At 68.5% G+C, this 57,183-nt stretch carries 50 protein-coding genes (1 of these 50 only partly in view); 13 read left to right on the top strand and 37 right to left on the bottom strand.

Going from position 1 to position 57,183, the window contains the following annotated elements:
- Positions 1-18: 18 nt before the first annotated feature.
- From AC1RGU_RS25590 to AC1RGU_RS25580, 3 genes are all read right to left on the bottom strand, one after another.
- Complete coding sequence (locus AC1RGU_RS25590; RefSeq protein ID WP_062477729.1) at positions 19-540, bottom strand: LPS-assembly lipoprotein LptE; 522 nt, start codon at positions 538-540, stop codon at positions 19-21.
- 35 nt (positions 541-575) lie between these two features.
- A complete protein-coding gene (gene leuS, locus AC1RGU_RS25585; RefSeq protein ID WP_492698970.1) occupies positions 576-3,206 on the bottom strand; it encodes a leucine--tRNA ligase in 2,631 nt (876 codons plus the stop codon).
- An 87-nt stretch (positions 3,207-3,293) separates the two neighbouring features.
- The gene (locus AC1RGU_RS25580; protein WP_492698968.1) at positions 3,294-4,769 is read right to left on the bottom strand and encodes an FAD-dependent oxidoreductase; all 1,476 of its coding nucleotides are present in this window, start codon (positions 4,767-4,769) and stop codon (positions 3,294-3,296) included.
- Positions 4,770-4,899: 130 nt separating this feature from the next.
- Between AC1RGU_RS25580 and AC1RGU_RS25575 the strand changes: the two genes are divergently transcribed.
- The 6 genes from AC1RGU_RS25575 (at position 4,900) to AC1RGU_RS25550 (ending at position 16,969) form a co-directional block, all read left to right on the top strand.
- Positions 4,900-6,558 carry an alpha-amylase family glycosyl hydrolase gene (locus AC1RGU_RS25575; protein ID WP_492698966.1) on the top strand — a complete coding sequence of 553 codons (1,659 nt, stop codon included), beginning with the start codon at positions 4,900-4,902 and terminating at the stop codon, positions 6,556-6,558.
- Between the two features lie 5 nt (positions 6,559-6,563).
- Positions 6,564-8,744 carry a 1,4-alpha-glucan branching protein GlgB gene (glgB, locus tag AC1RGU_RS25570; RefSeq protein WP_492698964.1) on the top strand — a complete coding sequence of 727 codons (2,181 nt, stop codon included), beginning with the start codon at positions 6,564-6,566 and terminating at the stop codon, positions 8,742-8,744.
- 706 nt (positions 8,745-9,450) lie between these two features.
- A complete protein-coding gene (glgX, locus tag AC1RGU_RS25565; RefSeq protein ID WP_492698962.1) occupies positions 9,451-11,529 on the top strand; it encodes a glycogen debranching protein GlgX in 2,079 nt (692 codons plus the stop codon).
- A gap of 91 nt (positions 11,530-11,620) precedes the next feature.
- Complete coding sequence (glgC, locus tag AC1RGU_RS25560) at positions 11,621-12,958, top strand: glucose-1-phosphate adenylyltransferase (protein WP_492698960.1); 1,338 nt, start codon at positions 11,621-11,623, stop codon at positions 12,956-12,958.
- A gap of 14 nt (positions 12,959-12,972) precedes the next feature.
- Positions 12,973-14,442 (top strand): glycogen synthase GlgA, encoded by a 1,470-nt coding sequence (glgA, locus tag AC1RGU_RS25555; protein ID WP_492698958.1) that lies wholly within the window; start codon positions 12,973-12,975, stop codon positions 14,440-14,442.
- A gap of 43 nt (positions 14,443-14,485) precedes the next feature.
- Entirely contained in the window at positions 14,486-16,969 is a 2,484-nt protein-coding gene (locus tag AC1RGU_RS25550) for a glycogen/starch/alpha-glucan phosphorylase (protein WP_492698956.1), read from the top strand.
- 24 nt (positions 16,970-16,993) lie between these two features.
- Here AC1RGU_RS25550 and AC1RGU_RS25545 read toward each other — a convergent pair whose 3' ends face one another.
- From AC1RGU_RS25545 to AC1RGU_RS25530, 4 genes are all read right to left on the bottom strand, one after another.
- Entirely contained in the window at positions 16,994-17,464 is a 471-nt protein-coding gene (locus AC1RGU_RS25545; RefSeq protein ID WP_099794719.1) for an ExbD/TolR family protein, read from the bottom strand.
- Positions 17,465-17,479: 15 nt separating this feature from the next.
- On the bottom strand, positions 17,480-18,175 hold the full coding sequence (locus tag AC1RGU_RS25540) for a MotA/TolQ/ExbB proton channel family protein (RefSeq protein WP_095743304.1): 696 nt from the start codon (positions 18,173-18,175) through the stop codon (positions 17,480-17,482).
- 27 nt (positions 18,176-18,202) lie between these two features.
- Positions 18,203-19,003, bottom strand: coding sequence for a 4-hydroxy-tetrahydrodipicolinate reductase (dapB, locus tag AC1RGU_RS25535; RefSeq protein WP_095747406.1), 801 nt, complete (start codon positions 19,001-19,003; stop codon positions 18,203-18,205).
- A gap of 175 nt (positions 19,004-19,178) precedes the next feature.
- Positions 19,179-19,739: an outer membrane protein assembly factor BamE gene (locus tag AC1RGU_RS25530; protein WP_062481043.1), complete on the bottom strand. Its 561-nt coding sequence runs from the start codon at positions 19,737-19,739 to the stop codon at positions 19,179-19,181.
- Between the two features lie 85 nt (positions 19,740-19,824).
- Between AC1RGU_RS25530 and fur the strand changes: the two genes are divergently transcribed.
- Positions 19,825-20,244, top strand: coding sequence for a ferric iron uptake transcriptional regulator (fur, locus tag AC1RGU_RS25525; RefSeq protein ID WP_062481042.1), 420 nt, complete (start codon positions 19,825-19,827; stop codon positions 20,242-20,244).
- A 59-nt stretch (positions 20,245-20,303) separates the two neighbouring features.
- On the opposite strand, the gene hprK is transcribed toward fur, so the two are convergent.
- From hprK to AC1RGU_RS25505, 4 genes are all read right to left on the bottom strand, one after another.
- Positions 20,304-21,263 carry an HPr(Ser) kinase/phosphatase gene (hprK, locus tag AC1RGU_RS25520; RefSeq protein WP_062481041.1) on the bottom strand — a complete coding sequence of 320 codons (960 nt, stop codon included), beginning with the start codon at positions 21,261-21,263 and terminating at the stop codon, positions 20,304-20,306.
- Between the two features lie 101 nt (positions 21,264-21,364).
- Positions 21,365-21,832 carry a PTS sugar transporter subunit IIA gene (locus AC1RGU_RS25515; protein ID WP_042581318.1) on the bottom strand — a complete coding sequence of 156 codons (468 nt, stop codon included), beginning with the start codon at positions 21,830-21,832 and terminating at the stop codon, positions 21,365-21,367.
- A gap of 191 nt (positions 21,833-22,023) precedes the next feature.
- The gene (gene hpf, locus AC1RGU_RS25510) at positions 22,024-22,353 is read right to left on the bottom strand and encodes a ribosome hibernation-promoting factor, HPF/YfiA family (RefSeq protein WP_013538898.1); all 330 of its coding nucleotides are present in this window, start codon (positions 22,351-22,353) and stop codon (positions 22,024-22,026) included.
- Positions 22,354-22,673: 320 nt separating this feature from the next.
- A complete protein-coding gene (locus AC1RGU_RS25505) occupies positions 22,674-24,791 on the bottom strand; it encodes an ATP-dependent helicase (RefSeq protein ID WP_492698954.1) in 2,118 nt (705 codons plus the stop codon).
- A 225-nt stretch (positions 24,792-25,016) separates the two neighbouring features.
- Between AC1RGU_RS25505 and corA the strand changes: the two genes are divergently transcribed.
- Both corA and AC1RGU_RS25495 read left to right on the top strand, forming a co-directional pair.
- On the top strand, positions 25,017-26,003 hold the full coding sequence (corA, locus tag AC1RGU_RS25500; RefSeq protein ID WP_056584267.1) for a magnesium/cobalt transporter CorA: 987 nt from the start codon (positions 25,017-25,019) through the stop codon (positions 26,001-26,003).
- A gap of 57 nt (positions 26,004-26,060) precedes the next feature.
- Positions 26,061-26,813 (top strand): YoaK family protein, encoded by a 753-nt coding sequence (locus AC1RGU_RS25495; protein WP_062481040.1) that lies wholly within the window; start codon positions 26,061-26,063, stop codon positions 26,811-26,813.
- Between the two features lie 9 nt (positions 26,814-26,822).
- On the opposite strand, the gene AC1RGU_RS25490 is transcribed toward AC1RGU_RS25495, so the two are convergent.
- The 11 genes from AC1RGU_RS25490 to AC1RGU_RS25440 form a co-directional block, all read right to left on the bottom strand.
- The gene (locus tag AC1RGU_RS25490; protein ID WP_492699082.1) at positions 26,823-27,593 is read right to left on the bottom strand and encodes a 5'-methylthioadenosine/adenosylhomocysteine nucleosidase; all 771 of its coding nucleotides are present in this window, start codon (positions 27,591-27,593) and stop codon (positions 26,823-26,825) included.
- Positions 27,594-27,721: 128 nt separating this feature from the next.
- Positions 27,722-29,353, bottom strand: a complete 1,632-nt coding sequence (locus AC1RGU_RS25485; RefSeq protein WP_070063394.1) for an ABC transporter substrate-binding protein — start codon at positions 29,351-29,353, stop codon at positions 27,722-27,724.
- Positions 29,354-29,400: 47 nt separating this feature from the next.
- Positions 29,401-30,423 carry a peptide ABC transporter ATP-binding protein gene (locus AC1RGU_RS25480; RefSeq protein WP_492698952.1) on the bottom strand — a complete coding sequence of 341 codons (1,023 nt, stop codon included), beginning with the start codon at positions 30,421-30,423 and terminating at the stop codon, positions 29,401-29,403.
- Positions 30,420-31,445 (bottom strand): ABC transporter ATP-binding protein, encoded by a 1,026-nt coding sequence (locus AC1RGU_RS25475; RefSeq protein WP_307636116.1) that lies wholly within the window; start codon positions 31,443-31,445, stop codon positions 30,420-30,422. Before AC1RGU_RS25475 ends, AC1RGU_RS25480 begins: the two co-directional genes overlap by 4 nt.
- Positions 31,446-31,462: 17 nt before the next feature.
- The gene (locus AC1RGU_RS25470; RefSeq protein WP_492698950.1) at positions 31,463-32,371 is read right to left on the bottom strand and encodes an ABC transporter permease subunit; all 909 of its coding nucleotides are present in this window, start codon (positions 32,369-32,371) and stop codon (positions 31,463-31,465) included.
- 4 nt (positions 32,372-32,375) lie between these two features.
- Positions 32,376-33,380: an ABC transporter permease subunit gene (locus AC1RGU_RS25465; protein WP_095743299.1), complete on the bottom strand. Its 1,005-nt coding sequence runs from the start codon at positions 33,378-33,380 to the stop codon at positions 32,376-32,378.
- 54 nt (positions 33,381-33,434) lie between these two features.
- Positions 33,435-35,114, bottom strand: a complete 1,680-nt coding sequence (locus tag AC1RGU_RS25460; protein ID WP_492698948.1) for a long-chain-fatty-acid--CoA ligase — start codon at positions 35,112-35,114, stop codon at positions 33,435-33,437.
- A gap of 100 nt (positions 35,115-35,214) precedes the next feature.
- Positions 35,215-36,714, bottom strand: coding sequence for an NAD(P)(+) transhydrogenase (Re/Si-specific) subunit beta (locus AC1RGU_RS25455; RefSeq protein WP_492698946.1), 1,500 nt, complete (start codon positions 36,712-36,714; stop codon positions 35,215-35,217).
- Positions 36,711-37,040: an NAD(P) transhydrogenase subunit alpha part 2 gene (locus AC1RGU_RS25450; RefSeq protein WP_062481510.1), complete on the bottom strand. Its 330-nt coding sequence runs from the start codon at positions 37,038-37,040 to the stop codon at positions 36,711-36,713. Before AC1RGU_RS25450 ends, AC1RGU_RS25455 begins: the two co-directional genes overlap by 4 nt.
- Before the next feature lie 37 nt (positions 37,041-37,077).
- Positions 37,078-37,440: an aspartate 1-decarboxylase gene (panD, locus tag AC1RGU_RS25445; RefSeq protein WP_062481508.1), complete on the bottom strand. Its 363-nt coding sequence runs from the start codon at positions 37,438-37,440 to the stop codon at positions 37,078-37,080.
- 16 nt (positions 37,441-37,456) lie between these two features.
- Positions 37,457-38,587, bottom strand: a complete 1,131-nt coding sequence (locus AC1RGU_RS25440; RefSeq protein WP_095743297.1) for a Re/Si-specific NAD(P)(+) transhydrogenase subunit alpha — start codon at positions 38,585-38,587, stop codon at positions 37,457-37,459.
- Between the two features lie 402 nt (positions 38,588-38,989).
- Here AC1RGU_RS25440 and AC1RGU_RS25435 point away from each other — a divergent pair, with 402 nt between their 5' ends.
- From AC1RGU_RS25435 to AC1RGU_RS25425, 3 genes are all read left to right on the top strand, one after another.
- Positions 38,990-39,712, top strand: coding sequence for a response regulator transcription factor (locus tag AC1RGU_RS25435; RefSeq protein WP_369630987.1), 723 nt, complete (start codon positions 38,990-38,992; stop codon positions 39,710-39,712).
- An 83-nt stretch (positions 39,713-39,795) separates the two neighbouring features.
- Complete coding sequence (locus tag AC1RGU_RS25430) at positions 39,796-40,224, top strand: DUF4019 domain-containing protein (protein WP_492698944.1); 429 nt, start codon at positions 39,796-39,798, stop codon at positions 40,222-40,224.
- Positions 40,225-40,252: 28 nt separating this feature from the next.
- Positions 40,253-40,726 carry an NUDIX hydrolase gene (locus AC1RGU_RS25425; RefSeq protein ID WP_492698942.1) on the top strand — a complete coding sequence of 158 codons (474 nt, stop codon included), beginning with the start codon at positions 40,253-40,255 and terminating at the stop codon, positions 40,724-40,726.
- Between the two features lie 7 nt (positions 40,727-40,733).
- Here the strand turns inward: AC1RGU_RS25425 and mnmA are convergent, their stop codons facing one another.
- A complete protein-coding gene (gene mnmA / locus AC1RGU_RS25420; protein ID WP_492698940.1) occupies positions 40,734-41,834 on the bottom strand; it encodes a tRNA 2-thiouridine(34) synthase MnmA in 1,101 nt (366 codons plus the stop codon).
- A 145-nt stretch (positions 41,835-41,979) separates the two neighbouring features.
- Here mnmA and AC1RGU_RS25415 point away from each other — a divergent pair, with 145 nt between their 5' ends.
- A complete protein-coding gene (locus AC1RGU_RS25415) occupies positions 41,980-43,698 on the top strand; it encodes a long-chain-fatty-acid--CoA ligase (RefSeq protein ID WP_492698938.1) in 1,719 nt (572 codons plus the stop codon).
- A 9-nt stretch (positions 43,699-43,707) separates the two neighbouring features.
- On the opposite strand, the gene AC1RGU_RS25410 is transcribed toward AC1RGU_RS25415, so the two are convergent.
- The 14 genes from AC1RGU_RS25410 to AC1RGU_RS25345 form a co-directional block, all read right to left on the bottom strand.
- Positions 43,708-44,697, bottom strand: coding sequence for an LLM class flavin-dependent oxidoreductase (locus tag AC1RGU_RS25410; protein ID WP_307636121.1), 990 nt, complete (start codon positions 44,695-44,697; stop codon positions 43,708-43,710).
- 44 nt (positions 44,698-44,741) lie between these two features.
- Entirely contained in the window at positions 44,742-46,406 is a 1,665-nt protein-coding gene (locus AC1RGU_RS25405; protein ID WP_492698936.1) for an FxLYD domain-containing protein, read from the bottom strand.
- 17 nt (positions 46,407-46,423) lie between these two features.
- A complete protein-coding gene (locus AC1RGU_RS25400) occupies positions 46,424-47,029 on the bottom strand; it encodes a hypothetical protein (protein WP_492698934.1) in 606 nt (201 codons plus the stop codon).
- Positions 47,030-47,045: 16 nt separating this feature from the next.
- Positions 47,046-48,842: a VanW family protein gene (locus tag AC1RGU_RS25395; RefSeq protein ID WP_492698932.1), complete on the bottom strand. Its 1,797-nt coding sequence runs from the start codon at positions 48,840-48,842 to the stop codon at positions 47,046-47,048.
- Complete coding sequence (locus AC1RGU_RS25390; protein WP_492698930.1) at positions 48,839-49,444, bottom strand: DUF6891 domain-containing protein; 606 nt, start codon at positions 49,442-49,444, stop codon at positions 48,839-48,841. The genes AC1RGU_RS25395 and AC1RGU_RS25390 overlap by 4 nt, the downstream gene beginning before the upstream one ends.
- Before the next feature lie 301 nt (positions 49,445-49,745).
- Entirely contained in the window at positions 49,746-50,126 is a 381-nt protein-coding gene (locus AC1RGU_RS25385) for a hypothetical protein (protein WP_062480474.1), read from the bottom strand.
- A gap of 246 nt (positions 50,127-50,372) precedes the next feature.
- A complete protein-coding gene (gene pdxR, locus AC1RGU_RS25380) occupies positions 50,373-51,857 on the bottom strand; it encodes a MocR-like pyridoxine biosynthesis transcription factor PdxR (protein WP_492698929.1) in 1,485 nt (494 codons plus the stop codon).
- Positions 51,858-51,928: 71 nt separating this feature from the next.
- Positions 51,929-52,729 (bottom strand): inositol monophosphatase family protein, encoded by an 801-nt coding sequence (locus AC1RGU_RS25375; protein WP_492698927.1) that lies wholly within the window; start codon positions 52,727-52,729, stop codon positions 51,929-51,931.
- Between the two features lie 13 nt (positions 52,730-52,742).
- Positions 52,743-53,462 carry an ABC transporter permease gene (locus tag AC1RGU_RS25370; protein ID WP_062480468.1) on the bottom strand — a complete coding sequence of 240 codons (720 nt, stop codon included), beginning with the start codon at positions 53,460-53,462 and terminating at the stop codon, positions 52,743-52,745.
- 2 nt (positions 53,463-53,464) lie between these two features.
- Positions 53,465-54,157: an ABC transporter permease gene (locus tag AC1RGU_RS25365; RefSeq protein ID WP_492698925.1), complete on the bottom strand. Its 693-nt coding sequence runs from the start codon at positions 54,155-54,157 to the stop codon at positions 53,465-53,467.
- Between the two features lie 44 nt (positions 54,158-54,201).
- The gene (locus AC1RGU_RS25360) at positions 54,202-54,990 is read right to left on the bottom strand and encodes a transporter substrate-binding domain-containing protein (protein ID WP_492698923.1); all 789 of its coding nucleotides are present in this window, start codon (positions 54,988-54,990) and stop codon (positions 54,202-54,204) included.
- A gap of 33 nt (positions 54,991-55,023) precedes the next feature.
- On the bottom strand, positions 55,024-55,812 hold the full coding sequence (locus tag AC1RGU_RS25355; RefSeq protein ID WP_390347160.1) for an ABC transporter ATP-binding protein: 789 nt from the start codon (positions 55,810-55,812) through the stop codon (positions 55,024-55,026).
- Positions 55,813-55,845: 33 nt separating this feature from the next.
- Positions 55,846-56,625 carry an SDR family oxidoreductase gene (locus tag AC1RGU_RS25350; protein ID WP_492698922.1) on the bottom strand — a complete coding sequence of 260 codons (780 nt, stop codon included), beginning with the start codon at positions 56,623-56,625 and terminating at the stop codon, positions 55,846-55,848.
- A gap of 14 nt (positions 56,626-56,639) precedes the next feature.
- Positions 56,640-57,183, bottom strand: the 3' portion of a protein-coding gene (locus AC1RGU_RS25345) for a 2-keto-4-pentenoate hydratase (RefSeq protein ID WP_492698920.1). Its footprint extends 227 nt past the window's final position; 544 of the gene's 771 nt are visible here — the last part of the coding sequence; the start codon falls outside the window, past its right edge; its stop codon occupies positions 56,640-56,642.

Below are 57,183 nucleotides of genomic sequence, written 5' to 3'. Positions count from 1 at the left end.
AAAGAACGGAAGCGACGCTTACAGGGACTGCACCGCCGCCAGCCGGCGCATCAGCTGCTGCGCGATGTCGGCCTGCATGTCGCGGAACAGCAGGTCGGCCTCGCCTTCCTTGGCCAGCGCGTTGGTTTCGTTGAAGCTCAGGTCGCGCGTCTGCGAAACCTCCGACGCGGGCAGCAATTCCTTGCCGCCCGGCGTGCGCAGGCTGAAGCGCACGCGCAGGCGCAGCTGCAATTCGCGCAGCAGGCCGGCGGAGTTGGTCGAGATCACGAAGCGGTCGCGGTCCTCGCCCAGCACCACGAGCACCGCGTCGGCGGTGCTGGCCTCTTCCTTGGGCACCAGCGTCACGTTGCCGGCCGCGCGCAGCTCGCGCCGCAACTGGTTGATGAGCGCCGTATTGCCTTCGAGCGACAGCGTCTTGAACGCGAAGTTCGGCGCCTTGCGCAGCGCGAAGCCGCAGCCGGACAGGGCCAGCGAAGCGCCTGCCACGCCGAGGCCCAGGAGAAAGCCGCGGCGCGGCTGCGAGGCATTGCGAATGTTCATGCGTCTGTCGTTTCCGTCGTTCTGCAGTGTCGGGTTCAGATGACCACGTTGACCAGGCGCCCGGGCACCACGATCACGCGCTTGGCCGGCGCGCCTTCGGCGAAGTTGACGAAGTCGTCGCAGGCGAGCGCCAGCCGCTCGATCTCGTCCTTCGAGGCGCCGGCGGGCACCAGCAGCTTGCCGCGCAGCTTGCCGTTGACCTGCAGCATGAGCTCGACCTCGTCCTGCGCCAGCGCGGCCACGTCGACCACGGGCCAAGGGGCGTCGAGCAGGTCGCCCGATGCCTTGTCGTAGCCGAGCTGCTGCCACAGCTGGTGCGCGATGTGCGGCGTGGCCGGGTAGAGGCAGCGCAGCAGGATGCCGAAGCCCTCGCGCGCGGCGGCCGCGTCGCCCGCGCTGCCGTCGGGCTTGAAGCCCTCGAGCGCGTTGAGCAGCTTCATCGCGCCCGACACCACCGTGTTGTATTGCATGCGCTGGTAGTCGTAGTCGATCTGGCGCAGCACGGTGTGCACCTCGCGGCGCAGCGCCTGGGCGGGCTTGCCGAAGCTCTGGCCGGCGAGCGCCACCGGCGCCACGTCGGCCTGGGCCACGCCGTAGTTCCACACGCGGCGCAGGAAGCGGTAGCTGCCTTCGACGGCCGCGTCGTTCCACTCGAGCGTGGCTTCGGGCGGCGCGGTGAACATGGTGTACAGGCGCGCGGTGTCGGCGCCGTACTTCTCGATCAGGTCCTGCGGGTCGACGCCGTTGCGTTCGGTCTTGCCCATCTTGCCCACGCCGCCGTATTCCAGCTTCGTGCCATCGGCCAGCGTGCCGCCGGTGATGCGGCCTTGTGCGTCGAGCACCGGCGTGACGTCCGCGGGCGGGAAGTAGTTCTTGCCGCCCTTCTCGCCACGGTTGTAGAAGATGTGGTTGAGCACCATGCCCTGCGTGAGCAGCTTGGCGAAGGGCTCGTCGGCCTTCACCAGGCCCAGGTCGCGCATGACCTTGGTCCAGAAGCGCGCATACAGCAAGTGCAGGATCGCGTGCTCGATGCCGCCGATGTACTGGTCCATCGGCATCCAGTAGTCGGCGCCCTCGGCGACCATGGCCTTGTCGTTGGTCGGGTCGCAGTAGCGCATGAAGTACCACGACGAATCCACGAAGGTGTCCATCGTGTCGGTCTCGCGCCGCGCGGCCTTGCCGCACACCGGGCAGGTCACGCCGGCATGGAAGCCCTCGTGCTTGGCCAGCGGGTTGCCCGAGCCGTCGGGCACGCAGTCGGTGGGCAGCACCACGGGCAGGTCCTTTTCGGGGACCGGCACCGCGCCGTGTTCTTCGCAATGGATGATCGGGATCGGCGTGCCCCAGTAGCGCTGGCGGCTCACGCCCCAGTCGCGCAGGCGCCAGGTGGTCTGCAGCTCGCCCAGGTCCTTCTGGCCCAGCGCATGCGCCACGGCGGCCACGGCCTCCTTGTAGGTCATGCCGCTGAAGTTGTCGGAGTTGATGGTCACGCCGCGCTGCTTGTCGCCGTACCAGTCCTGCCACTTGTGATAGTCGAAGTGCGGCTCGTCGTCGACCAGCACCACCTGGATGATCTCGATGCCGTACTTGTTGGCGAAGGCGAAGTCGCGCTCGTCGTGCGCGGGCACGCCCATCACGGCGCCGTCGCCGTAGCCGATGAGCACGTAGTTGCCCACCCACACCGGCACCTGCTCCTCGGTGATCGGGTGCTTCACGGTCAGGCCCGTGGGCACGCCCTTCTTCTCCTGCGTGGCCAGCTCGGCTTCGGTCGTGCCGCCGCCCTTGCACTCTTCGATGAAGGCCGCGACCTTCGGATCGAGCGTGGCGGCGTGCGCGGCCAGCGGATGCTCGGGCGCGACGGCGCAGAAAGTGACGCCCATGATGGTGTCGGCACGCGTGGTGAACACGTACATGCGACCGTCCTGGATCAGCTTGCCGCTCGCGTCCCGGATGTCATGCGTGAACGCGAAGCGCAGGCCTTCGCTCTTGCCGATCCAGTTTTCCTGCATCAGCTTGACGCGCTCGGGCCAGCCCGGCAGCTTGTGCTGGGTGTGCTCGAGCAGTTCTTCGGCGTAGTCGCTGATCTTCAGGTAGTAGCCGGGGATCTCGCGACGCTCGACGGTGGCGCCGGTGCGCCAGCCCTTGCCGTCGATCACCTGCTCGTTGGCCAGCACGGTCTGGTCGACCGGGTCCCAGTTCACGACCTGGGTCTTGCGGTAGGCGATGCCCTTTTCGAGCATCTTCAGGAACAGCCACTGGTTCCACTTGTAGTAGCTCGGATCGCAGGTGGCGATCTCGCGGCTCCAGTCGATCGCCAGGCCCATGGCCTGGAGCTGGCCCTTCATGTAGGCGATGTTCTCGTAGGTCCACTTGGCCGGCGGCACGCCGTTCTTGAGCGCCGCGTTCTCGGCCGGCAGGCCGAAGGCGTCCCAGCCCATGGGCATCAGCACGTTGTAGCCGCTCATGCGCAGGTAGCGCGTGAGCATGTCGTTGATCGTGTAGTTGCGCACGTGGCCCATGTGCAGCTTGCCGCTCGGGTACGGCAGCATCGAGCAGGCGTAGTACTTCTTGCGGCTCGCGTCCTCGGTGACACGGTAGACATCGGCGGCGCGCCATTGCGCCTGGGCAGCGGACTCGACGTCGCTGGGTTTGTAGCTGGGGTTCATGACATCTCGGCAGGGCCCGGCTCGACGGCGGCCGGGAAGGCGGATTATCGCGCCGTGCGTGATCGTCCCCCGGGCCCCATGCCGGAATCAGGCCCTTTCCTGCGGCGGCGGGGCGGGCGTCCACTCGTCGCCGAACAGTTCCGGCTCGCTGTAGGCCTCCAGATTCGCCCAGTGGTGGGCCGCGTCTTCCCGGTAGAACAGGCTGGCGAGCCCCGCCGCCAGGCGCCGCGCGCCGTCGCTGATGGCCGGAATGTCGCCCGACACCGTGCCGTGCGACAGCGCCGCCGGGTAGCAGAAGCAGTGGATGCGCGCGAGGCCCGGACAGGCGCCGGGCGCGTTTTCCTGGAATTCGAAGGCCGGCCCGAGGTCGGGCGAATCGGTCAGTTCGCGGTCTTCGTCGCCGGGCGCGGGCGTGAAACGGTCTTTCCAGGTCCGAATGTGCGCGGCAATGCCCGCGAATTCGGGGCGAGCGGCCCAGTCGACCTGGAAACCGGTCGACACGATCAAAAAGTCGAATTCGAAGTCGCCCTTGGGCGTGGTGACACGCAGCGCCTCGCCCTGCGGCGCCACGGCGAGGATGGGGCAGCCGAAGTTGAAGAAGGCGTTGGCGTGCCGCGACACCCGCAGCGTGCTGCCGTGCGGCGGCGGCACGTTCAGCACGTTGATGTAGTGGCGGATGCGCCACTTCAGTTCGTCGGGCAGGTCGTAGTGCCCCTGCGTGAGCCCCGGCACGCCGGCGCCCTTGCCCTTGTTGACGCGCGGCAGGTCGGGCCGGCGGATCAGCAGCTCGACGCTGTGCGCGCCCGCTTCGAGCGCGGTGGCGGCGCTGTCCATGGCCGAGGAGCCCGCGCCGACCACGCCCACGCGCAGGCCTTTCAGGCGCGCGTAGTCCATCTCGTCGGAGGAATGCGCCCACTTGGCACGCGGCAGGCCGTCCACGAACGCCGGCACGGCCGGGCCGCCGAGGCCGTCGCGGCCGGTGGCCAGCACGACGCGGCGCGCCAGCACGCGGCGCTCGCCCTCGGGGGTGCACAGGTCCAGGCGCACGACGCTGGCGTCGGGCAACGGTTGCAGGCCAGTAACAGCGGTGTCGTTGCGCACATCCACGCCCATCACGCGGCGGTACCAGACCAGGTAGTCCATCCACTGCAGGCGCGGGATCTTGTCCATCGCGGCCCAGGCCTCGGTGCCGAACTGGGCCTCGAACCAGGCGCGGAAGGTCAGCGAGGGCAACCCCAGCGCCGGGCCCGTGAGCTCCTTGGGCGAGCGCAGGGTTTCCATGCGCGCCGTGGTGGCCCAGGGGCCTTCGCGGCCGGCCGGCGCGCGGTCGAAGACCACCGCGCGGATGCCTTGTTGCGCCAGCGCGCCCGCCGCGGCCAGCCCGGCCTGGCCGCCGCCGATGATGGCCACGTCGAGCACGGGTTCGCCATCGATCTGGCGCGGCGGCACCCAGGCGCGGGCGGGCCAGCCGAGGTAGTCGAGGTCCTGAGCGAGCCGGCGCTCGAGCGCGGCAAGGCCGATGGGTGGGGCGGAGGGGGAGAAGGCGGTGTCGTCGGTGGTCATCGGTCGGGTGTCGGGGCGGCAGCGCCCCGCCCTGCTGAATTTACCCACTTCCGCGCGGCGCCCGCCTGCCACAGCGTACCGCTGGCCCGGATTTCGCATGCCACAATGAATTTCGACCACAGGGGCAGGCATGAGCGGCAGCAACGGCGAATGGTGGCGGGGCGCGGTGATCTACCAGATCTACCCGCGCAGCTTCATGGACAGCAACGGCGACGGCGTCGGCGACCTGCCCGGCATCACGTCGAAGCTCGACCACGTCGCCCGCCTGGGCGTCGACGCGGTCTGGGTCTCGCCCTTCTTCCGCTCCCCCATGAAAGACTTCGGCTACGACGTGGCCGACTACCGCGCCGTCGATCCGCTGTTCGGCACGCTGGACGACTTCGACGCGATGCGCGCACGCATGCATGCGCTGGGCCTGAAGCTCATCATCGACCAGGTGCTCTCGCACACCTCCGACCAGCACGCCTGGTTCGCCGAAAGCCGCAGCTCCCGCGACAACCCGAAGGCCGACTGGTACGTCTGGGCCGACCCCCAACCCGACGGCACGCCGCCCACCAACTGGCTCTCGGTCTTCGGCGGCTCGGCCTGGCAGTGGGACTCGCGCCGGCGGCAGTACTACCTGCACAGCTTCCTGGCCGAGCAACCCGATCTCAACTTCCATTGCGCCGCCGTGCAGGACGCGCTGCTCGGCGAGGTGCGCTTCTGGTGCGAACGCGGCGTGGACGGCTTCCGCTTCGACGCCTGCAACCACCAGTTCCACGACGCGCTGCTGCGCGACAACCCGCCGGCCACGGTCGAATCGATGGGCGAGGTCAGCACCGTGCGCGCCGACAACCCGTATGCGATGCAAGTCCACCTGTACGACAAGAGCCAGCCCGAGAACCTCGTGTTCCTCGAGCGCCTGCGCCGGCTGCTCGACGGCTACGGCGCGGTCGCGCTGGGCGAGGTCGGCGACGAGAACGCGCCGCCGGTCATGGCGCAGTACACCGAACTCGGCAAGCGCCTGCACCTGGCCTACAGCTTCAGCCTGCTCACGGCCGACCACAGCCCGAAGCACCTGCGCCACCAGGTCGAGTCGCTCGACGCCGCGCTGGCCGTGACGAACGGCTGGGGCTGCTGGGCGGTGTCGAACCACGACGTGCCGCGCGTCGCCACGCGCTGGAGCGACGGCGCCGCGCCCGACACCCGCCGCGATCGGCTCTGGCTCGCGCTGCTGCTCGCGCTGCGCGGCAGCGCCAGCCTCTACCAGGGCGAAGAGCTCGGCCTGCCCGAGGCCGACGTGCCCTTCGAACTGCTGCAAGACCCCTACGGCCGCGCCTTCTGGCCCGAGTTCAAGGGCCGCGACGGCTGCCGCACGCCGATGCCCTGGACCGCCGACGCGCCCAACGCCGGCTTCAGCACCGGCACGCCCTGGCTGCCGGTGGACGGCGCCCACCTGCCGCTGGCCGTCGCGCAGCAGGAGGCTGACCCCGGCTCGATGCTCGCCTTCAGCCGCGCGCTGCTGCACTGGCGGCGCACCCAGCCGCTGCTGCGCACGGGCGCGCTGGCGTTCGTCGATGCGCCCGCGCCGCTGCTGCACATCGTGCGCAGCGACGGGGACGCGGTGCTGCATACGATCTTCAATACGGGGAGCGAACCGGTGTCGATTCCGCTGCCCGAACCGCTGGTGCCGCTGGCCGGCCACCCGCTCGCGCCGACCGCGAACCTCACCGCCGATCCAAAGCCCCTGCTGACGTTGGCGCCTTATGGCGTGTTCTTCGGCACGACTGCCGAAGCAGGAGGACGCTGAACCCCATGCCCCCCTCTCCTTTCCTCCTCCCGGCCGACATCCAGGCGCTGATGCGCGCCGAGCACGGCGATCCGTTCGCCGTGCTCGGCCCCCACGAGACCGCCGACGGCCTCGAGGTGCGCGCGCTGATGCCCGGCGCGCGGCAGGTGGCCGTGGTGCATTCGCGCACCGGCTGGCCGCTGTCGATCCTTGCGCGGCACGAAGGCTCCGACCTGTTCAGCGGCCTCGTGCCCGCGGCCGAGGCGCGCATGGGCTACTCGTTCCAGGTCGACTGGGAGACCGGGCACGCCTCGCGGCTCGAAGACCCCTACCGCTTTCCGTTCGTGCTCGGCGAGACCGACGTCTGGCTGCTGGCCGAGGGCACGCACCTGCGGCCGTGGGAGCGGCTGGGCGCGCACCTGCGCGAGATCGACGGCGTGAAGGGCGTGGCCTTTGCCGTGTGGGCGCCGAATGCGCGGCGCGTGTCGGTGGTCGGCGACTTCAACAACTGGGACGGCCGGCGCCACATGATGCGGCTGCGCCGCGAGTGCGGCGTGTGGGAGATCTTCGCGCCGCACGTGGCGACCGGCGACAGCTACGAGTTCGAGATTCTGTCAGCGCGCGGCGAGGTGCTGCGCAAGGCCGACCCCTTCGCGTTCTCATCGCAGCTGCGCCCCGGCACCGCCTGTGTCGTGGCGCCGCTGCCCGCCCCGGTGCCGATGCCCGCCGGGCGCGCCGAGGCCAACGCACATGGGGCGCCGATCAGCGTCTACGAAGTGCACCTGGGCTCGTGGCGCCGCAAGCACCACGGCCAGGAATGGCTGGACTACCGCGAGCTGGCCGACACGCTCGTGCCCTATGTGCGCGACATGGGTTTCACGCACATCGAGCTGCTGCCCATCACCGAGCACCCCTTCGACGGCTCGTGGGGCTACCAGCCCATCGGCCTGTATGCGCCGACCTCGCGCTTCGGCACGCCCGGCGACTTCCGCCATTTCGTCGAAGCCGCACACGCCGCGGGGCTGGGCGTGATCCTCGACTGGGTGCCCGCGCACTTTCCGACCGACGCGCACGGCCTGGGCAACTTCGATGGCACCGCGCTGTACGAGTACGCCGACCCGCGCGAGGGTTTCCACAACGACTGGCAGACGCTGATCTTCAACTACGCCCGCACGGAGGTGCGCAACTACCTCGTCGGCAACGCGCTGTACTGGCTGGAACGCTACGGCGTGGACGGCCTGCGCGTGGATGCGGTGGCCTCGATGCTGTACCGCGACTACAGCCGCAAGGCCGGCGAGTGGGTGCCGAATGCGCAGGGCGGGCGCGAGAACCTGGAGGCCATCGATTTCCTGCGCCGCATGAACCGCGTGGTGGGTGTGGAGCGTCCGGGGGCTGTGACGATCGCTGAAGAGTCGACGAGCTTTCCTGGGGTGACGCGACCGCCTGAAGATGGCGGTCTGGGCTTTCACTACAAGTGGAACATGGGGTGGATGAACGACACGCTGGCGTATGCCGGGACCGATCCGGTCTACCGCAAGCATCATCACCAGCAGATCACCTTCGGGCTGATGTACGCGCACAGCGAGAACTTCGTGTTGCCGCTGTCGCATGACGAAGTGGTGCACGGCAAGGGGTCGATGATCGGGCGCATGCCCGGCGATGAATGGCAGAAGTTCGCGGGGTTGCGCAACCTGTATGGGTACCTCTGGGCTTATCCGGGGAAGAAGCTGCTGTTCATGGGGGGGGAGTTTGCGCAGTACGCGGAGTGGAATGCGGATCGCGGGCTGGACTGGCACTTGCTCGAGCATGCGGGGCATCAAGGGGTGCGGCGGTTGGTGCGCGATCTGAACAATGTGTATCGGCACTTTCCTGCTTTGCATGAGCTGGACCACGAGGGGGCTGGGTTCGAGTGGCTGGTGCATGACGATGTGGCGCAGTCGGTGTTTGCGTTTGTTCGGCGGGCTCGGGATGGGGGGGTGGTTGTGGTGGTTTGCAACTTCACGCCTGTGCCTCGGCATGGCTATCGGCTGGGGGTGCCTTGTGCTGGTGCCTATCGGGAAATCATCAATACCGATGGGGCTGTGTATGGGGGGAGCGGGGTTGGGAACGGCGTGGTCGAGAGTGCTTCTGTGCCTTGGCATGGGAAAGCGGATTCGATTGTTGTCAGCGTGCCGCCGCTTGGTACTTTGATGTGGGTGCTGGCTTGAACCGCTCCGTGCTGGCTTGTGTTCCGAGGCCGGGTCTCGGCCCGGCGGCCGACCTACTTTTCTTTGCTTCGCCAAAGAAACGTAGGCAAAAGAAAGGCGACCCTGCTGTCTGCGTCCCTCCGCTTCGCTACGGGCAACCTGCGGTGCTCGCGTTTCGCGGGGTCTCGCCCAAACTCGCTTCGCTCAAACAAGGGCGAGCCCTGATCCGCGAAACGCTGCGCTCCTCGGCGCATACAGAAGGGATTGGGATACCAGCGGGCCATCGCTTCGCTCGGCCAGTGGGCCGCAGCAGGCGCTTCGCGCCTGCTGCGGCTGGGACTGGTCGCGACGTTGGTTGGAACTTGAGCGGAGGCGCGCGCGCGAGTGCAGACGTGCCTACGTGCACGAGCACCAACACGAGCACGGGATTTGGCTGTTGGAAACTCCCGGGCCGAGCGAAGCGACGGCCCGAAGCTCCCCTCCCCTCTGGCTGCGCCGAGGAGCGCAGCGTTTCGCGGATCAGGGCTCGCAGCTGTTTGAGCGAAGCGAGTTCTGCGAGACCCCGCGAAACGCGAGCACCGCAGGTTGCCCGCAGCGAAGCGGAGGGTCGCAGACAGTGGGGTCGCCTTTTCTTTGCTTACTTTCTTTTGGCGAAGCAAAAGAAAGTGAGTCGCCCGCCGGGGCGAGTCCCGGCCTCGGAAAACAAACCCGCAGCAAGGCAAGCAACATGCTGAGCCCAGGCAACCCCCTCCCCTTAGGCGCAACCCCGTCCCAGCAAGGCATCAACTTCGCCATCGCAGCGCCCTCAGCAACCAAAGTAGAACTCTGCCTCTTCGACAGCACAGGCAAGAGCGAACAACAGCGCCTACCGCTCCCAGAGTGCACAGACGGCATCTGGCACGGCCTGCTTCCCAACGCAAGAGCCGGCCTGATCTACGGCTACCGAGTCCACGGCCCGTGGGCACCCCATGAGGGGAAACGCTTCAACCCCGCCAAGCTCCTCCTCGACCCTTACGCCCGAGAAATCCTCGGCCACTACAACAGCAGCGATCTCTTCCTGGGCCACGCCCCCACAAACCCAACCCAACGCGACACCCGAGACAACGCTCCGATAGCACTCAAAGCCCGCGTCACAGCCCCCAGCAACGCACCCAAAACAGCCGGCCAGGCCCACACCCCCCCCACAGACCGCGTCCTGTACGAACTGCACATCCGCAGCCTCACTCACCAGCACCCGGGCGTTCCCGAACCACTAAGAGGCACCTACGCAGGCCTCGCAGAACCCGCCCTCCTCGACCACCTGCAACGCCTGGGCATCACCACCCTCAGCCTCATGCCCGTGCAGCACCGCGCCGACGAACAGCGCCTGCTCGCCAAGGGCCTGACCAACCACTGGGGCTACAACACCATCGGCTGGTTCGCCCCCGAGGCGCGCTTCTGGAGCGGCCGCCCCGGCACCACGCCCGCCAGCGAGTTCCGCGCCATGGCCGATGCGGTGCACGCGCGCGGCATGGAGCTGGTGATCGACGTGGTCTACAACCACAGCGCCGAAAGCGACGAACTCGGCCCCACGCTCTCGCTGCGCGGCATCGACAACGCCCTGTACTACCACCTGCGCCCCGACGACCGCGCCCTGTACGAGAACTGGGCCGGCACGGGCAACTGCCTGAACCTCGGCGAGCCACGCGTGCTGCAGCTGGTGATGGACAGCCTGCGCTTCTGGGCCTGCGAGATGGGCGTCGACGGCTTTCGCTTCGACCTCGCGCCGGTGCTGGGCCGCGACGCGCAGCGCGGCTTCGATGCGCGCGCGCCCTTCTTCGCAGCCATCGCGCAAGACCCTGTGCTGTCGCGCACGCTGCGCATCGCCGAGCCCTGGGACCTCGGCCCCGGCGGCTACCGGCTCGGCGAGTTCCCGCCCGGCTGGCTCGAATGGAACGACCGCTTCCGCGACACGCAACGCGGCTTCTGGCTGCGCCAGGGGCGCGAGGGCGCCGCCGGCCTGGGCGACTTCGCGCACCGCTTCACCGCGTCCAGCGCGAGCTTCGCGCACGATGGCCGCGCCCCCACCGCGAGCGTCAACTTCATCACCGCGCACGACGGCTTCACGCTGCGCGACCTCGTGAGCTACGAACAGCGCCACAACCTCGCCAACGGCGAAGACAACCGCGACGGCCATGCGCACAACCTGAGCACCAACTGCGGCGTCGAAGGCCCGAGCGACGACCCCGCCGTGCGCACGATGCGTGCGCGCCTGCAACGCACGCTGCTCGCCACGCTGCTGCTGTCCCAGGGCACGCCGATGCTGCTGGCCGGCGACGAACTCGGCCACAGCCAGGGCGGCAACAACAACGCCTACTGCCAGGACAACGAGACCACCTGGCTCGGCTGGATCGGGCTGTCCGACCCGGCCAGCGAACGCGCGCGCCTGACAGCCTTCGTCGCGCGGCTCACCGCGCTGCGGCGCGAGGCGCCGGCGCTGCGCAGCGCGCGCTGGTGGCCGTCCGAACCGACGGCCGACGGCACACCGCCGGGCCTGCGCTGGCTGCGCCCCGACGGCCAGCCGATGGCGCCGACCGACTGGCACGCGGGCACGGCCCTTGCGATCCTGTTCGGGCATGCCGAGGACGCCTGGCTGGTGCTGGTGAATGCGGGGCCGAGCCCCGTCGCCTTCACGCTGCCGCAGGGCGACTGGCGCTGCTGCCTGGCCACCGATGCCGAAGACCCCGACGCCCTGCGCGCCGCGCCCGGCCTGCTGGACCGCGCGGTGGAGGTGCCGGTTTCGAGCCTCTGGCTTGCAAGAACGTAGGAGCCAAGCCCACGGCGCAGTGCCAGACTCGGTGCGGACACTCTGACGACGACGACGAATTCAACAAGCGAACGAACGAACGGAGACACAGATGGACAAGCTCAACACCCAGGGCGCACAAGCCCCGCAGCCCCCCCTGCAGGCCCATCAACTGGTCCGCCGCACCATCGCGCTGGTGCTGGCCGGCGGCCGGGGCTCCCGCCTCAAGCAGCTCACCGACCGGCGCGCCAAGCCGGCCGTGTACTTCGGCGGCAAGTTCCGCATCATCGACTTCGCGCTGTCCAACTGCCTGAACTCCGGCATCCGGCGCATGGCGGTGGTCACGCAGTACAAGTCGCACTCGCTCATGCGCCACCTGCAGCGCGGCTGGAGCTTCCTGCGCGCCGAGCTCAACGAGATGGTCGACGTGCTGCCCGCGCAGCAGCGCATGGGCGACGAGCACTGGTACCGCGGCACGGCCGACGCGGTGTTCCAGAACCTGGACATCATCCAGACCCGCTCCACGCCGCACGACTACGTGGTGGTGCTGGCCGGCGACCACATCTACAAGATGGACTACTCCATCATGCTCAAGGACCACGCCGAGCGCGGCCTGGGCTGCACGGTCGGCTGCATCGAGGTGCCGCGCCACGAGGCCACGGCCTTCGGCGTGATGGCGGTGGACGACGGCCGCCAGATCACCAGCTTCCTCGAGAAGCCCGCCGACCCGCCCGCCATGCCCGGCCACCCCGACCTGGCGCTGGCCAGCATGGGCATCTACATCTTCGACTCGGCCTACCTGTACCGGCTGCTCGAGGAAGACAACGCCAACCCCGACTCGAGCCACGACTTCGGCAAGGACATCATCCCGCGCGCCGTGGCCGAGGGCCGCGCGCTGGCGCATCCGTTCAGCATGTCCTGCGTCACGCGCGCCTCGCGCGGGCCCGACGCCAAGGCCTACTGGCGCGACGTGGGCACGATTGATGCATTCTGGGCTGCCAACCTCGACCTGGCCTCGATCACCCCGGAGCTCGACATCTATGACACGGACTGGCCCATCTGGACCTACCAGCGGCAGCTGCCGCCGGCCAAGTTCGTGCTCGACCGCGAGGGCCGCCACGGCATGACGGTCAACACCATCGTCTCGGGCGGCTGCATCGTCTCGGGCTCGAAGGTGAGCAGCTCGGTGCTGTTCTCGGGCGTGCGCATCCACTCCTTCTGCGAGATCAACGAGGCCGTGCTGCTGCCCGACGTGGAAGTGGGCCGCGGCTGCCGGCTCAACCGCGTGGTGATCGACCGCGCCTGCGTGATCCCCGACGACACGGTCATCGGCGAAGACGCCGAAGCCGATGCAGCGCGCTTCGAGCGCACGGAAACGGGCGTGGTGCTGGTCACGCGCGAAATGCTCAAGCGGCTCGCGCCGGACCCCGCGCCCGCGGCCGCCGCCTGATCGACCGCACCACCATGCGCATCCTCCAGGTCAGCGCCGAGCTGTTTCCCCTCCTGAAGACCGGCGGCCTGGCGGACATCGCCGGCGCCCTGCCCCTGGCGCTCATGGCCGCGGGGCAGGAGGCGCGCGCGCTGCTGCCGGGCTTTCCCGCCATCGTGGCCGGCGTGCGCGACCTGGTGCCGGTGGCCGAGTTCGCCGCGCCCTGGGGCGAGCGCTTCGGCCTGCGCGCCGGGCACGTCGCCATCGCCGGCGCGCCGCCGATTCCCACCTACGTGATCGACGCGCCCGCGCTCTACGACCGGCCCGGCAATCCGTACGAAGACACCACGCGCCAGCCCTACGGCGACAACCATCGGCGCTTCGCGCTGCTGGGCTGGGCGGCGGCGCAGCTCGCGCAGGGGCTCGACCCCGGCTGGCGGCCCGACATCGTGCACGCACACGACTGGCACGCGGCGCTCGCGCCCGCCTACCTGGCCTTCGCACGGCGCGCGGGCGGCCCGCGCACGGGCAGCGTGTTCACGGTGCACAACCTGGCCTACCAGGGCGTGTTCGCACCCTGGCACTTCGCCGAACTCGGCCTGCCGGCACCGGCCTTCCACATGAACGGGCTGGAGTACCACGGCCAGATCTCCTTCATGAAGGGCGGCCTCTACTTCGCCGACCAGCTCACCACCGTGAGCCCGACCTACGCACTGGAGATCCAGACGCCCGAGCAGGGCTGCGGCCTCGACGGCCTGCTGCGCCAGCGCAGCAACGTGCTCAGCGGCATCCTCAACGCGGTCGACGACCAGGTCTGGAACCCGTCCACCGACGCCGCGCTGGTGCAGGGCTACCAGACGCCCGAGGGCCGCCACATGGCCGGCAAGGCGCGCTGCAAGTCGGTGCTGCAGCGCCAGCTGGGGCTGGCCGAGCGTCCCGACGCGCCGCTGTTCATCGTGGTGAGCCGGCTCACCGAACAGAAGGGCCTGCACCTCGTGCTCGGCGGCCTCGACACGCTCTTGGCCCAGGGCGGCCAGCTCGCGCTGCTGGGCAGCGGCGAAGGCTGGCTCGAAGAGGCTTTCCGCCAGCGCGCGGCGGCGGCGCCCACCTCGGTGAGCGTCACCATCGGCTACGACGAGACGCTGGCGCACCAGCTCTTCGGCGCGGGCGACGTGACGCTCGTGCCCTCGCTGTTCGAGCCCTGCGGCCTCACGCAGATGTACGGCCTGAAGTACGGCAGCCTGCCGCTGGTGCGCCGCGTCGGCGGGCTGGCCGACACCGTCGTCGACTGCACGCTGGAAGACATGGCCAGCGGCGCCGCCACCGGCTTCGTGTTCGACCGCTTCGAGGACGCCGACTACGACCGCGCCCTGCGCCGCGCCTTCGCGCTGTACGAGCGCGCCGCCGACTGGCGCCGCGTGCGCGGCAACGCCATGCGGCGCCCGGCCGACTGGGGCACGGCGGCCGCGCAGTACATCGATGTGTACCAACGGGCGCTGGCCTGAAGCCCCTGCCCCACACCCCACCACCCACTCCGGGAACGCCCCCATGACGATCAAGGACTTCGCCTACGACCACCCCGACCGCGACGTTGCCGCCTTCAAGCGTGCGGTGGCCAACAAGCTGATCTACGCCGTCGGCAAGGACCCCGTGGCCGCCAGCCAGGATGACTGGCTGCACGCCACAGCGCTGGCCGTGCGCGACCAGCTTGTCGAGCGCTGGATGACGACCACGCGCGCCAACTACGCGCAGGACCTCAAGCGCGTGTACTACCTCTCGATGGAGTTCCTCATCGGGCGCACCTTCACCAACGCGCTGCTCGCCGTCGACCTGTACGGCACCGTGCGCGAGGCGCTGGCCGACTTCGGCGTCGACATGGCGGCGCTGGCCGAGCGCGAGCCCGATGCGGCGCTCGGCAACGGCGGCCTGGGGCGGCTCGCGGCCTGCTTTCTCGATTCGATGGCCACGCTCGGCGTGCCCGGCATGGGCTACGGCATCCGCTACGAGTACGGCATGTTCCGCCAGCGCATCGTCGACGGCCAGCAGGTCGAAACGCCCGACTACTGGCTCACGCGCGGCAACCCGTGGGAGTTCCAGCGGCCCGAGGTGAACTACCGCGTGCGCTTCGGCGGCCATGTGCAAAAGCGCGAAGGCAGGAACGCGCCCTACGGCGCGGCCGACTGGGTCGACACGCACGACGTGCTGGCCGTGGCCTACGACACCATCATTCCCGGCTACGGCACGCAGGCCACCAACACCTTGCGGCTGTGGTCGGCGCGCGCCACCGAGGAGATCGATCTGTCGGCCTTCAACCGCGGCAACTACATGGCGGCGGTGGAGAGCAAGAACCACTCCGAGAACGTCTCGCGCGTGCTCTACCCCGACGACTCCACACCCTCGGGCCGCGAGCTGCGGCTGCACCAGGAGTACTTCTTCTGCAGCGCCAGCGTGCAAGACCTGCTGCGCCGCTACCTGCGCAACCACACGAGCTTCGATCAGCTGTCGGAAAAAGTCAGCATCCACCTGAACGACACGCACCCGGTGCTGGCCGTGCCCGAGCTCATGCGCCTGCTGCTCGACGAGCACGGCCTCGCATGGGACGTGGCCTGGGGCCACACGCAGAAGGTGTTCAGCTACACCAACCACACGCTGATGCACGAGGCCCTGGAAACCTGGCCGGTCGAGATGCTCGGGCGCATCCTGCCGCGCCACCTGCAGATCCTGTACGACATCAACGCGAAGTTCCTGGCCGCCGTGACGCAGACGCACGGCCAGGACGTCGAGCTGGTGCGCCGCCTCTCGCTGATCGACGAGACCGGCGAGCGGCGCGTGCGCATGGCCTACGTGGCGGTGCTCGCGAGCCATTCGGTGAACGGCGTGTCGGGGCTGCACTCGGAGCTGATGAAGCAGTCGATCTTTGCCGACTTCGCGAAGATCTTTCCCGAGCGTTTCAACAACAAGACCAACGGCGTCACGCCGCGCCGCTGGCTCGCCCAGGCCAACCCACCGCTGGCCGCGCTGCTCGACCAGCGCATCGGCAAGGGCTGGCGGCGCGACCTGTCGCAGCTCGAAGCCCTGCGGCCGATGGTCGCGCAGCCCGCTTTCGTGCGCGCCTTTCGCCATGCGAAGCGCGAGAACAAGCTGCGGCTGGCCAACTGGGTCGGCGAACACCTGAAGCTCGACCTGGACACCGACGCGATGTTCGACGTGCAGGTCAAGCGCATCCACGAGTACAAACGGCAGCTGCTCAACGTGCTGCACGTGATCGCGCGCTATCACCGCATCCTCGATGCGCAGGCCAGCGGCACGCCGGTCGACATCGTGCCGCGCGTGGTCGTGTTCGCGGGCAAGGCGGCCTCGGCCTATGCGATGGCCAAGCAGGTGATCCGCCTCATCAACGACGTGGCGGCCACCGTGAACGCCGACGCGCGCGTGGGCAAGCTGCTGAAGGTGGTGTTCCTGCCGAACTACAGCGTGAGCCTGGCCGAGATCATCATGCCCGCGGCCGACCTGTCGGAGCAGATATCCACCGCGGGCACGGAAGCTTCAGGCACCGGCAACATGAAGTTCGCGCTCAACGGCGCGCTCACCATCGGCACGCTCGACGGCGCCAATGTCGAGATGCGCGAGAACGTCGGCCCCGAGAACATCTTCATCTTCGGCCACACCACGCCCGAGGTGGCCGACATCCGCGCCCGCGGCTACCAGCCGCGCGAGATCTACGAGGAGAACGCCGAACTCAAGCGCGTGCTCGATGCCATTCGAGACGGTGCGTTCTCGCCGGGCGAGCCGGCGCGCTACCAGGGCATCTACGACGCGCTCGTGAACTGGGGCGACCACTACCTGCTGCTGGCCGACTACGCGAGCTATGTCGCGAAGCAGGCCGAGGTCGATGCGCTGTACCGCGACGCGGAGGCGTGGACGCGCATGGCGATCCTCAACGTGGCGGGAATGGGCGCGTTTTCGTCGGACCGGACGATCGCGGAGTACGCGCATGAGATCTGGCATACGAAGCCAGTGATGCTCGGCTGAGGCGAGCGGGCCGGGCCCGCAAGCTCAGCGCGGTTTGGCGGGGGCCGCCTCGGCCTCGGTCACGAACCCGATCCGACTCAACCCGGCCTTGTTCGCGATGCCCATGAGCGCCACCACCTTGCCGTAGGGCACGGTCTGGTCGGCGCGCAACTGCACTTCGGTGTCCTTGCTGTCGGCGGCGGCCTTTTCGAGTTGGGCGGTCAGTTCCTCATCGGTCACCGGCTTGTCGTTCAGGAAGACCTTGCCCGACGCATCGACCGACAGGCTCACGAACTTGGGCGTGTCGTTGGGCTGGCCCGCGTCGGTCTGCGGCAGGTCGAGCTTGATCGAGCTGGCCATCAGCGGCGCAGTGATGATGAAGATCACCAGCAGCACCAGCATCACGTCGACCAGCGGCGTGACGTTGATGTCCGACAGCGGCCGCTGCCCGCCCGCGCCCATGGCCCGCCCGCCACCTGCGGCGCTGCTGCCAAGCGAAGTGCGTCCGAAGGCCATGGTGTGCGCTGCGCCTTAGACGGGCATCGGCCGCGCGGGCGGCGGTGCGGCGGGTGCCGGCGCTTCGCCGAAGCTGCCGAGCAGGTCGTGCGCGAAGCCTTCGAGCTCGGCCTCGACGCGGCCCACGACGCGGCCGAACACGTTGTAGGCCAGCACGGCCGGAATGGCGACGGCGAGACCGAAGGCCGTCATGACGAGCGCCTCGCCGACCGGGCCAGCCACCTTGTCGATGGTGAAGCCGCCGGTCTGGCCCGCGATGCCCGCCAGCGCGCCGTAGATGCCCCAGACGGTGCCGAGCAGGCCGACGAAGGGCGCGGTGGCACCCACGGTGGCCAGCAGGATCTGTCCGGCCTGCAGGCGCCGCAGCGCGCCGTGCAGCGCACCGCGCAGCACGCGCGTGAGGCGCTGGTTGCGATCGACCGTGGCGCCCAGCGTGCCGCCGGGGGCTTCGGTGGCGGCCTGGCGCAATGCGGCCACGGCGGGGCGCACGAGTTCGGCGCGGTCGAAGGCCTGCAGCTTCTGTTCGGCCTCGACCAGGGTGGCCGACTGCCAGAACGCCGCGATGCTGCGCAGCACGTCGCGCGTGCCGCCGCGCAGCAGCCAGGCTTTCCAGAGGATCACGACCCAGCTGGCGATCGACATCGCGAGCAGCAGCGCGGCCACCGAACGGCTGACGCCGTCACCGTGGGTCAGCAGTTCGAGCACGCTCATTCGCGTCCTTGGTTGTGGTCCGCGTGCTTAGCGCAGACCCAGCACGTCGAACATGTCGAACAGGCCGCTGCGCTGGCCGCTCAGGAAGCGCACCGCACGCAGCGCGCCCTGCGCGTAGGTCACGCGGCTGGACGACTTGTGGGAGATTTCGATGCGCTCGCCGATGCCCGCGAACAGCACGGTGTGGTCGCCCACGATGTCGCCGCCGCGGATGGTGGCGAAGCCGATGGTCGACGGGTCGCGCTCGCCCGTGATGCCTTCGCGGCCGTACACGGCGCAGTCCTTGAGGTCGCGGCCCAGCGCGTCGGCGATCACCTCGCCCATCTTGAGCGCGGTGCCCGAGGGCGCGTCGACCTTGAAGCGGTGGTGGGCCTCGACGATCTCGATGTCGTAGCCGGTGGCCATCGCGCGGGCGGCCATGTCGAGCAGCTTGAGCGTGACGTTGACACCCACGCTCATGTTGGGCGCCATCATGATGGCGATGTCTTTCGCGATCTCGGCGATCTCGGCCTTCTGCGCGTCGCTGAAGCCGGTGGTGCCGATCACGGCCTGCACGCCCAGCTCGCGGCACACGGCCAGGTGCGCCATCGTGCCTTCGGGGCGGGTGAAGTCGATCATCACCTGCGCGTCCTGCAGGCCGGTGCGCAGGTCGGCCACGATGGGCACGCCGCTGGTGAAGCCCAGGAAGGCCGCGGCATCGGCGCCGAGGGCGGCGCTGCCGGCGATGTCGAGCGCGCCGGCCAGGCGGCAGTCGGGCGCGTTGCGCACGGCCTCGATGAGCATGTGGCCCATGCGGCCCGAGGCGCCGGCGATCGCCACCCGGCGCAGCGCGGGAGCGGAGGAAGAAGAAGCGGAGGTGGGGGTGGTGGTCGGTTCAGTCACGGGGATTCGGTCGTTGAAAAGTCCCTACGGGAGCCATGGACACCGACGAAAGCCGCCCCACCGGTCCGGCGGGCACCGCCCGCAGGAGGGGTGGCCGCCGCCGGAGCCCTGCCGCGCACGCTCAGCGCGCGGCTTCGAGCGGGGGGTAGGCGGCCGGCAGCGCGGGCATGGGGGCTGCCGGGGTGCCGGTGGTATCGGCTTTCTTGTCGGCCTTGGGCGCGAATTTCTTGAGCTCTTCTTCGGTGGCCTCGAGCTGCGGCACCTTGCCGCTCTTGCGGCGGGTGTCGAGCGTGGCGACGAATTCTTCTTCGCTGGGCATTTCGTCGCCCTCGAAGCGGTCCATGAGTTCGCCGTTGAAGAACACGGTCAGGCGGCGCTCCTGCGGATCGACGCCCTGGCGGCGGATCGTGAAGACGTAGTCCCAGCGGTTGGCGTGGAAGACGTCGTTCAGCAGCGAGGTGCCGAGGATCTCGCGCACCTGCTGGCGCGACATGCCGGGCTTGAGTGCCGCGACCTGTTCCTTCGACACGAAATTGCCCTGCACCACTTCGACTTTGTAGGGGGTGACGGCAGACAGCGCGCCACGCGTGCGTTCGCTGAAACCGCTGCAGGCACCGAGGGCGAGCGTCGCCGCAATGGCAGCAACCAGCAACCAGGGCCGGCGTTGGAGGATGGCAGGCATGGGAGAAGAGGGGGTAGCGATATGATCGAACATTGTAGCGGCCGAGCCTGAAGGCCCGGCCTCAGCCCAGGGCGCAGGAACCATCATGGCCAACATCGACGAACTCAAGAACACCGGCCTCAAGGCCACCTTGCCGCGACTGAAGATCCTCGAGATCTTCCAGACCGGCAGCCAGCGGCACATGACCGCGGAAGACGTCTTCCGCGTGCTGCTCAACGAACACTCCGACATCGGCCTGGCCACGGTGTACCGCGTGCTCACGCAGTTCGAGCAGGCCGGCATCCTGGAACGCAGCCACTTCGAAAGCGGCAAGGCAGTCTACGAACTGAACGAAGGCACGCACCACGACCACCTGGTCTGCACCTCGTGCGGCAAGGTCGAGGAGTTCTACGACGCCGAGATCGAACGGCGCCAGCAGATGATCGCCAAGGACAAGGGCTGGGTCCTGCAGGACCACGCCATGTCGCTGTACGGCCTGTGCGGCGACTGCGTCAAGAAGCGCTGACGCTGAAGACCTGCTGAAGCAGAAAGCGGCCCTTCACTTTGAAGGGCTTTTTTCTTTGCTCAGTCCGGATCGCGCCCGCTTTCCATCGCCTTGTGGTGGCGGGCCACGAAGTCGGCATAGGTGTCGATGCCGCGCAGCTGCAGGATCGAATTGCGCACCGCGGCTTCCACCAGCACGGCGATGTTGCGCCCCGCCACCACCTGGATGATGACCTTGCGCACCGGGATGCCCAGCACGTCCTGCGTGAGCGGCGCCGAGGGCATGCGCTCGTAGTCGCGCTCGAAGCTGTCGCGGCGCACGAGGTGCACGATGAGCTTCAGGCGCATCTTCCGACGCACGGCCGTCTCGCCGAAGATCGCGCGGATGTCCAGGAGGCCGATGCCGCGCACCTCCAGCAGGTTCAGCAGCAGGTCGGGGCAGCGGCCCTCGATGGTGTTCTGGTTGATGCGGTACAGGTCGACCGCGTCGTCGGCCACCAGGCCGTTGCCGCGCGAGATCAGCTCCAGGCCGAGCTCGCTTTTACCGAGGCCCGACTCGCCCGTGATCATCACGCCCATGCCCAGGATGTCCATGAACACGCCGTGCATCGAGGTGCGCTCGGCGAAGTGCTTGGACAGGTAGGCGCGCAGCAGGTCGATCACGAAGGCCGACGACTCGCGCGTGGCAAACAGCGGCAACTGGGCGCGCTCGCAGATCGACAGCAGCTCGTCGGGCGCGGCCTGACCGTCGGCCAGCACCAGCATCGGCGGCTCCAGCGTGACGATGCGCCCGATGCGGCGCACGCAGTCTTCCTTGCTGCCGCGCGTGAGGTAGGCCACCTCGCGCGCACCGAGGATCTGCACGCGGTACGGGTGGATGTAGTTCAGGTAGCCGACCAGGTCGGCGGCCGACTGTGCGCGGCTGATGACGTCAGGATCGAACTGACGCTCCGAGGCGCCCAGGCCCGCGAGCCATTCCCAGCGGAGCGACCCGCGGAACTCCTCGAACATGGCATCGGCGCTGATGACGGTCGGCTTCATGCGTGCGGCGGCCGGCGCAAAACGCCGGCATTCTGGTCAGGATGGAGGGAGAGAAAAGCGTCGCCGCAGCTTATCAGCAGCGGCCGGCCCGGCGCGTGCGCTCAGGCGACCTGGGTCGACTGCCAGCCGGCGATGAGGCCGTGCAGCGCGGCGGCGTCGGTGCTGGACTTGATCTGCTCGCGCAGGCCGGCGTCGCTCAGCAGCTCGGCAATTTCGGACAGGATTTCGAGGTGCTTCTGCGTGGCCGCTTCGGGCACCAGCAGGAAGATCAGCAGCGCCACGGGCTGCTCGTCGGGGGCGTCGAAGCCGATGGGGTTCGCCAGCTGGAACACCGCGGCCATCGGCGCCTTGAGGCCCTTGATGCGGCCGTGCGGAATGGCGACGCCGTGGCCCAGACCGGTGGAGCCGAGGCGCTCGCGCGCAAACAGGCTGTCGGTGATGAGGGCACGGCCCAGACCGTGAAGGCTCTCGAACAGCAGGCCGGCTTCTTCGAAAGCACGTTTCTTGCTGGTGGCGTCAACGCTCACGAGCACTTGAGCGGGCGGCAGGATGGACGCGAGGCGATTCATGGTGGGGTCAGAGCGGGGCGATTATGCACCTCCTCGGTAAAAACCCCCAGTCCCCCTAATTACTTTCGTCTACATGTGTTGCCGTGAGGCGTCGCTTCCTCTGGAGGCCCTTGCAAAGCCCCACCAATGTGGTCAGACAAACAAAAGGCCGCCCGAAGGCGGCCTGAGATGCGGGGCGCGGGGCCCGGCGTTTACATCACGCGCTTGGGCGCCACGTGATGGTGGTCCTGCAGGCGATCCTTGTGGCGGACCACCTGGCGGTCGAGCTTGTCGACCAACTCATCAACCGCGGCGTACAGATCAGCGTGGCTCGATTCCGCGAACATGTCATTGCCCTTGACGTGAATGTTGCACTCCGCCCTTTGGCGGCGTTCCTTTTCCTTCTGCTTTTCCACCGTGAGGATCACCTTGACATCGACCACCTGGTCGAAATGTCGCGTGATCCGGTCCAGCTTGCTCGTGACGTAGGTGCGCAAGGCAGGTGTGACGTCGAGGTGATGACCGCTGATCGTCAAATTCATGAATGACCTCCTGAGAATTGACGGTTGGGGAAATGACCGCGCTCCGGGATGAAGCGTGGCCGGCGAAACAGGTGAGGTTGGGAGAGAGGGGGAAGAGGAAGGGAGATGAAGAAAGGGGGCGGTCGGATTCACTATGCCCAAGCTGTCACGGTATTGCAATACCGGGGCTTGCCCGAGTGACGGACCGGTGTATTGCATGCCCTAATCCGCTATTGATTCCATAGCTGCCCCTGTGCAGTGGCATGCCGTTGCGGCACATTGGAAGCAAGTGTTTCCATGTGCAGCGCGCAGTGACCCTCACGCCCGAAGGGCCGGCCCGTTCAGCGCCAGGCGGCGCGCATGCGGTTGCGCAGGTCGATCACCGCGGCCGGCGGCGGCACCGCGGGCGGCAGCACCGGCGGCGGCGGCCAGGTCTGCAACTCGAAGCCCGCCAGGTCGGACTCCGTGATGAAGCGGGTGCGGTTGGCGTACAGGTGCCGGTCGCCACGCGCCGCCTGCTGCGTGATGTGGAAGCGCTGCGGCATCACCAGGTGCAGGTGATCGCGGGCCCGCGTCATCGCCACGTAGAGCAGGCGCCGTTCTTCTTCCAGCTCGTGCGCGCCCTGCGCCACGTCGGCCGGCATGCAGCCGTCGACCACGTTGATGACGTGCACCGAGTTCCACTCCTGCCCCTTGGCCGAATGGATGGTCGACAGGATCAGGTAGTCCTCGTCGAGCGAGGGCGGGCCGGGCCGATCGCTGGTGGCCTCGGGCGGGTCGAGCGTGAGCTCGGTGAGAAAGCGCTCGCGCGAGCCATAGCCGGCCGCCAGCCGCGCCAGTTGCTCGACGTCGGCGCGCCGCACGCCCGAGGTGTCTTCGTACAGCCGCTCCAGGTGCGGCTGGTACCACTGCATCGCCACCTCCACGTCGGCCGGCCACTGCAGCGACGGCGCGCGCAAGGCGGCGTAGGCCTGGGCGAAGTCGGCCCACTGTTCGCGCGCGGCCGACGGCGGCACGAAGTCGCGCACGGCCGCGGCCGGGTCGGCCGCCTGGTCCATCGCGTCGAGCAGGCGCGTGCCGGTGGCCGGCCCCACGCCGGGGATGAGCTGCGTGACCCGGAAGCCCGCCATGCGCCCGCGCGGGTTCTGCGCGAAACGCAGCACGGCGAGCAGGTCCTTCACGTGCGAGGCCTCGAGGAACTTGAGCCCGCCGAACTTCACGAACGGGATGTTGCGCCGCGCCAGTTCCAGCTCGAGCGCCGCGCTGTGCGACGAAGTGCGAAACAGCACCGCCTGCGACTTCAGCGCCAGCCCGCCTTCGCGGTGCGCCAGGATCTTGTCGGCCACCCAGCGCGCCTGCCCGGCCTCGTCGGGCACGAGCACCAGCACCGGCTTGCCGGCCGAGGGCTTGTCGGTCCACAGCGTCTTGGCGTGCCGCTCGGCGGCTTGCGCGATGACGCGGTTCGACACGTCGAGGATCGGCTGCGTCGAGCGGTAGTTGCGCTCCAGCGTGACGATGCGCGCCTGTTGGCTGAACTGCGAAGGAAAGTCGAGGATGTTGCGCACCGTGGCGCCGCGGAACGAGTAGATCGACTGCGCGTCGTCGCCCACCACCGTCACGCCGCGCCCGTCGGGCTTCATCGCGCGCAGGATCTCGGCCTGCAGCAGGTTGGTGTCCTGGTACTCGTCGACCAGCACGTGGTCGAAACGCGCGCCGACGTGCGCGGCCAGCGCGGGCTCGGCGACCATCTCGGCCCAGTAGAGCAGCAGGTCGTCGTAGTCGAGCACGTTCTGCTGCTGCTTGGCCTCGACGTAGGCGCCGAAGAGCGTCTTGAGCTGCGCCTCCCACTCGGCGCACCAGGGAAAGCTGTCCTTCAGCACGGCGGCCAGCGGCGCTCGCGTGTTCACGCAGCGCGAGTAGATCGACAGGCAGGTGCCCTTGCGCGGGAAGCGGTTGACCGTGGACGACAGGCCCAGCTCATGCCGCACCAGCCCCATGAGGTCTTCGGCGTCGCCGCGGTCGTGGATGGTGAAGTTCTCGTCCAGCCCGATCTGCGCGGCGTACTCGCGCAGCAGCCGCGCGCCGATGCCGTGGAAGGTGCCGGCCCACGGCAACGCGGGCGGGCGCTCCGACTTCAGGCCCAGCACGCGCGCCAGCACCTGGCCCGCGCGGCGCTCCATTTCCTGCGCGGCGCGGCGCGAGAAGGTGAGCAGCAGCAGCCGCTGCGGATCGACCCCGTCCGCGATGAGGTGCGCCACGCGGTGCGCCAGCGTGCTGGTCTTGCCCGAGCCGGCACCGGCGATCACGAGCAGCGGCCGGTGGTCGGCGCCGACCGCTGCGCCCACGCCATGCTCGACCGCCGCGCGCTGGTCGTCGTTGAGCGCGGCAAGCGCCGCGGCCAGGCGCTCGGCTTGCGTCTTCGGAGGGGTGGAAAGAACGGGGGACGCAGGGGTCTGCATGGGCACGACTTTACTGTATGTCCGTCCAGTTCGAGTGCCTTGTCGCCCTGTGGCCGGTGACATAATCGCGCCTCGCTGCAACCGGAGACTCCCCATGGAAACCGCCCCGTCTCGGCAGCTTTCAACTCCCTGGCGACGCTGCGCGTGATGTACTGACGCCGGGTCCGCGGGAATTGAAAGCGCCCCGCCCTCGCCCATCGTTCAGTCACCCCCGGGAGTGAGCCCATGCTCAACATCTTTACGCTCGCCAACGGCCGCCTCGTCCAGGAAGAGATCGAGTCGCTCGAAGAGCTCTCCAAGTTCCAGCCGATCTGGGTCGACCTCGAGTCGCCCACGCTCGAGGAAAAGCGCTGGATCAAGCAGTACTACGGCCTCTCGATTCCCGAAGACGCGATGGACGAGGACATCGAGGAGTCGGCCCGCTTCTACGAGGAAGACAACGGCGAGCTGCACATCCGCTCCGACTTCCTGATCGACGACGACGAAGACCCGCGCACGGTGCGCGTCGCCTTCATCCTCAACCAGCACAACACCGACCTGCGCAGCCGCGGCGTGCTGTTCTCGATCCACGACGAAGACGTGCCCGTGTTCCGCCTGCTGCGCATGCGCGCACGCCGCGCGCCGGGGCTGATCGAAGACGCCAAGGAAGTGATGCTCAAGCTCTTCGACGCCGACGCCGAATACTCGGCCGACACGCTGGAGAACATCTACGACGAGCTCGAGGTGGCCGGCAAGAAGGTGCTGTCGGGCAATGTCAGCGACGAGCTGGCCGGCGAGGTGCTGGGCGCCATCGCGCGCCAGGAAGACTTGAACGGCCGCATCCGCCGCAACGTGATGGACACGCGCCGCGCCGTGAGCTTCATGATGCGCAGCAAGATGCTCAACGCCGAGCAGTTCGAAGAAGCACGGCAGATCCTGCGCGACATCGAATCGCTGGACAACCACACGGCCTTCCTCTTCGACAAGATCAACTTCCTGATGGATGCGACCGTCGGTTTCATCAACATCAACCAGAACAAGACCATCAAGATCTTCTCGGTGGCCAGCGTCGCGCTGCTGCCGCCCACGCTGATCGCGAGCATCTACGGCATGAACTTCAAGTTCATGCCCGAGCTCGACTGGGCCATGGGCTACCCCTACGCCATCGCGCTGATGGCCGCCAGCGCGCTGGTGCCGATGTGGTACTTCCGCCGGCGCGGCTGGCTCAAGTAGTTCTTCACACTGGGTGCTAGAGTGACTGCCGGCAGGCAGCTGACCCTGGAGAGCCCCGTGCGCAGACTTCGTTTCCTCACCAACCGCCACCGCGCGCCGTCTACGAACACCGCGCTCGGACTGCTGCTGGCCTTCAACGCCGGCGCCATCAATGCGGGCGGCTTCCTCGTGCTGCACATGTACACCTCGCACATGACCGGCTTCGCCTCGCAGCTGGCGGACGGCATGGTGCTGGGCAACCTCACGCTGCTGCTGAACGCGCTGGGCGCGATCCTGGCGTTCGTGAGCGGCGCCGCGGTCTGCGCGGTGCTGGTGAACTGGGCGCGGCAGCACCGGCTGCATGGCGTGTACGCGCTGCCGCTGCTGCTGGAGGCCGCGCTGATGTTCCCGTTCGGGCTCGCCGGCGCCATCACGCTGACCTGGGCCACGCCGTTCGCGGTGCCGCTCACGGTGCTGCTGCTGTCCTTCATCATGGGGCTGCAGAACGCCGTGGCGTCGAAGACCTCGGGCGGCAGCACGCGCACCACCCACATGACCGGCAACATCACCGACGTGGGGATCGAGCTGGGCAAGATGCTCTACTGGAACCGGCGCGCGCCGTCCACACCGCTGCCGGTGCGCCACGACCGCAGCCGGCTGCGCCGCTGCGGCGGGCTGGTCGCCATGTTCGTGCTCGGCGGCGCCGTGGGTGCGCTGGGCTTCAAGCACGTGGGCTTCATCTGCGTCGTGCCGCTGGCCGCGCTGCTGCTGGCGCTGTCGATCCCGCCGCTGCTGCGCGACCTGCCGCAGCTGCGCCGGCTCGCGCCGTAGGCGGGTTCTTCAGGCCGCGTCGCGCGGCAGGGAGGCGAGCCAGGCGTCGACCAGCGCAAGGCTGTAGCGGCTCGCCACCTCGGCCACGAAGCGCGTGAAGTCGCCGTGCGCGGCATCGTCGGCGCGGTCCGAGATGGTCCGCAGCGCCGCGAAGGGCACGCCGTAGTCGTGGCAGGCCTGCGCCATCGCCGCGCCCTCCATCTCGACGGCGAGCGCGTCGGGCAGCGAGCGCTGCAGGGCCCCGCACTCCGCGGTGGTCGACACGAAGCGGTCGCCGCTGATCAGCAGGCCGCGATGCACCCTCGGTGCACGCAGATGGAATTCATCGACAGCCTTCTGCCCCACCAGGCTCACCGGATCGCGCAGCGTGCCTTCGGCCACCGCCGCCAGCGCATCGCCAATGGCCGCATCGGCCGCGAACCGCGAACGCCCCATCAGCGGCACCTCGTACTTCGGAAAGATCGGCGAGGCGTCCATGTCGTGCTGCAGCAGCTCGGTCGCCACGACCACGTCGCCGACATTCACGCCCGGTGCCAGCCCGCCCGCCACGCCCGTGAAAACGATCGCCCACACGCCGAAGCGCTCGAGCAGCACCGTGGCCGTGACCGCCGCCGCGACCTTGCCGATGCGCGACAGCACCGCGACCACGGGCTGGCCCTGCAGGTGGCCGACCCAGAAGTCGCGGCCGGCCACGCGCACGCGCTGCTCGTCGGGCATGCGCGCGAGGAGCGCACTGAGCTCCTCGTGCATGGCCGCGACGATGGCGATGGGCGTGGACAACACAACAGAACTCAAAACAAGACTTTCTCTATTCCAGGAACACCGCGGAACCGGCTTTGCCGGGCCGCAGGTGTTGCCCCCTGCAAGGGGGTTGGCGTAGCGACACGAAGTGCGCGAAGCCTGGGGGTTTACTTGATATCCACGCCGTAGAAGGTGTGGCGGCCGAAGGGGCTCAGCTTGAAGTCGACGACCTCCTTGCGCACCGGCTTCAGCTGCACCGCGTGCGCGATGGTGAACCACGGCGCCTGCTCCTTGAAGATGACCTGCGCCTTCTTGTAGAGCGCGTCGCGCTCCGACTGCTTGGTCGCGCTCTTGGCCTTCACCACGAGGTCTTCGTAGGGCTGGTAGCAGAACTTCGAGATGTTGCTGCCGCTGGCCGACTTGGCCGAGGCGCAGCCCAGCAGGGTGTACATGAAGTTGTCCGGGTCGCCGTTGTCGCCGGTCCAGCCCAGCATGCCCATCTGGTGCTCGCCGGCCTGCAGGCGCTTGCGGTACTCGCCCCACTCGAAGCTCTTGATCTCGGCCTTGACGTTGATCTTGGCCAGGTCGGCCTGCATCAGCTCGGCGATGCGCTTGGCGTTCGGGTTGTACGGGCGCTGCACCGGCATGGCCCACAGGTCGGTGCTGAAGCCGTCGGGGAAGCCGGCCTGCGCCAGCAGCTTCTTGGCGGCTTCGGGGTCGTACGGGTCGTCCTTCACGGCATCGTTGTAGGACCACAGCGTGGGCGGGATCGGGTTCTTCGCCGCCACGCCGGTCGTGAGGTACACGCCGTCGATGATGGCCTTCTTGTTGATCGCCATGTTGATGGCCTTGCGCACGCGCACGTCGTCGAAGGGCTTCTTCGTCGTGTTGTACGAGAGGTAGCCCACGTTCAGGCCCGGCTGCTCCAGCACCTGCACGTTCGGGTCCTTGCGGATCGCGTCGAGGTCGGCCGGGTTCGGGTACGGCATGACGTGGCACTCGCCCTTTTGCAGCTTGGCCCAGCGCACCGACGCATCGGGCGTGATCGCGAACACGAGGTCGTCGATCTTGGCCTTGCCGCCCCAGTACTGCGGGAAGGCCTTGAAGCGGATGATCGCGTCCTTCTGGTACTGCACGAGGTAGAACGGCCCGGTGCCGACCGGGTCCTGGTCGACCTTCTCGGGCGTGCCGGCCTTCAGCATCGCGATGGCGTATTCCTTCGACTGGATGCCCGCGTACTGCATCGCCAGGTTGGCCAGGAACGGCGCCTCGGCCTGGTTGAGCGTGATCTTCACCGTGTGGTCGTCGATGCGGTCCACCGACTTCAGCAGCTTGGGCATGCCCATGTCGTTGAAGTACGAGTGGTTCTGGCTCGTGACCTTGAAGAAGGGATCGCTTTCCTTCCACTGGCGCTCGAGCATGAAGATGAAGTCGTCGGCGTTGAAGTCGCGCGTGGGCTTGAAGCTCTTGCTCGTGGTGTGCCACTTCACGCCCTTGCGCAGGTGGAAGGTGTACACGGTGCCGTCGGCCGAGATGTCCCATTTTTCGGCCAGGCCCGGCATCACCTTGGTGCCGCCGCGCTCGAACTCGACGATGGTGTTGTAGACCTGCGTGGTCACGTCGAAGGACGTGCCGGTGGTGTTCATGCCCGGATAGAAGTTTTCCGGGCTTCCTTCGGAGCAGTACACCAACGTCTTGGCTGACACGGCGCCGCAGGCCAGGGTAAGAGCCGTGAGCGCTGCCGGTGCCAGGAGCGCCAGCTTTTGTGAGCGGCGCGAAACGGAGGACTGGGTCTTCATGGGGACTCCTCGAGACAGGGTTGAAAAAATCGCCACTCCACTCTTCTTCAGGACGCGGCGAGCACGGGACCATCGGCGCGCACGACAGGCGCGCCATCGAGAAACTGCTCGGCGTAGTGACAGGCCACCAGCCGCTCGTCGAGCGCGCGCAGCGCGGGGCGCTCCTCGCGGCAGCGCGGCTGCACGTGCGGGCAGCGCGTGCTGAAGACGCAGCCCGAAGGCGGGTCCAGCGGCGACGGCAGTTCGCCCTTGAGCACGATGCGCTGGCTGCTCAGCCCCGGCGTCGAGGCCAGCAGCGCCTGCGTGTACGGATGCAGCGGCCGCGCGAAGATGCGTGACTTGGGGCCCTGCTCCACCGCATGGCCCAGGTACATCACGAGCACGTCGTGCGCGATGTGGCGCACCACGCCCAGGTCGTGCGAGATGAAGAGGTAGGCCAGCCCCAGCTCGGCCTGCAGGTCGGCCAGCAGGTTCAGCACCTGCGCCTGGATCGACACGTCGAGCGCCGACACCGGCTCGTCGGCCACCAGGAGGCGCGGCGACAGCATGAGCGCGCGCGCGATGGCGATGCGCTGGCGCTGGCCGCCCGAGAACATGTGCGGGTAGCGGTTGGCGTACTCGGGACGCAGGCCGACGCGGGCCAGCATCTCGCGCGCGCGCTCGGCGCGCTCCGGCTTGCTCAGCGTGGTGTTGATGGCCAGCGGGTCTTCGAGCACCGCCGAGATCTTCTTGCGCGGGTTGAGCGAGCCGTACGGGTTCTGGAACACCAGCTGCACGGCCTGGCGCAGCTCGCGCTTGCGTTCATGCGGCGGGCTCACGGCATCGGCGCCGATCAGCGTCAGCTGCCCGGCCGTGGGCTTCTCGATCAGCGCGACCATGCGCGCGAGCGTCGACTTGCCGCAGCCCGATTCACCCACCACCGCGAGCGTGCGGCCGCGCTCGAGGCGGAACGAGATGTCGCCCACGGCGCGCAGCTGCGCCGGTGCGCGGAACAGCCCGCGCCGCACGGCGTAGGTGCGCTGCAGGTTGCGCGCCTCGGCGACGATCTCCGGTGGCGACACGTCGCTCATGGCAGCACCTCCGCGACGGCGGCGCGCGGCGGGTCGTGCGCGATGGCTTCGGCGCGCCCCGGCTCGCCGAGCGGAAAGTGGCAGCGCACCTCGGCGCCCTGCCACGCACGCAGCGCAGGTCGCACCTGGCAGGCGCGCTCGGTCACGTAGCCGCAGCGCGGCGCGAACAGGCAGCCCGCGGGCCGGTCGTGCACGCCGGGCACCACGCCGCTGATGGTGGCGAGCCGCCCCTCGGGCGCGGCGCGCTCGGGCAGCGCCGCGAGCAGCGCCTCGGTGTAGGGGTGCTGCGGCGATGCGAACAAACGATCGACGCGCTGGTGCTCCATCACCTGCCCCGCGTACATCACGGCGATGCGCTGCGCCATCTCGCTGACCACACCCATGTTGTGCGTGATGAGCACGAGCGCCATGCCGCGCTCCTTCTGCAGGTCGCGCAGCAGGTCGAGGATCTGCGCCTGGATGGTCACGTCGAGCGCGGTGGTCGGCTCGTCGGCGATCAACAGGCGCGGGTTGCAGGCGATGGCCATGGCGATCATCACGCGCTGGTTCATGCCACCCGAGAGCTGGTGCGGGTAGCTGCCCAGGCGCGACGAGGCGGCGGGGATGCCGACCTGTTCGAGCAGTTCGGTGGCGCGCTTCTTCGCTTCGCGCTTGTCGAGCTTCAGGTGCAGGCGCAGCGTTTCCATCAACTGGAAGCCGATGGTGAAGCAGGGGTTGAGGCTGGTGGTCGGCTCCTGGAAGATCATCGCGACCTCCTTGCCGACCAGCGTGCGGCGGGCCTTGTCGGAGATGCCGAGCAAGTCCTTGCCCGCAAAGCGCATGTGGTCCGCGCGCACGCGGCCCGGGAAGCCGACGAGGCCCATCAGCGCCATCATCGTGACGCTCTTGCCCGAGCCCGATTCGCCGACGATGCCGAGCACCTCGCCCTCTTCGAGCGTGAGGCTCACGCCGTCGACGGCGTGCAGCACGCCGCCTTGCGTGGGGAACTCGACGTGCAGGTCCTTGATGTCCAGCAAAGGCATCTGTTCTCTCCTTTGCGTCAGCGCTTGAGCTTCGGGTCGAGCGCATCGCGCAGCCCGTCGCCCAGCAGGTTGAAGGCCAGCACGGCCGCAAGGATGGCGAGCCCCGGAAAGGTCACGACCCACCACGCGCGCAGCACGAACTCGCGCGCATCGGCCAGCATCGTGCCCCACTCGGGCGACGGCGGCTGTGCGCCCAGGCCGATGAAGCCGAGCGCCGCCGCATCGAGGATGGCGGTCGAGACGCCCAGCGAGGCCTGCACGATCAGCGGCGCCGAACAGTTGGGCAGCACCTCGCGGAACATCAGGCGCAGCGTGCTGGCGCCGCTCACGCGCGCCGCGGTCACGTAGTCGCGCGAGACCTCGGCGATGACCGTGGCGCGCGTGATGCGCACGTAGTGCGGCAGCACCACGATGGCCACCGCGAGCATGGCATTGACGAGCCCCGGCCCGAGGATCGCGACGATCACGATGGCCATCAGCAGGCTGGGCATCGTGAGGATGATGTCCATCATGCGCATGATCGTGATCTCCAGCGCGCCGCGGAAGAAGCCGGCGACGAGCCCGAGCACCACGCCCACCACCACCGACAGCGCCACCACCGCGACGCCGATCGACAGCGACAGCCGCGCGCCGTGCATGAGCCGCGACAGGATGTCGCGCCCGATGGCGTCCGTGCCCAGCAGGTAGGTCCACGAGCCGCCTTCCTGCCAGGCCGGCGGCTTGAGGAAAGCGGCGGCGTTGGTTTCGTTCGGTGCATGCGGCGCGATCCACGGCGCGAACAGCGCCACCAGCAGCAGCACCACGATGGTGACGAGACCGATGACCGCGCCCCGGTTCGCCGAGAAGGCGGTCCAGAACTCGCGCCAGGGACCGGGAGGCGCCGAGGCCTGCGAGCCGGGGGGAACTGCGTGGGTGTTGCTCGTCATCGACTCAATGCCTGATCCGCGGGTTGATGACGCCGTAGGCGATGTCCACCAGCAGGTTGAGCAGCATCACGATGCCGCCCAGCAGCAGCATGCCGCCCTGCAGCACCGGGTAGTCGCGCCGGCCGATGGCCTCGATGAGCCACTTGCCGACGCCGGGCCAGGAGAAGATGGTCTCGGTCAGGATCGCACCGGTGAAGAGCACGCCGATCTGCAGGCCGATCACCGTGACGACCGGGATCAGCGCATTGCGCAGCGCATGCAGGCCCACCACGCGAAAGCGCGACAGGCCCTTGGCGCGCGCGGTGCGGATGTAGTCCTCGCCCAGCACCTCGAGCATGGCCGAGCGCGTCATGCGCGCGATGACGGCCAGCGGCACGGTGCCCAGCACGATGGCCGGAAGAATGAGGTGGTGCAGCGCCGACCAGAAGGCCTCGGTCTCGCCGGCGCGCAGCGCGTCGATCAGCAGGAAGCCGGTCTGCGGCTCGACGAAGTACTGCACCGAGATGCGGCCCGACACCGGCGTCCATCCCAGCTGCACCGAGAAGAACAGGATGAGCAGCAGGCCCCACCAGAAGATCGGCATCGAGTAGCCGGTGAGCGACGTGGCCATCACGCCGTGGTCGAAGATGGAGTTGCGCCGCACCGCCGCGAGGATGCCGGCCGGCAGCCCCAGCAGCAGCGCGAAGAGAATCGCGCAGACGCCGAGTTCGACGGTGGCCGGAAAGAGCGCGAGGAACTCGCTCATCACCGTGTCCTGCGTGATGAGCGACTTGCCCAGGTCGCCCTGCAGCACGCGGCCGATGTAGATGCCGTATTGCACGAGCAGGGGCTTGTCCAGGCCCATGGCGGTGCGCAGTTCGGCGTGGCGCGCGGGGTCGATCCCGCGCTCGCCGGCCATCGTCTCGATGGGGTCACCCGGCACCAGCCGGATGAGAAAGAAGGCCAGCAGCGTCATGCCGATGAAGGTCGGCACGAGCAAGCCTAGGCGGACATAGATGAATCTGAGCATCGACCCGCGAATATGCAAGATCGATGCCCCGGCCCCACCCGGGCGGAACCCTTACTACTTCTTGCTATCCCGCAGCTCGCGCCGCAGGATCTTGCCCACCGGGGTCTTGGGCATGTCGGTGCGGAACTCGATCACGCGCGGCTGCTTGTAGCCCGTGAGGTTGGCGCGGCAGTACTCGCGCACCTGCGCTTCGGTGAGCGACTCGTCCTTCTTGACGATGACGAGCTTCACGGCCTCGCCGGTCTTCTCGTCGGGCACGCCGACCGCGGCGCATTCGAGCACGCCGGGCAGCATCGCCACCACGTCCTCGATCTCGTTCGGGTACACGTTGAAGCCCGACACCAGGATCATGTCCTTCTTGCGGTCGACCACCTTGAAGTAGCCGCGCTCGTCGACCACACCGATGTCGCCGCTCTTGAAGTAGCCGTCGGGCGTCATGACCTTGGCGGTCTCGTCGGGGCGCTGCCAGTAGCCGGCCATGACCTGCGGGCCCTTGATGGCGATCTCGCCGCGCTCGCCGGTGGGCACCTCGTTGCCGTCGTCGTCCAGCAGCTTGAGCCAGGTGCTCGGCAGCGGCAGGCCGATGGTGCCGGTGTAGGCGGTGCTGTTGGTCGGGTTGCAGGTGGTCGAGGGCGAGGTTTCCGAGAGGCCGTAGCCTTCGCAGATGGGGCAGCCGGTTTTCTCGAGCCAGAGCTTGGCCACCGCGGCCTGCACCGCCATGCCACCGCCGACCGAGACCTTCAGGTTCTTCCAGTTGACGGTGTTGAAGTCGGGGTGGTTCGCCAGCCCGTTGAACAGCGTGTTGACGGCCGGGAAGCTGTGGATGGTGTGCTTCGACAGTTCCTTGAGCACGCCGGGAATGTCGCGCGGGTTCGGGATCAGGATCAGCTTGCCGCCCGTGCGCATGCTCAGCATCATGCCGACCGTGAACGCGAAGATGTGATACAGCGGCAGCGCGCACACGCTGGTGGGCTGCTCGTTGGCCGGCACCTTGGCCATGACGGGCTCGTTCCAGGCTTCGGACTGCAGCACGTTGGCGATCACGTTGCGATGCAGCAGCACCGCGCCCTTGGACACGCCGGTGGTGCCACCGGTGTACTGCAGCACGGCCACGTCGTCGGGGCCGGTGGCCACGGGCTTGAGCGAACCGCCCGCGCCCTTGTCGAGTGCGTCGTTGAAGCGCACGGCGCCCGGCAGGCTGAAGTGCGGCACCAGCTTCTTGACGTTGCGCACCACGTAGTTGACCAGCGCGCCCTTCAGGAAGCCGAGCCGGTCGCCCATGGAGGCCAGCACGATGTGCTTGATCGGCGTGCTCGCGATGCACTGCTGCAGCGTGGTGCCGAAGTTCTCCATGATGATGATCGCCTTGGCGCCCGAGTCCTTGAGCTGGTGCTCGAGTTCGCGCGGCGTGTACAGCGGGTTCACGTTCACCAGGATCAGGCCGGCGCGCAGGATGGCGGCCACCGCGATCGGGTACTGCGGGCAGTTGGGCATCATCGCGGCGACGCGGTCGCCCTTCACGAGGCCCAGGCCCTGCAGGTAGGACGCGAAGGCCTTGCTGAGCTTGTCGGTCTCGCCGTAGCTCACGTCCTTGCCCATGAAGCTGTAGGCCGTGCGGTCGGCGTACTTGGTGAAGCTCTCCTCCATGAGCGCCACCAGCGACGGGTAGTGCGACGCGTCGATGTCGGCGGGCACGCCTTGCGGGTAGCTGCTGAGCCAGGGGCGTTCGGTCATGGATGTGTCTCCTCGGAGTCGGATGAGTTTTTAAAAACGAAAACGGCGCACGTGAGGCGCCGCGACGATCAGGCCCGCATCGCGGGCACGGACCTTCGGCCTATTCGATGGCCTTGCCCATATCTTCCACTACTTTTTTCGCATCGCCAAAGACCATCATGGTCTTGTCCATGTAGAAGAGCTCGTTGTCCAGGCCCGCGTAGCCGGCGGCCATGGAGCGCTTGTTCACGATGACGGTCTTGGCCTTGTAGGCTTCCAGGATCGGCATGCCGTAGATCGGCGTGCCCTTGGTGAGCGCGGCCGGGTTCACCACGTCGTTGGCGCCCAGGATGATCGCCACGTCGGCCTGCGCGAACTCGCCGTTGATGTCCTCCATCTCGAACACCTGGTCGTAGGGCACCTCGGCCTCGGCCAGCAGCACGTTCATGTGGCCCGGCATGCGGCCGGCCACGGGGTGGATGGCGTACTTCACGTTGACGCCCTTGTGCGTGAGCTTCTCGGCCAGTTCGTTCACGGCGTGCTGGGCGCGCGCCACGGCCAGGCCGTAGCCCGGAACGATGATCACCGTCTCGGCGTTGGACAGCATGTAGGCCGCGTCGTCGGCGCTGCCGCTCTTCACGGGGCGCTGTTCCTTGGCGCCGTCGGTGGCGGTGGTTGCCTCGCCGCCGAAGCCGCCCAGGATCACGTTGAAGAACGAGCGGTTCATGGCCTTGCACATGATGTAGCTCAGGATCGCGCCCGAAGAGCCCACCAGCGAACCGGCCACGATCAGCATCGCGTTGTTCAGGCTGAAGCCGATGCCGGCCGCCGCCCAGCCCGAGTAGCTGTTGAGCATCGACACCACCACCGGCATGTCGGCGCCGCCGATCGGGATGATGATGAGCACGCCCATCACGAAGGCCAGCGCCAGCATCGCGAAGAACGCCGGCCAGCTTTCGGTGGCCACGAACACCAGGCCCAGGGCGATGGTCGCCAGGCCCAGCACCAGGTTCAGCATGTGCTGGCCCGAGAACTGCACCGGCGCGCCCTGGAACAGGCGGAACTTGTACTTGCCCGAGAGCTTGCCGAAGGCGATGACCGAACCGCTGAAGGTGATGGCGCCGATGGCCGCACCCAGGAACAGCTCGAGCCGGTTGCCATAAGGAATGGCATGGCGCACGAAGCCCTCGAAGAGGACCGCGCCGTCGGGCGTGCGCGCACCGACGACAGCCGCCACGGGCGCGGCGGTGATGCCGAAGGCCCAGGGCTCGGCCACCGCGGCCACGCCGATGAACACCGCGGCCAGGCCGATCATGCTGTGCATGAAGGCGACCAGCTCGGGCATCTTGGTCATCTCGACCTTGTTGGCCATGAAGGCGCCCAGGCCGCCACCGACCACGACGGCGGCCAGCACCCAGGCGATGCCGGTGGTGAAGTCGACGTTGAGGGCGCGCGCCTGCGCGTGAACCAGCGCGATGGTGGTCAGCACGGCGATCGCCATGCCGGTCATGCCGAAGACGTTGCCGCGGATCGAGGTGGTGGGATGCGAGAGGCCCTTCAGGGCCTGGATGAAGCAGACGCTGGCAACGAGGTACAGCAGCGTGACGAGGTTCATGCTCACTTGGCGGCTCCCTCTGCAGCCTTGGGGGCGGCCTTCTTGTCTTTCTTCTTGAACATCTCGAGCATCCGGCGCGTGACCAGGAAGCCGCCGAAGACGTTCACCGCGGCCAGCGCCACGGCGAGCACGCCCATGGTCTTGCCCAGCGGCGTGGTGGTGAGCGCGGCGGCCAGCATGGCGCCCACGATCACGATGGCCGAGATGGCGTTGGTCACGGCCATGAGCGGCGTGTGCAGCGCGGGCGTGACGGTCCAGACCACGTGGTAGCCGACGTAGATGGCCAGCACGAAGATGGTCAGGTTGATGACGGTGTGCGAAACGATTTCCATGGTGTTGTGTTCTCCTCGTTCGGTCTTTCGTGCCCTGTCAGAGCTTCTTGACTTCGTTGATGCGGTTGGCATCGCCAAGCAGCACCACCTTGGGCTTGTAATCGGCGGCTTCGGCCTCGGTCATGGGGGCGTAGGTGCAGATGATGAGCAGGTCGCCCACATGCGCCTTGCGCGCCGCCGCGCCGTTGAGCGAGATGGCGCCCGAACCGCGCGCCGCCTTGATGATGTAGGTCGAGAAGCGCTCGCCGTTGTTGACGTTGTACAGCTCGATCTTTTCGTACTCGCGCATGTCGGCCGCGTCGAGCAGGTCTTCGTCGATGCCGCACGAGCCTTCGTAGTGCAGGTCGGCTTCGGTCACGGTGGCGCGATGCAGCTTCGCGCGGAGCATGGTGCGGTTCATGGAAGGCAGCCTGCTCTTACTTGCGCGTGACCTGGCCGTCCTGCGTGACGCGGCAGGCGGCGACGATGTCGTCCTCGAGGTCGATCTTGAGCGCGCCTTCCTTCGTGACGACGAGCTTGAGGAAGTCGAGCACGTTGCGCGCATAGAGCGCCGACGCGTCGGCCGCCACCAGCGCCGCGAGGTTGGTTTCGCCGACGATGGTCACGCCATGCTTGACCACGGTCTTGTCGGCCTCCGACAGCGGGCAGTTGCCGCCGATGCCGTCGGCGCCCTTGCCGGCCGCGATGTCGACGATCACCGAACCCGGCTTCATCGACTTGACCATGTCCTCGGTGACGAGGGTGGGCGCGGCGCGGCCCGGGATGAGCGCGGTGCTGATGACCACGTCGGCCAGCGCGACGCGCTTGGCGACCTCGGCCTGCTGACGCGTGAGCCAGCTGGCGGGCATCGGGCGGGCGTAGCCGCCGACGCCTTCGGCCGCGTCCTTCTCTTCCTGCGTCTCGTAGGGCACGTCGATGAACTTGCCGCCCAGCGACTCGATCTGTTCCTTGACGCTCGGACGCACGTCCGAGGCCTCGATGACGGCGCCCAGGCGCTTGGCCGTGGCAATGGCCTGCAGGCCGGCCACGCCGACGCCCAGGATGACGACGCGCGCGGCCTTCACGGTGCCGGCGGCGGTCATCAGCATGGGGAAGAAGCGCTGGTACTTGTCGGCCGCGATCATCACGGCCTTGTAGCCGGCGATGTTGGCCTGCGAGCTGAGCACGTCCATGCTCTGGGCGCGCGTGGTGCGCGGCGCGGCTTCGAGCGCGAAGCCCGTGACACCCGCGGCGGCCAGGCGCTGCAGGCCGGCCGCGTCGAAAGGATTGAGCATGCCGATGACGACCGCGCCGGCCTTCAGCTGCGCCGCCTCGGCGTCGCTGGGCGTGCGCACCTTGAGCACCATGTCGGCGGAGAGCGCCCCGGCCGCATCGGTGATCTCGGCGCCTGCCGTCTGGTACGCCGCGTCGGTGACGCTGGCTGCAATGCCGGCACCTGCCTGCACGCGCACGGTGTGCCCGGAGGCCACCAGTTTCTTCACCGTTTCGGGTGTAACGGCCACTCGGGTTTCGCCAGCCGCTGTCTCGGCAGGCACGCCTATCAACATAGAGTTCTCCTCAGGGGGAAGGGGCAGCACGGATTGCGGGCAGAGCTTACAGCAAGATTACAAGCGCACCTGTCGCCAGAATGCCGCGTTCTTTTTGCTGCTCAACGCCCGCAGGCACTGCACATGTAGCTATTTAATTGATAGCAAATTGGCGGCCGGTACGACCCCGGGGGAAACACGGGTGACCGCCGCAGAAGCGCTTGTGGCGCCTTCGCTCGCTCTGGTTCTAGATTGCAATCAACTAACACCAATTGGATTCAATTGGCAATTGAACCACATACATAAAATCAATTTGCGTGAATTAATAGCAATTCACAGCAATGATTTCAGACGCAGATAGATACACTTCGATTCATATTGCGGACACATAGAGGTCCACACAGGGCGGAACAAGGGAATGGAATGCGCATTGCAGTACTCGACACCGAGCCGGACCAACTCCGGTTGATCAACCAATCCATGGCGAGCCTCGGTCACGAGTGCCACACGTACGCCGCCGGCAAGGCGCTGCTGCACGCCATGCGCCGCGAAACCTTCGACCTGCTGGTCCTCGACTGGCGCCTGCCGGACATGAACGGCCCGGACGTCGTCAAGACGATCCGGCAGGACTACAAGAGCCGCATGCCGATCCTGTTCGTCACCGAGCGCCACGACGACAGCGACATGGTCGAAGGCCTCAATGTCGGCGCCGACGACTTCATGGCCAAGCCGCTGCGCCCGATCGAGTTCGAGGCCCGCATCAACGCCCTGCTGCGCCGCGCCTACCCCTCGCGCAACGAGCCCGAAATGGTGTTCGGCCCGTACCACTTCTTTCCGCCCTCGCGCACCATCCGGGTCCACGGCGAGCTGGTCGAACTGAAGAACCGCGAGTACGAACTCGCGCTCTTCCTGTTCCAGAACCTGGGGCGCCTGCTCTCGCGCGAGCACCTGCACGAGGCGGTCTGGGGGCTGGGGGTTGAGGCGCTGTCGCGTTCGCTCGACACCCACGTGTCGCGCCTGCGCACCAAGCTCGAGTTGCGTCCGTCGAACGGCTTCCTGCTGCTGGCGGTGTACGGCCTGGGCTACCGGCTGGAAACCATCGAGGTCGACACACGGCCCGCCGCTGCAGCTTCCAACGCGCGCTGAGCGCTCGCCCCGGCAGGCCGGGCGGGGAACCCCTCCTCCCCGTCGGCCTCCAACTTGTTCTGTCCGAACAAGTGCCCTTCCCCATGCCCCGGCTCCTCCTGGCCGCGCTGCTCCTGCTGTGCAGCGGCCTGTTCCCCGCCCTCGCTGAAGACGTCGAGGCCAGCGACATGGTGCGCGGCGGCCTGCAGGCGATCCAGATGATCGACCGCGACCAGGCCGGCGAGCTGTGGGACGGCGCCACGCCCGCCACCCGCAAGCGCATCACCCGCACCGACTTCGCCAGCAAGGTGGCCAAAAGCCGCGCCCCGCTCGGCGGGCCGCAGCAGCGCACCTGGGTGGCCGTGCACCGGCAGGTCGTGACCGACCCGGACGCCGATGCGGCCGGCCAGTACGTCAGCGTCGAGTACGAGACCCGCTTCGGCAACACGCCCGAGCGCACGCTGCGCGAACGGGTGAGCTTCCGGCTCGACGCCGACCGCATCTGGCGCTTCAGCGGCTATGTCGTGCGATAGCCGAGATGCCGATAGACTCGCGCCCACGATGCCCACACGCTGGAAACCCAATGTCACCGTGGCCGCGGTGATCGAGCAAGACGGCCGCTTCCTGCTCGTCGAAGAGCAGACCGACGACGGCCTGAAGCTCAACAACCCGGCCGGCCACCTCGACCCCGGCGAGTCGCCCGAGGACGGCTGCATCCGCGAGACGCTCGAGGAAACGGCCCACGCCTTCACGCCGACCGCGCTGCTCGGCGTGTACATGGCGCGCTCGGCCGAGCAGCCCGACGTGACCTACATGCGCTTTGCCTTCACCGGCGAACTGGGCGCACGCGAAGAAGGCCGTGCGCTCGACGAAGGCATAGTGCGCACGCTGTGGATGACCGTGGACGAGATCCGTGCCAGCGTGGCGCGCCATCGCAGCCCGCTGCTGCTGCGCTGCATCGAGGACTACCTGGCCGGCAAGCGGCATCCGCTCGCGCTGATCCACACCGAAGACGGCGTGCGGCAGCCCCGCTGAGGCCGGCTCAGACGATGACGCCGCCCCCGAGGCAGCGCTCGCCGTCGTACAGCACGGCCGACTGCCCCGGCGTGACCGCCCATTGCGGCGCACCGAAGCGCAGGCTGAAGGCGCCGTTGGCGCCCTCGCCCAGTTCACAGGCTGCATCGGCCTGCCGGTAGCGCGCCTTCGAACCGTAGGCGCCCGCGGTGGGCGCCTCGCCGGCCACCCAGCTCGCGTCGTCCGCCTTCAGTTCGGACGACAGCAGCCACGGATGGTCGTGCCCCTGCACCACCCACAGCGTGTTCTTCTCGACGTCCTTGCGCGCGACGAACCAGGGCGAATGGTCGCCCGCGCCGCGCTGGGCGCCCTTCTCCTTCACGCCGCCGATGCCCAGCCCCTGGCGCTGGCCCAGCGTGTAGAAGCTCAGGCCCTGGTGCTCGCCGAGCTTGCGGCCGCGGTCGTCCTTGATCGGGCCCGGCTCCTTGGAGATGTAGCGGTTCAGGAAGTCGCGGAATGGCCGCTCGCCGATGAAGCAGATGCCGGTCGAGTCCTTCTTTTTCGCGTTGGGCAGGCCGATTTCTTCGGCGATGCGGCGCACCTCGGTCTTGTGCAGCTCGCCGACCGGGAACAGCGTCTTCGACAGCTGCGCCTGGTTCAGGCGGTGCAGGAAGTAGCTCTGGTCCTTCGAGTTGTCGAGCCCCTTGAGCAGCTCGTGCCGGCCCGTGGCTTCGTCGAGGCGCACGCGGGCGTAGTGGCCGGTGGCGATCTTCTCGGCGCCCAGCCGCATGGCGTGGTCGAGAAAGGCCTTGAACTTGATCTCGGCGTTGCACAGCACGTCGGGATTCGGCGTGCGGCCGGCCTTGTACTCGCGCAGGAACTCGGCGAAGACGCGGTCCTTGTAGTCGGCGGCGAAGTTGACGTGCTCGATCTCGATGCCCAGCACGTCGGCCACGCTGGCGGCGTCGATGAAGTCGATGTTCGACGAGCAGTACTCGCTGTCGTCGTCGTCTTCCCAGTTCTTCATGAAGATGCCGACCACCTCGTGCCCCTGCTGCTTGAGCAGGTGCGCGGTGACCGCGGAGTCCACCCCGCCGCTCAGCCCGACCACGATCCGTTTTTTTGCCATAAGCCCGCCATTGTCCCAGCCCGGCGACAGGGGCATCCGGCGTGTGGGAAATCGGGAAAACCCGTGTCGCCGGCTTGTCAGCCGCCACTCCACGATGCGAAAGGCCGGCGCTACAGTGCCCCGAAACACAGCGGAGACAACACGCATGGCGACCCCTTCCCTCTCTGGCGACCCCACCCCCTGGACGCGCAACTACCCGCCCGGCATGCGCTGGGACGCCGACCTGCCCGTCAAGCCGGTGCAGCAGATGCTCGACGAAGCGGTCGCGCGCTGGCCCGGCCATTCGGCCGTGGAGTTCATGGGCCAGGTCCTCACCTACGCCCAGCTCGGCGCAGCGGTCGACCGCGCCGCCAAGGGCCTGCAGGACCTGGGCGTGAAGCCGGGCGTGCATGTCGGCCTGTACCTGCCGAACACGCCGCACTACCCGATCGCCTTCTTCGCCGTGCTCAAGGCCGGCGGCACGGTGGTGAACTACTCGCCGCTGGACGCCGAGCGCGTGCTGGCCCACAAGATCGAGGACAGCCGCACCGACATCCTCGTCACGCTCGACCTAGTGAATCTCTACCCGCTGATGGCGCGCCTGCTCGACAGCTCGCGCCTGAAGACGCTGGTGGTCGGCAGCCTCGGCGACTACGGTGCGGCGGGCGACAAGGTGCAGGCGCAGCTGCAGGGTGCGGGCCAGATCGCGCCCGTGCCGGTGGACGCGCGCCACGTGCGCTTCACCGACCTGCTCAAGAGCGAAGGCACGCACCAGACCTACCCGCTGGGCGACCTGGCCGAAGAGATCGTCGTGCTGCAGTACACCGGCGGCACCACCGGCCTGCCCAAGGGCGCGATGCTCACGCACGCCAACCTCACGGCGGCCTCCGCCCAGTACTACGAATCGACGCGCGGCGAGCCGCCGATCCTCGACGAGGGCAAGGAGCGCTTCCTGGTCGTGCTGCCGCTGTTCCACATCTTCGCGCTCAGCGCCGCGATGCTGCTGGGCGTGCGCCTGGGCGCAGCGCTGGTGCTGCACACGCGCTTCGATGTCGATGCGGTGATGAACGAGCTCGCGGCCAGCCGGATCAGCGTGTTCCCCGGCGTGCCGACCATGTACACCGCCATCCTTGCGCACCCCAAGGCCAAGGAGATGGACCTGCGCTCGCTGAAGTTCTGCGGCTCCGGCGGCGCGCCGCTGCCGGTGGAGGTGGAGCAGCGCTTCTTCGAACTCACCGGCTGCCACCTCAACGAAGGCTGGGGCATGACCGAGACCTCGCCCGTGGGCACCTTCACGCCCGCGCGCGGCGTGCGCAAGGCCGGCTCGTGCGGCATGCCGCTGCCGCGCGTGCGCATCAAGCTCGTGAGCCTGGACGACCCGACGAAGGACGTGACCGCGTTCGGCGAGCCCGGCGAGCTGTGCGTGCAGGGCCCGAACGTCATGAAGGGCTACTGGAACAACCCGAAGGCCACCGCCGAGTCGATGACGGCCGACGGCTACTTCCGCAGCGGCGACGTCGCGAAGATGGACGCCGACGGCTACCTCTACATCGTCGACCGCACCAAGGACATGCTGCTGTGCGGCGGCTACAACGTGTACCCGCGCGTGCTCGAGGAGGCGGTGTACGAGCACCCGTCGGTGGCCGAGGTCTGCGTGATCGGCGTGCCTGACGAGTACCGCGGGCAGTCGCCGAAGGCCTTCGTGAAACTGAAGGACGGCGCGGACGACCTCACGCTCGACGCGCTCAAGGCCTTCCTGAAGAACCGCCTGGGCAAGCACGAGATGATCGGCGCGCTCGAGATCCGCGCCGAGCTGCCCAAGACCGCCGTGGGCAAGCTCTCGAAGAAGGACCTCGTGGACGAGGAAGCCCGCAAGCGGGCCTAGGACGGAGCCTTACTTCTTCTGGCCGAACGCTTCGGCCAGCAGCTCGTAGGAGCGCAGCCGGGCCGCGTGGTCGAACACCTGCGAGGTGATCATGAGTTCGTCGGCGCCGGTGCGCGCCACGAACGCTTCCACGCCCTGCTTCACCGTCTCGACCGAGCCCACCGCGGAGCACGACAGCACCGAGTCGAGCAGCGCGTTCTCGGCCGGGCCGACCTTCTGGCGGTAGTTCTCCACCGGCGGCGGCAGGCGTCCCGGGCGGCCGCTGCGCAGGTTCACGAAGGCCTGCTGCCACGAGGTGGCGCGGAACTCGGCCTCGGCGTCGGTGTCGGCCGCGAACACGTTGAAGCCCAGCATCACATACGGCTTTTGCAGCTGCGCCGAAGGCTTGAAGGTCTCGCGGTAGATCTGGATGGCCTGCATGATCTGCTGCGGCGCGAAGTGCGAGGCAAAGGCATACGGCAGCCCCAGGTGCGCCGCCAGCTGCGCGCCGAAGGTGCTCGAGCCCAGGATCCACACCGGCACCTCGAGCCCCGCGCCGGGCACGGCGCGCACGGCCTGCTGCGGGTTCTTCGACATGAAGTCCATGAGCTCCATCACGTCCTGCGGGAACTGGTCGGCGTCCGACTCCAGGTTGCGCCGCAGGGCGCGCGCGGTGCGCTGGTCGGAGCCGGGCGCGCGGCCCAGGCCCAGGTCGACGCGCCCCGGGTACAGCGACTCCAGCGTGCCGAACTGCTCGGCGATCACCAGCGGCGAGTGGTTCGGCAGCATCACGCCGCCGGCGCCGATGCGGATGGTGGAGGTGCCCGCGCCCACGTGCGACAGCAGCACGGCCGTGGCCGCGCTCGCGATGCCCGGCATGCCGTGGTGCTCGGCCAGCCAGTAGCGCGTGTAGCCCAGCTTCTCGCCGTGCTGCGCCAGCGACAGCGAGTTGCGGAACGACTGCGCGGCATCGCTGCCTTCGGTGATCGGGGAAAGGTCGAGGATCGAAAGCGGAATCATGGCGCGATCATGGCGCGAACCGCCCGATGCCGTCACGCGCGGGGCTATTCGGTTTGGTATAGCGTCGCGACGCTCGCGAAATCGCGCCCGTGCTGCGTCACGTGGACCTGGAAGGGCACGCTCTCGCCCGGCGCGATGGCCGGCAGGTTCTCGATCAGCTTGAAGCCGGTCAGCTGGTCGTTGCGGTCGCGCAGGCTGACCCACAGGCGCACCTTGGCCGCGATGGCCGTGCCGGGGTTCTTCACCGTGCCCGTGACCTCCACGCTCTTGTAGGTGAAGCGCTGGCTGAAGTTGAGCAGCACGCTGCCGGTGCCGGCCTGGGTGCCCGTCACCTGCACCTCCAGCGGCTTGCGCGGGCCGGGCAGTGCGGCGCGGCGCATCGGCTTCCACTCGACGCGGGTCTGCGTGATGCGGTCCACGGCCTTGGGCTCCAGCAGGATCGGAAAGCGCTCGCCCGGGTACAGGTAGGCCAGCGCATCGAGGCGCGTGGTGCCGTCGGCCGTGCTGCCGCCGAAGCGCGAGATCACGGCGCCGGGCGCGATGGCGATGGCGTCGGTGCTGCGGTTCACCAGCTCGGTCATGAACAGCGGCCGCTGGATCGTGCTGCGCCCCGCCACCAGTGGCAGCAGTTCGAGCTGCCGCGGGTCGAAGCGCTCGCTGTCGTCGGCCAGCAGGTCTTCGGTGCCCAGCTGCAGGTCGGGGTGGAAAGCCTCCGGCGCGCCGGCCGTGCGGATCACGCGGTCGGCGCTCAGCACCGTCGTGCGCGCGCCCGAGGGCGTGACGGTGCGGTAGCCGATGCGGTAGTCCCACGCCGCGATGGCGGCGCCGCGGCCGAAGCGGCTGAGATCGACATCGATCGCCGTGCGTGCGCCGGGCGCCAGCTCGGACCCCGGCGCATGGCCGCGCCCGACGCCGATCACCTGGCCCGCGTCGTCGTACAGCGTGACCAGCGCCTCGATGCTGCCGAACGCCGGTGCGCCCGCGGCGCCCGCATGCACGAGGCGCCCGACCAGGCGCACGCGCTCGCCCTGCTGCACCAGCCGCACGCGCGAGAACGCCAGGCGCGGCCCTTCGGCGGCGCTGCGGGGTTCGGACAGCTTCTCGACCATCACGTCCTGCCGCGTGACGTTCTGGCCCGAGGGCAGGTCGACCAGCACGGGCGCGGACTCGCCGGGCATCAGAACGTCGATCGGCAGGCTTTCGCTGCGTTCGTTCAGCCGCGTGTCGCCGTCGTGGAACACCACTTTCAGGCCGGGCCGTTCGAGCGGCCGGCCGGTCTCGTTGCGCGCCAGCACCAGCAGCTTCGGCCGCTCGCCGACCAGCACCTGGCGCGGCTCGGAGAGCTTCAGGCCGTCGGTCGCGATGGTGCGCTCGACGATCGCGCGCGCCACCGAAGGCGTATCGCTGCGCTTGCCGGAGCCGAACAGCAGCATCGCGACCTGGACGGCCACCGCCACGCCGAGAAAGCCGATCACGACGAAGCCGATCGTGCGCACCATCTGCTTCTGGCGAAGCGCCTGTTCGGCCGCGATCTGCTGGCCGGCGTGGTGCTTGACCTGCTGCAGCACGCGCTCCAGGCGGTCGGACACGTCGTCCTCCACCAGCGACATCGAGCCGCAGTGCGCGCAGGTGTATTCGTTCAGGCCGGTGCGGCGCAGCGCGCTGCTGCCGCACTCGCCGCATTTGAGGGTCTGCAGGTCGATGCTCATGTGTTTTCTTATTTGTCTTACCAGCCGAACACGTCGACGATGCCTTCGGCCGCCGCGGCACTGCCCAGCAGCGGCACGAGGCGCTCGACCAGGCGCGCGCGGTGCACCGGGTCGACCTCGCAGTCGTCCTCGTCGGTGAAGATGGCGTCGCCCGCTTCGTCCCACACCTGGCCGATGGTGCCCAGGCAGGCGGCCATCTCGAAGATGTCGGCAAAGAGCGGTTCGTCTTCCTCCCAGGCGCCCGTGCCATGCATCGCGAACTGGATCGCGCCGGTGCGCAGGTCGAAGATGAACGGATCGGCGCCCTGGTCGGCCACCACCAGCCAATGCTCGGGCCAGTCGGCGATGCGCTCGCCGGTGATGCCATGCCAGCGGTAGCCGGCCTGCAGCTGCCACAGGCGCGAGAGCGCGGGAATGCTGAACGGGTTGCCCGTGGTCGGCACCGTGAGGCCCGCGTAGCCCACGCGCTCGTTGACCCACTCGCCGAGCGGGCCGACCTGTTCGTAGAAGGTGGCGAGGGCGGCGGGCAAGGCCAGCTCGCCGTGCCAGTGCTCGGCGGCGGATTGCGGCGCCAGCGCGCCATGGGAAGCCAGGGCCGCGCGGGCCTGTTCGATCGATGCCACGGGGGTTGTTCTCCGTTCAGGTCAGGCGGACGGCCTGCTGCAATGCGGTGCGCAGTGCGTCGATGTCGCCGGGTGCGACCTCGTGCACGCCCGGCACGCCGGCCAGGCCGCAGGCCGTCGATGCCACCACGGGCACCCCGGCCGCCACGGCGCGCAGCAATGCGCGCGGCGCGTGCTCGACGTGTGCGGGCAGCACGACGACGCTCGCACCGGCCAGCACGTCGCCTTGCCAGTTCATGTGTTGAAGGGGTTCGATGCCGTGCCAGAGCTGCGCGTCGTCCGACGGTGCGCCGAGCACGCGCAGGCGGCACGGCCAGCCTTGCAGCGCGGCGGCGAGTTCGCGCGCGCCCTTGCGCGCCAGTGCGCTGGCGGCGAACACGACGAGCGGTGGTTCTTCGCGCTTGCTGTGCGTGGCCTTCACCTGCGGCAGCGCCCAGTCGATCCGCTGCAGCGTGGCCTGCGGCGCGTACTGCGCCATGGCCTGTGCCACCCCTGCATGCGGCGTGACGACGACCGCCGCGCGTGCGAGCGCCAGCGCCTCGTCGCGCACCAGCGATGCATCGGCGCGAAAGTCGCGCAAGGTGGCATCGCCGGGCCAGCGCTGCGATGCGGCATCGAGCTTCTTTTCAATGTCGGCCATCGGCAGTGCGCTGGCCAGCACGGTGATCCGGCGCCCGTCGAGCGCGCCGAGGCGCTGCAGGTGCGGCAGCAGCGACTGCTCGACCACCAGGTGCGTGTGCGCAGGCACCAGCCGCGCGGCAAAGGCCTGCGCGAGCCAGCGCTGGCCATCGATCAGGCTGGCCTGGCGTCGGCCCGCCTGCCGCGCCCAGAGCCGCTGCCAGACGGCGCGGCGCAGGCTCGCGGCCCACGCCGTGGTCACCGGTTCGTTCGTCGCGGGCTCGCGATGCCAACCGGTGGAAGGCACGCGCCAGAACGCGAGCCGCAGCGGCACGGGCTGCATGCGCTGCGCCTGCGGATGCGCCTCGCGCAGGTGGCGTGCGAACTCCGGCGTCCAGCCATCGACGAGCACGGCGGTGCGCCCTTCGGCGCCGACATCGACCGGCGGACGGTGGCGAAAGCACGCCGTCTGGTCGCAGCTCAGGCAGCCGCGCGCCAGCGGCAGCGCGGTGGGCGTGTCGTCGTTCGTGCGCCGCAGCGTGACGGGCTCGGCCGGAACCGCCCGCGGCGTGCGCGCGCGGATGCGCACCACGAGCTCCGTATCGGTCAGCGCCACTTCGAGCCGCCAGGCGTGGCGGGCGCGCAGCTTGACGTCGACGTAGTTCCAGAACACCGTCGCATCGACGGCGTCGCTGTCCGGCGTGTCGGCCTGCTCGATGCGTGCCGTGTGGCCGTGGCGCTCGACCAGCTCAAAGCCCGCGCGCACGGCCACGGTGGCGAGCGCGTTCGACAGCTGGCACAGCCCGCCGGCCAGCGTCGGCACCACGCAGCCGCCGCGCACCTCGCGCCCGACCACGAAGCCGCGCCCGGCGCCCGGTCGCCCCAGCTGGCGCCAGAAGCTCAGCACTTCGCCGGCCGGCACCTCGATGGCGTCGAAGGCCGGCCGCGCCACGCGCAGGTTGTGCACCTTGCCGGCGACCAAGGGGAATTCGTCGGCCCGTCCGTCGGACCACAAGGGGGTTCGGTGCTGCGCGAGCACCGGCGCGTCGGCCAGTGCGTGTTGGCCGCCGGGCCAGCGCCGGGCCGAGGGCCGCAGGGTTTCGCGCAGGGCGTGGGCCGTGGCGAGCAGCCGCGAGCGCAGCCAGAAGTCGATCGCGTCGATGCGGCGCGGCGGCTGCCAGGCCTGCGCACTCACGCGGCGGGGCCTCGCTTGCGCCATTGGCCGAGGTCGGCTTCGATGCGCTCGTTGATGTTGCCGCTCCATTGCGCGCCGAAGCCGGCGTCGCGCAGCAGCTCGACGATGCGGCGGCCGACCACGACGGTGTTGGCTTCGCGCTGCGCGATCTCGGGGATCATGCCGCCGCTGAAGGCGAGGTACAGGCGCCCGGAACGCACGGCGCCGTCCAGGTCCTGTGCGTGATAGAAGCAGCAGCCGCGGATGCCCGACTCGAGCCGGCCCGCCGCACACCACTGCTCGCGCACGTCGTCGTGCCCGTCGGACAGCGTGTTGCCCGCGCGGTGCAGGGCAATGATCTTTTCGCTGCGCAGCTGCGCGAACACGGCCTCGAGCCGGTCGTACTCGGTCTGCGCGGGCCACTGCGCCTCGGCGGCGCGCTTGGCGGCGCAGGCGCGCGTGGTTTCGGCCTTGATCCAGGCGCGGTCCTCGGGCGTGAGCTCATCCGGATCGAGGTACTCGTCGGTGATCATCCAGCCGATGTCGGCATCGGCGTGGAAGCCGCTCCACACCAGGTCGTGGATGCGTCCGCGCGTGTCTTCGGGGTCGAGAGTGAGGGCCATGCGTAGTGGGTCGTCGCTTGGTCGGCGACGGATGTGCTTTCATTTTTTCGCGGTCGGAACGACGCTCGATTCTCGCGTGTCCGCACCACGGCGATGCGTTAATGCGAAAGCATGCGCTCTGGCGGCCATCCCTCCCGCGCCCAAATCATGAGGGATGCGCAAGGCCAAGGCAATGTGACTTTCGGCCAAGAATTCACGGTCATGGCCCATGAAAAAAGCCGACCCTGCGTTGGCAGGGCCGGCTTTTCATGAAGACCTGGAACCTTCGCCGATCCCGTCGGCGAAGCGTTCTGGCTGTTGCTTACAGCGGCAGTGCGTCGCCGTGGGCGGCAGCGCGGGCTGCGGCACGAACCGCAGCGCGGTCGACGGTGCTGGCGACGATCGGGGCCACGCCCGACGAAGCGCCTTCGGCGTACGGGTCGGCGCTGTGTGCGGCGGCGACAGCGTCGGCACGCACGGCGGCGCGGCTGGCGGTCGACACGATCACTTGTGCGGGGCCTGCATTGGCGCCGGTGGCGTAGGGGTTGGCGCTGTGCGCGGCCACGACGGCTTGGGCGGCGACATCGGCGCGGCTGGCGGCCGAGGTCAGTTGATGCACGCCTTCATAGCTTTCGGCATGGGCGGCGCCGGCAACGGCCATCAGGGCAACAGCAACGGCGGAGAGGATCTTCGAGGCGGTCATTTGGATTTCTTCCTTCTTCAATTCAGTTCAAGTTCTTGCTTCGGATGTCGAACCGGTCTTGGGTGGGTCACCGCCCCTCTGTTCTTTTTCGGAGGGCGGCCACCTCGCTCGGGGCCCTGTTCACCCAGATCAGCTTTGAGGGCTGGTCCGTGAGATGAATTGTGCGCCTCGATCTAGGTAAAAACCCGTAGCAAAACGAACCGCGGTGTTCACGGATTCGAAACAATTGAAGGCCGTGGGCGCGCCTCAGGCGTTCGCGACCGCACTGCCAAAGAGCGCCAACGCCGGGGCGATCCGCTCGGCGGGCGTGTTGCCGAACCCGAAGACGAAGCCGGTGCGGACCTGCTCGCTCAGGCAGTAGGCGGAGATCGCGGGCACGTCGATGCGGTGCGCCAGCAGCGCCTGGGAAACCGCCGCATCGTCGATCGGCGTGCGCGAGATGGCCGACAGGTGCAGCCCCGAGCCCGTGGTCGACAGCTCGAAATCGCGCCCCACCAGCGTCCTGAAGCAGTGCTCCATGAGCTGCGCGCGTTCGCGATAGCGCACGCCCATGCGCCGGATGTGGGCCGCCAGCTGCCCGCTCGCCATGAAGTCGGCCACCACGCCCTGGGTCGGCATGGAGGCCTTGAACGAGAAGATCTGCGTGGCGCAGGCGAAAGCGTCCGCCAGGTCGGGCGGGACCACCAGGTAGGCCAGGTTGAGCGCGGGCGAGATGGAACGGTTGAAGTTCCCGATGTAGATGACCCGCCCCCCGTGGTCCAGCGCCGCCAGCGGAGGCAGCGGCCTGCCACGGAAATGGAAGGCGTTGTTGAAGTCGTACTCGATCACCCAGGCATTGCGCTCGTGCGCCCACTGCAGGAGGGAGAGGCGCCGCTCCAGCGGCATCGTGCTGCCGAAGGGGAACTGGTTGGTGGGCGACGCCACGATCAGCCGCGCGTCGGGCGCATGGCTGTCGAACCGGCTGCTGTCCAGGCCCTGCAGGTCGATGGGCACCGGCACCAGGTCCGCGCCGAAGCCCATCAAGGCGGCAAGCCGCGTGATGTAGCCCGGGTCTTCCACGATGATGCGATCGCCGTGGTCGGTCAGCACCTGGCCTGCCAGCACGAAGCCCTGCGTCGTGCCGTCGACCACGAGCACCTGGTCCGGCAGGCAGGAAATGCCGTGTGCCTCGCCCACATAGTCCGCGATCTGCTGGCGCAGTTCGGGCAGCCCCATCGGCGAGCCGTAGCCCAGCTCCGCGGCCGGCGCCGAGCGCCAGTACTGCGACGAGACCTTGGCGAACTGCTCGAACGGCAGCTGGTCGAGCGCGGGCACGGTCGGGCTGAGGTCGAACGTGGCATTGCGCTCGGGCGGCAGCGCCAGTTCGGACATCGCCTGCGCACGCCGCGATATGTGCCGGGGCGCCGGCGCGGCGACAGGGGCGCTCGACGGCGCCCCGGCCGGCGCGCTGCGCTCCTCGGGCAGCACGGCGGCAATGTAGGTGCCCGCCCCGACGCGGCCGCTGACATAGCCCTCGGCCAGCAGCCGTTCGTAGACCAGGACCACGGTGTTGCGCGACACGCCGAGTTCCGCGGCCAGCTGGCGGGTGGGCGGCAGCCGCGAGTTCTTGGAGATCCGGCCCTGCACGATGGCCTGGCGGATCTGCTCGAACACCTGCACGTGCAGCGGATCGGACCCGCTGCGGTCCAGCGAGAGCGAACTCCAGGTCGGGTAGTTGAAGTGCCGCGGCATACGAGATCTCCATGCCGCCCATGCCGGACAGGGCTGCGGCGGCCTTCGAATATACGGCCCGGTCGCCCGCGCTAGGCGCCCGCAAGCATGCGCAGCACCTCCTCGTGGCGGCGGGGGTTGCCCGATGCGACCAGCCGGTTGCCGGAGTAGATCGTGAGCGGACGCCCCTCCCAATCGGTGATGACGCCGCCGGCGCCCTCGATCACCGGCACCAGCGCGCAGTAATCGACCTCGCGGTGGCGGCCGCAATCGATGCCGATGTCGATCGTTCCGTTGGCGATGCAGCCGTACGCATAGCAGCTCGATCCGTACACGCACCATTTGGCGGCGCTGCGCAGCGTCTCGAACGCCTCGCGCTCGCGCGGCCCGAAGGGCTCCGGGTTGCTGCACGACACCAGCGCGTCGGCCAGCGACGGGCACTCGCGGCTGCGGATGCGCTGGCCATTGAAGGTGGACGGCAGGCCCTGCGCCCCGGCCCATCGGTCGTTGGTGATCGGATGGTCGATCACGCCGATGATCGGCGTGCCGTGGCGCGCCAGCGAAATCAGCGTCCCGTAGATGGGAATGCCCGTGATGAAGGCCTTGGTGCCGTCGATCGGGTCGAGCACCCAGACGTACTCGGCATCGAGGTCCTGGCCTTCGAACTCCTCGCCGAGGATGCCGTGCGAGGGATAGCGGTGGCGGATCAGCGTGCGCAGCGTCTGCTCGACATGCTTGTCCACGACTGTGACGGGGCTGTCGTCCTCCTTGGACTCGAAGCCCCTGCGGCTGTACAGGTTCTCGCGCAGGATGGCGCCGCTGGCGTCGGCCAGCCCATGGGCGAAGGCGAGGAATTCGGCCATCGCCGACTCGGAAACGGAAGAAGTGGACACGCGGTCTCCTGGATCAAGTGGGCATGGGCCCGGTGCCGTGCTGCGCCGGCAAGTGGCGAAGATGGCGAGACATGCGGTGCTCCAGCCGCCGCACCAGGTGGTTGGCGGCGAACGCGAAGGCAAGGTAGATCAACCCGGCCGCAATGAAGATCTCGTAGGGGGCGAAGGTGCGCGCCACCAGGGTGTTGGCCACGCCCGTCAGCTCCGAGAGCGTGATGGCGCTGGCCAGCGACGTGCGCTTGATCGTCTTGATCACCTCGTTGCCGTAGGCCGGCAGCGCCAGCAGCATCGCCCGCGGAAGGATGACGTGGCGGTACAGCGCACCGAAGGACAGTCCGAAAGCCTGCCCGGCCTCGACCTCCCCGTGCGGCACCGCCTGGATCGCCCCGCGGAAGATGTGCACGGCGTAGGCCGTCGTGTTCAGCACGAAGGTGATGACGGCGCACCAATAGGGCTTGCGCAGGTAGGGCCAGGCCCAGCTGTCGCGCACCGCATCGATCTGGGCAATGCCGTAGTACACGATGAAGATCTGCACCAGCAGCGGCGTTCCCCGGAAGACCTGCGAGAACACCTCGACGGGCCAGCGCAGCCACCAGGCCTTCTGGACGCGCACGATGGCCAGCGGCACGGCCAGCAGCGTCGCGAGCACCATCGTGATCGCGAAGAGTTCCAGCGTGAGCAGCGCGCCCTGCCAGAGCACCGGAAGGCTCTCGACAATGAGTTCGACATCCATGGTCAGGCCGTCCTTTCACCACGGGCGCCGCGACGCTCGAGCTGATGCAGCACGAGCGAACTCAGCACGGTCAGCGCGAGGTAGATGGCGCCGGCACTGAGGTAGAAGAACAGGGCGCGGCGCGTGTCGCTGGTGGCCAGTTCGGAGGCCTTCATCAGCTCGCTCAGCCCCACGATGGAGATCAGCGAGGTGTCCTTGAGCGTCGAGATCCAGATGTTGCCCAGGCCCGGCAGCGCCAGCCGCAGCATCTGCGGGCACTGGATCACGAAGAAGATCTGCAGGGTGCCCATGCCCACGGCCATGCCGGCCTCCACCTGCCCGCGGGGAATGGCCGTGAGCGCGCCGCGAAACACCTCCGAGGCGTAGCCGCCGAAGATCAGTGCCAGTGCAAACACACCCGCCGGATACGGCGGGATCTCGACCATGCCCGCGTCGGGCCTGACCAGCGCGAGCAGCCGGCTCAAGACCACCGTGCTGCCGAAGTACACCATCAGGATCAGCAGCAGTTGCGGGATGCCCCGTATCGCCGTGATGTAGGCCTCGGCCAGCCAGCGTACCGCCTTGAAGCGGGACAGGCAGGCCGCCGCGCCCAGCAGCCCCAGCGCGATGCCGAACACCGACGACACCAGCGCCACCTCCACGGTGGTCCAGGCGCCCTGCGCGATGGTCGGCCCCCAGCCGTTGAACATGTCCATGGTGTCGTCAGAAATCGATGAGCGGATTCGGCGGTGCGACGGCCTCAGTGCCAGACTGCGGGCAGCACACTGAAGCTCCAGTACTTCTGGTTGATCACCTTGAAGGTCCCGTCGGCAAACATGCCCTTGAGCGCCGCGTTGATCTCGTCGCGCAGCGCCGTGGCCCCCTTGGGCAAGCCGACGGCCACGCCTTCGCCCAGGTACTTGGGCGCCTCGATCTCGGGGCTGACGAACTCGTAGTTGCGCCCTTCCGGCTTCTCCAGGAAGTCGGTGCGAACCTTCATGGGGCTCACGAGCATGAGGTCGATGCGGCCGGCCACGAGGTCCAGCAGCATGTTCTCGGCCGAGTCGTAGCGCGTGATCTCGACGCCGGAGAACTCGCCCGCAAGGTAGCTGTCGTTCGTGGTGGCCCGCTGCACGCCCACCACCTTGCCCTTGAGCGCGCCCGCGTTGGGCGTGTTGTCGGGCTTCATCGGGAGCAGCCCCCCGTTCTTGCGGCCCACGAAGCGCGCCGTGGAGGCCCGGTAGGGAACGGAGAAGTCGATGCTCTTCTTGCGCGCCTCGGTGATCGACAGGCTCGACGTGACGACGTCGATCTTCCTGGAAAGCAGCGCGGGAATCAGCCCGTCGAACCCCAGGCAGACGAACTGCACGTTGGCGTTCATCCGCCGCCCGATCTCGCGGGCGATGTCGATCTCGAAGCCCTTCAGCTCGCCCGACGCATCGCGGTAGTTGAAGGGCGGATAGGTGCACTGCACCCCGGCCTTGATCTCGCGGCCCATGGCGGCGACGGAGCACGCGGCCAGCAGGCCTGCGAACAACCATTTCTTCATTTCGTCTCCAGTTCTTGGTTCGTGATGTCGTGGCTACAGAACGCTGTCGAGGAACTTGCGGCAACGCTCGCTGCGCGGGTTGCCGAACACGTCGGCAGGCGCCCCGCGTTCCTCGATCTTTCCCTTGTGCAGGAAGGCGACCTCGGTCGAGACCTCGCGTGCGAACGCCATCTCGTGGGTGACCATCACCATGGTGCGCCCCTCCTCGGCCAGCAGGCGGATCACCTTCAACACCTCGCCCACGAGCTCGGGGTCGAGCGCGGACGTGGGCTCGTCGAACAGCAGCAGCTTGGGCTCCATGGCCAGCGCGCGGGCGATCGCGCAGCGCTGCTGCTGGCCGCCGGAGATGTGGGCCGGGTAGTGCCGAAGCCGGTCGCCGAGCCCGACCTTCGCCAGCAGCGCCTCGGCCCGTTCCGTCGCTTCGCGGCGCGACAGCCCCAGCACCTTCATGGGCGGCATGGCCACGTTCTCCAGCACGGTCATGTGGCTCCACAGGTTGAAGTTCTGGAACACCATGCCGATGCCCGCGCGCAACCGGTTCACCTGGCTCTTGCTGGCAGGGCTCGCCTGCCCTGCCGGCGACCGGCGCATGCGGATCTCCTCGCCATCGATGGCGACGGTGCCGGCGTCGGGCACTTCGAGCAGGTTGAGGCAACGCAGGAAGGTGCTCTTGCCCGAGCCGCTGGCACCGATCAGCGTGACCACGTCGTGCTCGTGCGCGCACAGGTCGATGCCGCGCAGCACGTCCAGCGCGCCGAAGCGTTTCTCGATGCCGGTGGCAGACACGATCTGCCTGCCCTGTTGTCGTTGGGGGTCGCTCAAGTGAGTTCCTTTTGAACGGTGCTGGCGCTTCGCCTAGAAGGTCCCGGGATAGGCCCCGCCGTCGAGCAGCAGATTCTGTGCGTTGATGTAGCCGGCATGGGCGCTGCACAGGAAAGCGCAGGCACGGCCGAACTCCATCGGATCGCCGAAGCGCGCGGCCGGGCTGCGGCCCTGCCATTCGGCCTGCTCCGCCTCGAACGAGCGACCCGACCCGGCCGCGGCAGCCTCCACCGTGGCACGCAGGCGGTCGGTGGCGAACGAGCCGGGCAGCAGGTTGTTGATGGTGACGTTGCGATGCGCCGTGCGCCGCGCCAGGCCCGCCACGAAACCGGTGAGCCCGCTGCGCGCGCCGTTGGACAGGCCCAGGATGTCGATGGGCGCCTTCACCGAGGACGAGGTGATGTTGACGATGCGGCCGAAACCGCGATCCATCATGCCGTCCACCGTCGCCTTGATCAGCTCGATGGGTGTCAGCATGTTGGCGTTGAGCGCCACCATCCAGTCGTCGCACGTCCATTGGCGGAAGTCGCCCGGCTTGGGGCCCGCGGCATTGGTCACCAGGATGTCCGGCGCGGGGCAGGCCTCGAGGACGAGCGCCCGCCCCTGCACCGTGGTGACGTCGGCGGCCACCGTGCGCACGTGCACGCCCGTTGCCTCGCGAATTTCGTCGGCGGTGGCCTCGAGCGCCTGAGCGCCGCGCGCCACGATGGTGAGCGATGCGCCGTCTTCCGCCAGCGCGAACGCGCACGCCCGGCCCAGCCCCTTGCTCGCGGCGCACACCAGCGCCGTCTTGCCCTTGATTCCCAGATCCATGGAGACCTCTTGCCTCAGATGAAGTTCGCGGCGACCGTGCCGAAGCGGTCGAACGAGGAGTGCACCCGCATGCCCTGCGAGGCGCGGTACTGCCGTGTGAAGGAGCCGGACATCACCTGCATCCCGGCCTCCAGCGCCAGCCCGAATTCGGCCAGCTTGTTCGCCAGCCACAGCACCGAGAGCAGCCCGCCGCCCTGCATGACCGCCGAGCCGGAGGCCGTCTCGCTGACCGCGCCGTCGACCTGCACCGTCACGCTGGCGCCGGCCAGGTCGCGGTTGTCGGCCGTCAGCGGCACGGCCGCCCCCGTCACATACGCCTTCTGCTGCGCGTTGTCCGCCATGGCCAGCGCCAGGTTGCCGGCGAACGGACCGCGGACCTCCACGATCTCCAGGGCCGGCGCCGCGTGCGTCACGGCGGCTGCGACTTCCTCCAGGCTCACGCCGGGTCCGCGCAGCGTCTTGCCGATGGTCAGGCACAGCTCGTTCTCGAAGCCGGGCGCGATCAGTTCGGAAAAGCGATAGGCCTGGCCGCTCGCATGCCGGCCGCTTTCCAGCAGA

It is taken from the genome of Variovorax sp. GW823-FHT02B07, from assembly GCF_058797695.1.
The sequence above is the reverse complement of the archived record's forward strand: the minus strand, read 5'-3'. Positions and strand labels throughout refer to the sequence as shown.

Coding starts and splice junctions, on each gene's coding strand:
- AC1RGU_RS25590 (WP_062477729.1), bottom strand. CDS start 540: ATGAACATTCGCAATGCCTCGCAGCCGCGCCGCGGCTTTCTCCTGGGC.
- leuS (WP_492698970.1), bottom strand. CDS start 3,206: ATGAACCCCAGCTACAAACCCAGCGACGTCGAGTCCGCTGCCCAGGCG.
- AC1RGU_RS25580 (WP_492698968.1), bottom strand. CDS start 4,769: ATGACCACCGACGACACCGCCTTCTCCCCCTCCGCCCCACCCATCGGC.
- AC1RGU_RS25575 (WP_492698966.1), top strand. CDS start 4,900: ATGAGCGGCAGCAACGGCGAATGGTGGCGGGGCGCGGTGATCTACCAG.
- glgB (WP_492698964.1), top strand. CDS start 6,564: ATGCCCCCCTCTCCTTTCCTCCTCCCGGCCGACATCCAGGCGCTGATG.
- glgX (WP_492698962.1), top strand. CDS start 9,451: ATGCTGAGCCCAGGCAACCCCCTCCCCTTAGGCGCAACCCCGTCCCAG.
- glgC (WP_492698960.1), top strand. CDS start 11,621: ATGGACAAGCTCAACACCCAGGGCGCACAAGCCCCGCAGCCCCCCCTG.
- glgA (WP_492698958.1), top strand. CDS start 12,973: ATGCGCATCCTCCAGGTCAGCGCCGAGCTGTTTCCCCTCCTGAAGACC.
- AC1RGU_RS25550 (WP_492698956.1), top strand. CDS start 14,486: ATGACGATCAAGGACTTCGCCTACGACCACCCCGACCGCGACGTTGCC.
- AC1RGU_RS25545 (WP_099794719.1), bottom strand. CDS start 17,464: ATGGCCTTCGGACGCACTTCGCTTGGCAGCAGCGCCGCAGGTGGCGGG.
- AC1RGU_RS25540 (WP_095743304.1), bottom strand. CDS start 18,175: ATGAGCGTGCTCGAACTGCTGACCCACGGTGACGGCGTCAGCCGTTCG.
- AC1RGU_RS25530 (WP_062481043.1), bottom strand. CDS start 19,739: ATGCCTGCCATCCTCCAACGCCGGCCCTGGTTGCTGGTTGCTGCCATT.
- fur (WP_062481042.1), top strand. CDS start 19,825: ATGGCCAACATCGACGAACTCAAGAACACCGGCCTCAAGGCCACCTTG.
- hprK (WP_062481041.1), bottom strand. CDS start 21,263: ATGAAGCCGACCGTCATCAGCGCCGATGCCATGTTCGAGGAGTTCCGC.
- AC1RGU_RS25515 (WP_042581318.1), bottom strand. CDS start 21,832: ATGAATCGCCTCGCGTCCATCCTGCCGCCCGCTCAAGTGCTCGTGAGC.
- hpf (WP_013538898.1), bottom strand. CDS start 22,353: ATGAATTTGACGATCAGCGGTCATCACCTCGACGTCACACCTGCCTTG.
- AC1RGU_RS25505 (WP_492698954.1), bottom strand. CDS start 24,791: ATGCAGACCCCTGCGTCCCCCGTTCTTTCCACCCCTCCGAAGACGCAA.
- corA (WP_056584267.1), top strand. CDS start 25,017: ATGCTCAACATCTTTACGCTCGCCAACGGCCGCCTCGTCCAGGAAGAG.
- AC1RGU_RS25485 (WP_070063394.1), bottom strand. CDS start 29,353: ATGAAGACCCAGTCCTCCGTTTCGCGCCGCTCACAAAAGCTGGCGCTC.
- AC1RGU_RS25480 (WP_492698952.1), bottom strand. CDS start 30,423: ATGAGCGACGTGTCGCCACCGGAGATCGTCGCCGAGGCGCGCAACCTG.
- AC1RGU_RS25475 (WP_307636116.1), bottom strand. CDS start 31,445: ATGCCTTTGCTGGACATCAAGGACCTGCACGTCGAGTTCCCCACGCAA.
- AC1RGU_RS25470 (WP_492698950.1), bottom strand. CDS start 32,371: ATGACGAGCAACACCCACGCAGTTCCCCCCGGCTCGCAGGCCTCGGCG.
- AC1RGU_RS25465 (WP_095743299.1), bottom strand. CDS start 33,380: ATGCTCAGATTCATCTATGTCCGCCTAGGCTTGCTCGTGCCGACCTTC.
- AC1RGU_RS25460 (WP_492698948.1), bottom strand. CDS start 35,114: ATGACCGAACGCCCCTGGCTCAGCAGCTACCCGCAAGGCGTGCCCGCC.
- AC1RGU_RS25450 (WP_062481510.1), bottom strand. CDS start 37,040: ATGGAAATCGTTTCGCACACCGTCATCAACCTGACCATCTTCGTGCTG.
- panD (WP_062481508.1), bottom strand. CDS start 37,440: ATGAACCGCACCATGCTCCGCGCGAAGCTGCATCGCGCCACCGTGACC.
- AC1RGU_RS25440 (WP_095743297.1), bottom strand. CDS start 38,587: ATGTTGATAGGCGTGCCTGCCGAGACAGCGGCTGGCGAAACCCGAGTG.
- AC1RGU_RS25435 (WP_369630987.1), top strand. CDS start 38,990: ATGCGCATTGCAGTACTCGACACCGAGCCGGACCAACTCCGGTTGATC.
- AC1RGU_RS25430 (WP_492698944.1), top strand. CDS start 39,796: ATGCCCCGGCTCCTCCTGGCCGCGCTGCTCCTGCTGTGCAGCGGCCTG.
- AC1RGU_RS25425 (WP_492698942.1), top strand. CDS start 40,253: ATGCCCACACGCTGGAAACCCAATGTCACCGTGGCCGCGGTGATCGAG.
- mnmA (WP_492698940.1), bottom strand. CDS start 41,834: ATGGCAAAAAAACGGATCGTGGTCGGGCTGAGCGGCGGGGTGGACTCC.
- AC1RGU_RS25415 (WP_492698938.1), top strand. CDS start 41,980: ATGGCGACCCCTTCCCTCTCTGGCGACCCCACCCCCTGGACGCGCAAC.
- AC1RGU_RS25410 (WP_307636121.1), bottom strand. CDS start 44,697: ATGATTCCGCTTTCGATCCTCGACCTTTCCCCGATCACCGAAGGCAGC.
- AC1RGU_RS25405 (WP_492698936.1), bottom strand. CDS start 46,406: ATGAGCATCGACCTGCAGACCCTCAAATGCGGCGAGTGCGGCAGCAGC.
- AC1RGU_RS25390 (WP_492698930.1), bottom strand. CDS start 49,444: ATGGCCCTCACTCTCGACCCCGAAGACACGCGCGGACGCATCCACGAC.
- AC1RGU_RS25385 (WP_062480474.1), bottom strand. CDS start 50,126: ATGACCGCCTCGAAGATCCTCTCCGCCGTTGCTGTTGCCCTGATGGCC.
- pdxR (WP_492698929.1), bottom strand. CDS start 51,857: ATGCCGCGGCACTTCAACTACCCGACCTGGAGTTCGCTCTCGCTGGAC.
- AC1RGU_RS25370 (WP_062480468.1), bottom strand. CDS start 53,462: ATGGATGTCGAACTCATTGTCGAGAGCCTTCCGGTGCTCTGGCAGGGC.
- AC1RGU_RS25365 (WP_492698925.1), bottom strand. CDS start 54,157: ATGGACATGTTCAACGGCTGGGGGCCGACCATCGCGCAGGGCGCCTGG.
- AC1RGU_RS25360 (WP_492698923.1), bottom strand. CDS start 54,990: ATGAAGAAATGGTTGTTCGCAGGCCTGCTGGCCGCGTGCTCCGTCGCC.
- AC1RGU_RS25350 (WP_492698922.1), bottom strand. CDS start 56,625: ATGGATCTGGGAATCAAGGGCAAGACGGCGCTGGTGTGCGCCGCGAGC.